The 55,844-nt window shown below is 38.4% G+C and carries 61 protein-coding genes and 5 pseudogenes (2 of these 66 running past the window's edge); 47 read left to right on the plus strand and 19 right to left on the minus strand.

Annotation, left to right across the window (positions count from 1 at the left end; all coding sequences use genetic code 11):
- The 5 genes in view from liaF to IYQ91_RS03245 are tightly spaced (at most 39 nt apart) and all read left to right on the plus strand, a layout consistent with a single transcriptional unit that may run on beyond the window.
- A protein-coding gene (liaF, locus tag IYQ91_RS03225) for a cell wall-active antibiotics response protein LiaF (RefSeq protein WP_003025810.1) crosses the window boundary here: on the plus strand, positions 1 to 87 show its 3' portion. It extends 612 nt beyond the left edge of the window; only the last 87 of its 699 coding nucleotides appear in the window; its start codon lies beyond the left edge, outside the window; its stop codon occupies positions 85 to 87.
- Entirely contained in the window at positions 84 to 1,079 is a 996-nt protein-coding gene (locus IYQ91_RS03230) for a sensor histidine kinase (RefSeq protein WP_003025809.1), read from the plus strand. Before liaF ends, IYQ91_RS03230 begins: the two co-directional genes overlap by 4 nt.
- A gap of 1 nt (position 1,080) precedes the next feature.
- Positions 1,081 to 1,713, plus strand: coding sequence for a response regulator transcription factor (locus tag IYQ91_RS03235; RefSeq protein WP_021001361.1), 633 nt, complete (start codon positions 1,081 to 1,083; stop codon positions 1,711 to 1,713).
- A 39-nt stretch (positions 1,714 to 1,752) separates the two neighbouring features.
- Positions 1,753 to 3,153, plus strand: coding sequence for a bifunctional Cof-type HAD-IIB family hydrolase/peptidylprolyl isomerase (locus IYQ91_RS03240; protein ID WP_195673057.1), 1,401 nt, complete (start codon positions 1,753 to 1,755; stop codon positions 3,151 to 3,153).
- Position 3,154: 1 nt separating this feature from the next.
- Complete coding sequence (locus IYQ91_RS03245; RefSeq protein WP_003025803.1) at positions 3,155 to 3,529, plus strand: S1 RNA-binding domain-containing protein; 375 nt, start codon at positions 3,155 to 3,157, stop codon at positions 3,527 to 3,529.
- Positions 3,530 to 3,654: 125 nt separating this feature from the next.
- On the opposite strand, the gene IYQ91_RS03250 is transcribed toward IYQ91_RS03245, so the two are convergent.
- The 3 genes from IYQ91_RS03250 to recX form a co-directional block, all read right to left on the minus strand.
- A complete protein-coding gene (locus IYQ91_RS03250) occupies positions 3,655 to 3,972 on the minus strand; it encodes a DUF960 domain-containing protein (protein WP_003031462.1) in 318 nt (105 codons plus the stop codon).
- 119 nt (positions 3,973 to 4,091) lie between these two features.
- Positions 4,092 to 4,625 (minus strand): nucleoside tri-diphosphate phosphatase, encoded by a 534-nt coding sequence (locus IYQ91_RS03255; protein ID WP_003031472.1) that lies wholly within the window; start codon positions 4,623 to 4,625, stop codon positions 4,092 to 4,094.
- A gap of 77 nt (positions 4,626 to 4,702) precedes the next feature.
- Entirely contained in the window at positions 4,703 to 5,488 is a 786-nt protein-coding gene (gene recX, locus IYQ91_RS03260; protein WP_195673058.1) for a recombination regulator RecX, read from the minus strand.
- 37 nt (positions 5,489 to 5,525) lie between these two features.
- Between recX and rlmD the strand changes: the two genes are divergently transcribed.
- Both rlmD and IYQ91_RS03270 read left to right on the plus strand, forming a co-directional pair.
- Complete coding sequence (gene rlmD, locus IYQ91_RS03265) at positions 5,526 to 6,884, plus strand: 23S rRNA (uracil(1939)-C(5))-methyltransferase RlmD (RefSeq protein ID WP_195673059.1); 1,359 nt, start codon at positions 5,526 to 5,528, stop codon at positions 6,882 to 6,884.
- 1 nt (position 6,885) lies between these two features.
- Positions 6,886 to 7,317, plus strand: a complete 432-nt coding sequence (locus tag IYQ91_RS03270) for a cytidine deaminase family protein (RefSeq protein WP_195673060.1) — start codon at positions 6,886 to 6,888, stop codon at positions 7,315 to 7,317.
- A gap of 290 nt (positions 7,318 to 7,607) precedes the next feature.
- Here the strand turns inward: IYQ91_RS03270 and IYQ91_RS03275 are convergent, their stop codons facing one another.
- Positions 7,608 to 8,540 carry a nitronate monooxygenase gene (locus tag IYQ91_RS03275; RefSeq protein WP_195673061.1) on the minus strand — a complete coding sequence of 311 codons (933 nt, stop codon included), beginning with the start codon at positions 8,538 to 8,540 and terminating at the stop codon, positions 7,608 to 7,610.
- A 309-nt stretch (positions 8,541 to 8,849) separates the two neighbouring features.
- Between IYQ91_RS03275 and IYQ91_RS03280 the strand changes: the two genes are divergently transcribed.
- The 10 genes and pseudogenes from IYQ91_RS03280 to IYQ91_RS03325 all read left to right on the plus strand — a co-directional run.
- Positions 8,850 to 9,083: a DUF1858 domain-containing protein gene (locus IYQ91_RS03280; protein WP_003025778.1), complete on the plus strand. Its 234-nt coding sequence runs from the start codon at positions 8,850 to 8,852 to the stop codon at positions 9,081 to 9,083.
- Entirely contained in the window at positions 9,083 to 10,447 is a 1,365-nt protein-coding gene (locus IYQ91_RS03285) for a DUF438 domain-containing protein (RefSeq protein WP_195673062.1), read from the plus strand. Before IYQ91_RS03280 ends, IYQ91_RS03285 begins: the two co-directional genes overlap by 1 nt.
- Before the next feature lie 10 nt (positions 10,448 to 10,457).
- Entirely contained in the window at positions 10,458 to 10,712 is a 255-nt protein-coding gene (locus IYQ91_RS03290) for a DUF1912 family protein (protein WP_106082900.1), read from the plus strand.
- A gap of 339 nt (positions 10,713 to 11,051) precedes the next feature.
- A complete protein-coding gene (locus IYQ91_RS03295; protein WP_195673063.1) occupies positions 11,052 to 11,618 on the plus strand; it encodes a GNAT family N-acetyltransferase in 567 nt (188 codons plus the stop codon).
- Between the two features lie 66 nt (positions 11,619 to 11,684).
- Positions 11,685 to 12,209 (plus strand): hypothetical protein, encoded by a 525-nt coding sequence (locus IYQ91_RS10105; RefSeq protein WP_324252979.1) that lies wholly within the window; start codon positions 11,685 to 11,687, stop codon positions 12,207 to 12,209.
- Positions 12,210 to 12,725: 516 nt separating this feature from the next.
- A complete protein-coding gene (locus IYQ91_RS03305) occupies positions 12,726 to 15,377 on the plus strand; it encodes a valine--tRNA ligase (RefSeq protein WP_195673064.1) in 2,652 nt (883 codons plus the stop codon).
- A 34-nt stretch (positions 15,378 to 15,411) separates the two neighbouring features.
- Entirely contained in the window at positions 15,412 to 16,569 is a 1,158-nt protein-coding gene (locus IYQ91_RS03310; protein WP_195673065.1) for a hypothetical protein, read from the plus strand.
- Complete coding sequence (locus IYQ91_RS03315) at positions 16,570 to 16,854, plus strand: STAS-like domain-containing protein (protein ID WP_075227054.1); 285 nt, start codon at positions 16,570 to 16,572, stop codon at positions 16,852 to 16,854.
- Between the two features lie 11 nt (positions 16,855 to 16,865).
- A complete protein-coding gene (locus IYQ91_RS03320; protein WP_195673066.1) occupies positions 16,866 to 17,288 on the plus strand; it encodes a hypothetical protein in 423 nt (140 codons plus the stop codon).
- A 27-nt stretch (positions 17,289 to 17,315) separates the two neighbouring features.
- Positions 17,316 to 17,788 (plus strand): annotated as a pseudogene (locus tag IYQ91_RS03325) (DNA cytosine methyltransferase); the annotation flags it as partial.
- Positions 17,789 to 18,081: 293 nt separating this feature from the next.
- On the opposite strand, the gene cysK reads toward IYQ91_RS03325, so the two are convergent.
- Together cysK and IYQ91_RS03335 are read right to left on the minus strand one after the other, a co-directional pair.
- Entirely contained in the window at positions 18,082 to 19,011 is a 930-nt protein-coding gene (gene cysK, locus IYQ91_RS03330; protein WP_195673067.1) for a cysteine synthase A, read from the minus strand.
- A 98-nt stretch (positions 19,012 to 19,109) separates the two neighbouring features.
- A complete protein-coding gene (locus IYQ91_RS03335) occupies positions 19,110 to 19,745 on the minus strand; it encodes a YigZ family protein (protein ID WP_106079174.1) in 636 nt (211 codons plus the stop codon).
- A 56-nt stretch (positions 19,746 to 19,801) separates the two neighbouring features.
- Between IYQ91_RS03335 and IYQ91_RS03340 the strand changes: the two genes are divergently transcribed.
- The 9 genes from IYQ91_RS03340 to IYQ91_RS03380 all read left to right on the plus strand — a co-directional run bounded on the left by IYQ91_RS03340 (position 19,802) and on the right by IYQ91_RS03380 (position 26,981).
- Positions 19,802 to 21,103 (plus strand): DEAD/DEAH box helicase, encoded by a 1,302-nt coding sequence (locus IYQ91_RS03340; protein ID WP_195673068.1) that lies wholly within the window; start codon positions 19,802 to 19,804, stop codon positions 21,101 to 21,103.
- The gene (locus IYQ91_RS03345) at positions 21,100 to 21,765 is read left to right on the plus strand and encodes a ComF family protein (protein ID WP_049507482.1); all 666 of its coding nucleotides are present in this window, start codon (positions 21,100 to 21,102) and stop codon (positions 21,763 to 21,765) included. Before IYQ91_RS03340 ends, IYQ91_RS03345 begins: the two co-directional genes overlap by 4 nt.
- 78 nt (positions 21,766 to 21,843) lie before the next feature.
- The gene (gene hpf / locus IYQ91_RS03350) at positions 21,844 to 22,386 is read left to right on the plus strand and encodes a ribosome hibernation-promoting factor, HPF/YfiA family (protein WP_195673069.1); all 543 of its coding nucleotides are present in this window, start codon (positions 21,844 to 21,846) and stop codon (positions 22,384 to 22,386) included.
- A gap of 187 nt (positions 22,387 to 22,573) precedes the next feature.
- Positions 22,574 to 23,122, plus strand: coding sequence for a 16S rRNA (guanine(966)-N(2))-methyltransferase RsmD (gene rsmD / locus IYQ91_RS03355; RefSeq protein WP_025271932.1), 549 nt, complete (start codon positions 22,574 to 22,576; stop codon positions 23,120 to 23,122).
- Complete coding sequence (coaD, locus tag IYQ91_RS03360) at positions 23,112 to 23,609, plus strand: pantetheine-phosphate adenylyltransferase (protein WP_021001374.1); 498 nt, start codon at positions 23,112 to 23,114, stop codon at positions 23,607 to 23,609. Before rsmD ends, coaD begins: the two co-directional genes overlap by 11 nt.
- Positions 23,590 to 24,645, plus strand: coding sequence for a SepM family pheromone-processing serine protease (locus IYQ91_RS03365; protein ID WP_195673070.1), 1,056 nt, complete (start codon positions 23,590 to 23,592; stop codon positions 24,643 to 24,645). Before coaD ends, IYQ91_RS03365 begins: the two co-directional genes overlap by 20 nt.
- Before the next feature lie 138 nt (positions 24,646 to 24,783).
- Positions 24,784 to 25,347 (plus strand): YutD family protein, encoded by a 564-nt coding sequence (locus tag IYQ91_RS03370; RefSeq protein WP_195673071.1) that lies wholly within the window; start codon positions 24,784 to 24,786, stop codon positions 25,345 to 25,347.
- A gap of 40 nt (positions 25,348 to 25,387) precedes the next feature.
- Positions 25,388 to 26,470 (plus strand): 23S rRNA (adenine(2503)-C(2))-methyltransferase RlmN, encoded by a 1,083-nt coding sequence (gene rlmN, locus IYQ91_RS03375; protein WP_195673072.1) that lies wholly within the window; start codon positions 25,388 to 25,390, stop codon positions 26,468 to 26,470.
- Positions 26,463 to 26,981 carry a VanZ family protein gene (locus IYQ91_RS03380; protein ID WP_195673073.1) on the plus strand — a complete coding sequence of 173 codons (519 nt, stop codon included), beginning with the start codon at positions 26,463 to 26,465 and terminating at the stop codon, positions 26,979 to 26,981. The genes rlmN and IYQ91_RS03380 overlap by 8 nt, the downstream gene beginning before the upstream one ends.
- Here IYQ91_RS03380 and IYQ91_RS03385 read toward each other — a convergent pair.
- Positions 26,967 to 27,650, minus strand: coding sequence for a prepilin peptidase (locus IYQ91_RS03385; RefSeq protein ID WP_195673074.1), 684 nt, complete (start codon positions 27,648 to 27,650; stop codon positions 26,967 to 26,969). The two genes, IYQ91_RS03380 and IYQ91_RS03385, sit on opposite strands and share 15 nt — an antisense overlap.
- A gap of 153 nt (positions 27,651 to 27,803) precedes the next feature.
- Between IYQ91_RS03385 and IYQ91_RS03390 the strand changes: the two genes are divergently transcribed.
- The 3 genes from IYQ91_RS03390 (at position 27,804) to IYQ91_RS03400 (ending at position 29,203) form a co-directional block, all read left to right on the plus strand.
- On the plus strand, positions 27,804 to 28,331 hold the full coding sequence (locus IYQ91_RS03390; RefSeq protein ID WP_003028371.1) for a Dps family protein: 528 nt from the start codon (positions 27,804 to 27,806) through the stop codon (positions 28,329 to 28,331).
- Positions 28,332 to 28,604: 273 nt separating this feature from the next.
- A complete protein-coding gene (locus tag IYQ91_RS03395; RefSeq protein ID WP_003025724.1) occupies positions 28,605 to 28,829 on the plus strand; it encodes a YqgQ family protein in 225 nt (74 codons plus the stop codon).
- Positions 28,823 to 29,203 carry a rhodanese-like domain-containing protein gene (locus tag IYQ91_RS03400; protein WP_024052074.1) on the plus strand — a complete coding sequence of 127 codons (381 nt, stop codon included), beginning with the start codon at positions 28,823 to 28,825 and terminating at the stop codon, positions 29,201 to 29,203. The genes IYQ91_RS03395 and IYQ91_RS03400 overlap by 7 nt, the downstream gene beginning before the upstream one ends.
- 20 nt (positions 29,204 to 29,223) lie before the next feature.
- Here the strand turns inward: IYQ91_RS03400 and IYQ91_RS03405 are convergent, their stop codons facing one another.
- A complete protein-coding gene (locus IYQ91_RS03405) occupies positions 29,224 to 29,949 on the minus strand; it encodes a 16S rRNA pseudouridine(516) synthase (RefSeq protein WP_195673075.1) in 726 nt (241 codons plus the stop codon).
- A 177-nt stretch (positions 29,950 to 30,126) separates the two neighbouring features.
- Here IYQ91_RS03405 and typA point away from each other — a divergent pair, with 177 nt between their 5' ends.
- From typA to ileS, 15 genes and pseudogenes are all read left to right on the plus strand, one after another.
- Positions 30,127 to 31,968: a translational GTPase TypA gene (typA, locus tag IYQ91_RS03410; protein WP_195673076.1), complete on the plus strand. Its 1,842-nt coding sequence runs from the start codon at positions 30,127 to 30,129 to the stop codon at positions 31,966 to 31,968.
- Between the two features lie 69 nt (positions 31,969 to 32,037).
- Positions 32,038 to 32,322 carry a DUF3165 family protein gene (locus tag IYQ91_RS03415; RefSeq protein ID WP_024052072.1) on the plus strand — a complete coding sequence of 95 codons (285 nt, stop codon included), beginning with the start codon at positions 32,038 to 32,040 and terminating at the stop codon, positions 32,320 to 32,322.
- A gap of 73 nt (positions 32,323 to 32,395) precedes the next feature.
- Positions 32,396 to 33,748 (plus strand): UDP-N-acetylmuramoyl-L-alanine--D-glutamate ligase, encoded by a 1,353-nt coding sequence (gene murD / locus IYQ91_RS03420; protein WP_195673077.1) that lies wholly within the window; start codon positions 32,396 to 32,398, stop codon positions 33,746 to 33,748.
- A 1-nt stretch (position 33,749) separates the two neighbouring features.
- On the plus strand, positions 33,750 to 34,820 hold the full coding sequence (locus tag IYQ91_RS03425; protein WP_195673078.1) for a UDP-N-acetylglucosamine--N-acetylmuramyl-(pentapeptide) pyrophosphoryl-undecaprenol N-acetylglucosamine transferase: 1,071 nt from the start codon (positions 33,750 to 33,752) through the stop codon (positions 34,818 to 34,820).
- A complete protein-coding gene (locus IYQ91_RS03430; RefSeq protein WP_195673079.1) occupies positions 34,817 to 35,878 on the plus strand; it encodes a cell division protein FtsQ/DivIB in 1,062 nt (353 codons plus the stop codon). Before IYQ91_RS03425 ends, IYQ91_RS03430 begins: the two co-directional genes overlap by 4 nt.
- Positions 35,879 to 36,000: 122 nt before the next feature.
- Positions 36,001 to 37,207 (plus strand): annotated as a pseudogene (gene ftsA / locus IYQ91_RS03435) (cell division protein FtsA); the annotation flags it as partial.
- Positions 37,186 to 37,386, plus strand: a pseudogene (locus IYQ91_RS10130) (cell division protein FtsA C-terminal domain-containing protein); the annotation flags it as partial. The pseudogenes ftsA and IYQ91_RS10130, both read left to right, overlap by 22 nt.
- Positions 37,387 to 37,404: 18 nt before the next feature.
- Positions 37,405 to 38,679, plus strand: a complete 1,275-nt coding sequence (gene ftsZ, locus IYQ91_RS03440; RefSeq protein ID WP_174720997.1) for a cell division protein FtsZ — start codon at positions 37,405 to 37,407, stop codon at positions 38,677 to 38,679.
- 1 nt (position 38,680) lies between these two features.
- Entirely contained in the window at positions 38,681 to 39,352 is a 672-nt protein-coding gene (locus tag IYQ91_RS03445; RefSeq protein WP_058670223.1) for a YggS family pyridoxal phosphate-dependent enzyme, read from the plus strand.
- 9 nt (positions 39,353 to 39,361) lie between these two features.
- Positions 39,362 to 39,452 (plus strand): annotated as a pseudogene (locus IYQ91_RS10135) (cell division protein SepF); the annotation flags it as partial.
- Positions 39,453 to 39,538: 86 nt separating this feature from the next.
- Positions 39,539 to 39,904 (plus strand): annotated as a pseudogene (locus tag IYQ91_RS03450) (cell division protein SepF); the annotation flags it as partial.
- A 4-nt stretch (positions 39,905 to 39,908) separates the two neighbouring features.
- On the plus strand, positions 39,909 to 40,172 hold the full coding sequence (locus IYQ91_RS03455; RefSeq protein WP_003028359.1) for a YggT family protein: 264 nt from the start codon (positions 39,909 to 39,911) through the stop codon (positions 40,170 to 40,172).
- 4 nt (positions 40,173 to 40,176) lie between these two features.
- Positions 40,177 to 40,968: an RNA-binding protein gene (locus IYQ91_RS03460; protein WP_195673081.1), complete on the plus strand. Its 792-nt coding sequence runs from the start codon at positions 40,177 to 40,179 to the stop codon at positions 40,966 to 40,968.
- 9 nt (positions 40,969 to 40,977) lie between these two features.
- Positions 40,978 to 41,763: a DivIVA domain-containing protein gene (locus IYQ91_RS03465; RefSeq protein WP_003025689.1), complete on the plus strand. Its 786-nt coding sequence runs from the start codon at positions 40,978 to 40,980 to the stop codon at positions 41,761 to 41,763.
- 255 nt (positions 41,764 to 42,018) lie between these two features.
- On the plus strand, positions 42,019 to 44,811 hold the full coding sequence (ileS, locus tag IYQ91_RS03470; protein WP_195673082.1) for an isoleucine--tRNA ligase: 2,793 nt from the start codon (positions 42,019 to 42,021) through the stop codon (positions 44,809 to 44,811).
- Positions 44,812 to 45,047: 236 nt separating this feature from the next.
- Here the strand turns inward: ileS and IYQ91_RS03475 are convergent, their stop codons facing one another.
- Entirely contained in the window at positions 45,048 to 45,461 is a 414-nt protein-coding gene (locus tag IYQ91_RS03475; protein WP_003025684.1) for a MarR family winged helix-turn-helix transcriptional regulator, read from the minus strand.
- 63 nt (positions 45,462 to 45,524) lie between these two features.
- On the opposite strand from IYQ91_RS03475, the gene IYQ91_RS03480 reads away from it, so the two are divergent.
- Both IYQ91_RS03480 and IYQ91_RS03485 read left to right on the plus strand, forming a co-directional pair.
- Entirely contained in the window at positions 45,525 to 45,962 is a 438-nt protein-coding gene (locus IYQ91_RS03480; RefSeq protein WP_195673083.1) for a GNAT family N-acetyltransferase, read from the plus strand.
- A gap of 124 nt (positions 45,963 to 46,086) precedes the next feature.
- On the plus strand, positions 46,087 to 47,211 hold the full coding sequence (locus IYQ91_RS03485; protein ID WP_003028351.1) for an AI-2E family transporter: 1,125 nt from the start codon (positions 46,087 to 46,089) through the stop codon (positions 47,209 to 47,211).
- A gap of 360 nt (positions 47,212 to 47,571) precedes the next feature.
- Here IYQ91_RS03485 and IYQ91_RS03490 read toward each other — a convergent pair whose 3' ends face one another.
- Positions 47,572 to 48,789: a site-specific integrase gene (locus IYQ91_RS03490; RefSeq protein ID WP_006906966.1), complete on the minus strand. Its 1,218-nt coding sequence runs from the start codon at positions 48,787 to 48,789 to the stop codon at positions 47,572 to 47,574.
- A gap of 82 nt (positions 48,790 to 48,871) precedes the next feature.
- Complete coding sequence (locus IYQ91_RS03495) at positions 48,872 to 49,075, minus strand: excisionase (protein WP_006906967.1); 204 nt, start codon at positions 49,073 to 49,075, stop codon at positions 48,872 to 48,874.
- A 24-nt stretch (positions 49,076 to 49,099) separates the two neighbouring features.
- On the opposite strand from IYQ91_RS03495, the gene IYQ91_RS03500 reads away from it, so the two are divergent.
- Positions 49,100 to 49,333: a hypothetical protein gene (locus tag IYQ91_RS03500; protein WP_152901647.1), complete on the plus strand. Its 234-nt coding sequence runs from the start codon at positions 49,100 to 49,102 to the stop codon at positions 49,331 to 49,333.
- Between the two features lie 196 nt (positions 49,334 to 49,529).
- On the opposite strand, the gene IYQ91_RS03505 is transcribed toward IYQ91_RS03500, so the two are convergent.
- The 8 genes from IYQ91_RS03505 to IYQ91_RS03540 all read right to left on the minus strand — a co-directional run.
- Positions 49,530 to 49,760 carry a helix-turn-helix domain-containing protein gene (locus tag IYQ91_RS03505; protein WP_006906968.1) on the minus strand — a complete coding sequence of 77 codons (231 nt, stop codon included), beginning with the start codon at positions 49,758 to 49,760 and terminating at the stop codon, positions 49,530 to 49,532.
- On the minus strand, positions 49,757 to 50,179 hold the full coding sequence (locus IYQ91_RS03510; protein WP_006906969.1) for an RNA polymerase sigma factor: 423 nt from the start codon (positions 50,177 to 50,179) through the stop codon (positions 49,757 to 49,759). Before IYQ91_RS03510 ends, IYQ91_RS03505 begins: the two co-directional genes overlap by 4 nt.
- 338 nt (positions 50,180 to 50,517) lie before the next feature.
- A complete protein-coding gene (locus IYQ91_RS03515; protein ID WP_080660607.1) occupies positions 50,518 to 50,706 on the minus strand; it encodes a cysteine-rich KTR domain-containing protein in 189 nt (62 codons plus the stop codon).
- 5 nt (positions 50,707 to 50,711) lie between these two features.
- Positions 50,712 to 51,746, minus strand: coding sequence for an alpha/beta fold hydrolase (locus tag IYQ91_RS03520; RefSeq protein ID WP_006906970.1), 1,035 nt, complete (start codon positions 51,744 to 51,746; stop codon positions 50,712 to 50,714).
- 34 nt (positions 51,747 to 51,780) lie between these two features.
- Complete coding sequence (locus tag IYQ91_RS03525) at positions 51,781 to 52,419, minus strand: TetR/AcrR family transcriptional regulator (RefSeq protein ID WP_006906971.1); 639 nt, start codon at positions 52,417 to 52,419, stop codon at positions 51,781 to 51,783.
- Between the two features lie 119 nt (positions 52,420 to 52,538).
- Positions 52,539 to 53,450 (minus strand): conjugal transfer protein, encoded by a 912-nt coding sequence (locus IYQ91_RS03530; RefSeq protein ID WP_006906972.1) that lies wholly within the window; start codon positions 53,448 to 53,450, stop codon positions 52,539 to 52,541.
- A 14-nt stretch (positions 53,451 to 53,464) separates the two neighbouring features.
- Positions 53,465 to 54,466 (minus strand): lysozyme family protein, encoded by a 1,002-nt coding sequence (locus tag IYQ91_RS03535; protein WP_006906973.1) that lies wholly within the window; start codon positions 54,464 to 54,466, stop codon positions 53,465 to 53,467.
- A protein-coding gene (locus IYQ91_RS03540; RefSeq protein WP_022525063.1) for an FUSC family protein crosses the window boundary here: on the minus strand, positions 54,463 to 55,844 show its 3' portion. Its footprint extends 694 nt past the window's final position; only the last 1,382 of its 2,076 coding nucleotides appear in the window; the start codon falls outside the window, past its right edge — the gene reads right to left on this strand; the stop codon is at positions 54,463 to 54,465. The genes IYQ91_RS03535 and IYQ91_RS03540 overlap by 4 nt, the downstream gene beginning before the upstream one ends.

Raw genomic sequence — 55,844 nt, forward strand, 5'->3', positions numbered from 1 at the left:
ACGACACCAGACTTCAAGCGAGCACATAAAAGCGTCAAAATTGTCCTGTCAACGTTTTTAGGAAATGTTGAGGTGGTTCGCAAATGAAAAAAGTCTACTATCTCTTGATTAGCTTTTATTCCCTACTCATTTTAGGAATCATTATTCATTATATTTTTAGCCTATTTAATTTTGATTGGCAACTGATTTTTAGTAATGTAGAGCGGTTGGAAAAGTTCAGTTTCTTTGTGATTGTACTGACTTTATCTCTGACGATGCTGATGATTTTAGGTGTTAAAGTGATTCAAATGGTCACTTTATCTGCCATTCAGACAAATCTAAAAAATGTTTTAGAAGGTCGAGAATTGCAAGAAATTCATCATCCTGAAATTGATATCTCTTTTCGGCAGATTTCAGAGAAATTAACTCATTTGACAGAAAATCTGCAAAAGTCAGAGAACCGTGCCTTGCAAAATGAGGAGACGATTATTGAGAAAGAGCGCAAGCGAATGGCGCGTGACTTGCATGATACGGTCAGTCAAGAGCTTTTTGCTGCCAATATGATTTTGTCAGGTGTGACAGGCCAAGTGGAGAATTTAGATACAGATGCATTATCAAAACAATTGATTGGCGTATCAGGAATTTTAAATACAGCTCAGCGTGATTTGCGTATCTTGCTTCTACATTTGAGACCGACAGAGTTGGAAGGAAAAAGCTTGGTTGAAGGGCTGAATCTCATCTTGAAAGAGCTATCAGATAAAAGCGATATTGAGGTGAGCTTTCATCATGATGTGCAAAAATTACCGAAACAGATTGAGGAGCATATTTTTAGAATTGCTCAGGAAATTATCAGTAATACGCTTCGCCATGCCAATGCAAATCATTTAGATGTTTATCTATATCAAACACCGTACGAATTGCAGTTAAAGATGATAGATGATGGGATTGGCTTTGAGCACACTTCGTCTGATGAATTGAGTTATGGTTTGAAAAATATAGAAGAAAGAGTAAACGATATGGCAGGAACGATTCAGATTTTAACGGCTCCTAAACAAGGAGTAGTGATTGACATTCGTGTACCTTTATTGAAAGGAGTTTAGGATGCATATTTTATTAGTAGATGACCATGAAATGGTACGACTTGGCTTGAAAGGTTATTTGGATTTACAAGACGATGTGGATGTAGTGGCAGAAGCTTCAAATGGTCGCGAAGGAGTTGAAAAAGCTTTGGAGTTGCGTCCGGATGTGATTATGATGGACATTGTTATGCCTGAAATGAGTGGGATTGAAGCGACACTTGCTATTTTGAAAGAATGGCCTGAAGCTAAAATTCTCATTTTGACTTCTTATTTGGATAATGAAAAAATTTATCCGGTTTTAGACGCAGGTGCTAAAGGATATATGCTGAAAACATCTAGTGCTGATGATATTTTACGAGCTGTCCGAAAAGTAGCTAAGGGTGAACTTGCCATTGAAACAGAGGTCAGCCAAAAAGTGGAATATCATCGAAATCATATTGAATTGCACGAAGATTTGACTGCGCGTGAGCGAGATATTTTAGGACTACTGGCAAAAGGTTATGAAAATCAACGCATAGCAGATGAATTATTTATTTCTTTAAAGACAGTGAAAACACATGTGTCCAATATCTTATCAAAGCTAGAAGTGAGCGATCGTACACAAGCTGTTGTTTATGCTTTCCAACATCACCTTGTCCCACAAGATGACATTTAGTGGTATAATAGAAAACAGAATAATTGCTAGAGGGAGATTATGGACGCAAAATTAAAATACAAATCCAAGAAGATCAAAATCGTCTTTTTTGATATTGATGATACCTTGCGAGTAAAAGCAACTGGCTACATTCCAGAATCGATCAAAACAGTTTTTAAACAATTAAAAGAAAAAGGAATTTTGACGGGAATTGCTTCAGGGAGAGGAATTTTTGGTGTGGTGCCGGAGTTGAAAGCGTTGCAGCCTGATTTTTTTGTCACCTTGAATGGGTCCTATATTGAAGATAAAGCAGGAAAGGTTATTGCGCAAACCCCGATTGATCGAAATTTAGTAGAAACTTATATCGCTTGGACGAAGGAAGTTGGGATTGACTTTGGCCTCGTTGGTAGTCATGAGGCAGCGCTTTCGACGCGAACACCGCTTATTGACGAAGCCATTGATATTGTTTATCCTAATTTACCTATTCAGCCAGATTTTTATCAAGATCACAACGTTTATCAAATGTGGACATTTGAAGATATTGGAGATAGCTTGCAATTGCCTAAAGAGTTAGAAGAACATCTACGATTGGTTCGCTGGCATCCGCATTCATCAGATGTAGTTCTAACAAATGGTTCAAAAGCATCTGGAGTTGCGACAGTTGTGGAGCATCTAGGGTTGAAGCCTGAGAATGTGATGGTTTTTGGAGATGAACTCAATGACTTAGAGTTGTTTGATTATGCAGGTATCAGCGTTGCTATGGGGATTTCCCATGAAAAGATCAAAGCAAAGGCTGACTTTGTGACAAAAACAGTAGAAGAAGACGGCATTTTTTATGCCTTAGAGGAGTTAGGAATGGTAGAAAAAGAATTGCATTTTCCGCAAGTGACGATTGAAAAAACAGAAGGTCCGAAAGCGACTATTAAAACCAACCACGGAGATTTGAAAATTCAACTATTTCCAGAGCAAGCGCCGAAGACAGTAGCGAATTTTATCGCTTTGTCAAAGGATGGCTACTATGATGGCGTGATTTTCCACCGCATTATCAAGGATTTCATGATTCAAGGTGGTGACCCAACTGGTACGGGCATGGGTGGCGAATCCATTTATGGTGAAAAGTTTGAAGATGAATTTTCACCAGAATTGTATAATATCCGTGGAGCACTCTCAATGGCTAATGCTGGTCCAAATACAAATGGCAGTCAATTTTTCATCGTGCAAAATAGCAAGATTCCTTATGCACAAAAGGAATTGGAACGGGGTGGTTGGCCAGCACCGATTGCTGAAATCTATGCAAGCAAAGGTGGAACGCCGCATTTGGATCGCAGGCATACTGTGTTTGGTCAATTGCTAGACGAAGCTTCTTATCAAGTGTTAGATAAGATTGCGGCAGTTGAAACTGGTGCAATGGATAAACCACTGGAAGATGTTGTGATTGAAACCATTAAAGTTGAGGATTGAGATGAAAATTGGTGAAAAACTAAAAGGCCGAATTACCGGTATTCAGCCTTATGGTGCTTTTGTGGAACTAGAAACGGGTGACATGGGATTGATTCATATCTCAGAAATTCGGACAGGATATATCGAAAATATCCATGAAATTCTGCATGTCGACGATCAAGTATTGGTGCAGGTGATGGACTATGATGAATTTTCGGGCAAGGCTAGTTTGTCAATGAGAACTCTGGAAGAAGAGAAGCATCATTTGCCTAAACGCCATCGCTTTTCAAATGACCGTTACAAGATTGGTTTTGCACCACTCGCCAAAAGTTTGCCGACTTGGACCAAGGAAGCAATGGATTTTCTGAATCAATCAAAAGAAGAAACTGATGAATAAGCATCAAAGCAGACTTTAAATACTCAATATAAAGCCCTCAATAGAATGGTTCTATGAGGGCTTTTATGTGTTTTCGTACATTAAGGAGTGGTTGTATCATCACATATGCTCTACTTAATATACCATTACATCAAGGTATACTCATCTGGCAGCATAATAGTTTCTTTACCATTATTGTCAGTCACAAAGATTTCTCGTGGAAAAAATGGATCGAAAGCGTCATTAAAATCAAAAGAGACAGTAGTTGACAGACTTGCTTCGGAAAATCGAAATGTTAATTTTCCTTGATGGTTGATGAGTTCAAATCGAAGAAGTTCATCTAATTCAAACACACCTTTTAAAAAATTATCAATGATGTACCAGAAAGAATCAATAATGTCATCTGGCAAACTTGTTACAACGCCAAAGCTGGCATAACGTCCACGTGTATTTGTAAAAGCCATTGTTTCTTCCTTTCTGTGCTCATTCATCAAAGGATTTTCTATATGATACATAAAATAAGCTTGAATTGCAAGAAATTGTTCTTTGAAAATCAAAAAGGACCAGAGGTCCCTTGGCAACTTTAGCGATTCTTTAGCTCTACATAACGTTTGTACCAAATATTGACATAGGCTTGTGAAAAAGGTCCACGCTCATTATTAATCCAGTCTACTAAGATTTTCACATTCTCCTTGAGAATGTAATCTAAATCATTGGAATAGTTCATTTGCCGCTTGTGGCGCTCGTATTCATCCACATCCAGCAATCGCTTTTCACCATTGGTGAAGACTTTGACATCTAAATCATAATCTATGTATTTTAATGCTTCTGCATCAAGATAATAGGGGCTGGCTAGATTGCAATAGTAGGAAATCCCATTTTCGCGGATCATAGCGATAATGTTAAACCAATATTTTTTATGAAAATAGACAATAGCTGGCTCACGTGTCACCCAACGCCGCCCGTCACTTTCTGTGACCAAGGTATGGTCGTTGACACCAATAATGGCGTTTTCTGTTGTTTTTAGTACCATGGTGTCGCGCCAAGTGCGGTGCAGACTTCCATTATGCTTATAACTTTGAATTGTAATAAAGTCGCCTTCTTTTGGAAGCTTCATCATCTACCAACTTTCTACAATTTATCAGGTTATCGCTTTTATTGTAACATATTTTCATGAAAAAACATAAATAAACCTTACATTTTTTGTAGATATTCTTTGAGAGCGCTCGCAATATCGGAGAAATCATAGCCTTTGCGTGCGAGTGCTTGAGTAAGGCGCTGCTTTAAATCATAGCCGTCGTATTTTTGGGAATACTTGCGGTATTGTTTGTCTAATTCTTTGTAAAGCAATTCTTGTTGTTTTTCGTCATCGTTTTCTATGGTAAGGCTTTGATAAGCTGCCTTAGCTTCGGTATAGGAAAAGCCTTTATTGATGAGCTGTTGTAAGATTTTATCGTGAAGCGCTTTTTCTGGAAGCTTCCCTTGATATTTTTTGAGTAATTTTTGAGCAACTGTTTCTGCTAGATTTGTAAAATCATGTTGACCTAGCTCATCATCAATGATAGAAGCAGCAATTCCTTTTTGCATTAACTTTTGCTTGAGTGCATACGCACCTTTGTCTCCAGATAAGAGGTTAGCATTGATAATAGCATGGACATATTTGGAATCATCTAGCCAGTTGTCCTTTTTTAAGCTGTTAATAACATGAACAATCGTTTCCTCTTCCATGTCGTGCTTGCGCAAATAATCATTGACTTCCTTTACAGTACGCTGCTTGAAAGAAAGATGATACAATGCCAGATTTTTTCCATAAGAAAATTGAGCATATTCTTGGATTTCTTTCAGCTCTTGCTTAGTAATGTTCATGCCTTTTGATAACATAAAATGAACAATGGTATCTTCGGTGATATACAGTTTTTCCGTCTCATCCAGCTCTAAGAGATAAAGCCGCTTTTTCTTTTCAATTTTTGTAATTTTCATGATTCTATTATACCTCAAAATATGGTAAGATAGGCTTATGAATCTGAAAGTAAAACAAAAAATCCCCTTGAAAATCAAAAAAATGGGAATCAACGGGGAAGGGATTGGATTTTATAAAAAGACATTGGTCTTTGTACCAGGTGCTTTAAAAGGTGAGGATATTTTTTGTCAAATCACGACGGTTAAGCGTAATTTTGTCGAAGCAAAACTGTTGACGATTAACAAACGCTCTAAGTATCGAGTAGAGCCTCCTTGTGAGATTTATGAAAAATGCGGGGGCTGCCAGATTATGCACTTGCATTATGACAAACAGTTAGAATTTAAGACAGATCTGCTGCGGCAGGCTTTGAAAAAATTTGCACCTCAAGGTTATGAAAACTACGAGATTCGTCCAACGATTGGTATGCAAGAACCTCAATATTATCGAGCGAAGTTGCAGTTTCAAACACGGAAATTTAAGGGAGATGTAAAAGCGGGTCTTTATGCGCAGAATTCTCATTATCTGATTTCTTTGAAAAACTGTCTGGTTCAAGATAAGGTAACGCAGAGAATTATCAATAAAGTGGCCCTCCTTTTGGGGAAGTACAATTTTCCTATTTATGATGAGCGAAAAAATGCCGGCGTTCGGACGGTTATGATTCGCAGGGCTCGAAAAACGGGACAGGTGCAGATGATTTTTGTTACGGGAAAGAAGTTGGACTTCTCTCCTGTCATTCGCGATTTGTCAGCAGAATTTCCAGAGTTGGAAACAGTGGCGGTCAATTACCATACGACAAAATCAAGTGAAATCTATGGAGATAGGACGGAGATTATCTGGGGGAAAGAAACCATTCAGGAAGGTGTTTTGGATTACGAGTTTTCCTTATCGCCTAGGGCTTTTTACCAGCTCAATCCAGAGCAAACAGAGGTGCTTTACAGTGAAGCAGTTAAGGCTCTGGATGTCGATTCAAAGGATTGCCTGATTGATGCTTATTGTGGTGTGGGAACGATTGGCTTTGCTTTTGCTAAAAAAGTAAAGTCTCTTCGTGGCATGGATATTATACCAGAAGCTATTGAGGATGCTAAGCGAAATGCCAAGAAGATGGGCTTTGACAATGCTCATTATGAAGCTGGGACTGCTGAAAGCATTATTCCTCGCTGGTACAAGGAAGGCTATCGAGCAGATGCCTTGATTGTGGATCCGCCACGGACTGGCTTAGATGATAAGCTGCTTGGAACGATTGTTCGTTATGCACCAAAGAAAATGGTTTATGTCTCCTGTAATGTCTCTACTCTAGCTAGAGATTTGATACAATTGAGTAAAGTCTACGATGTTCATTATATTCAATCTGTGGATATGTTTCCACACACAGCCAGGACCGAGGCTGTAGTGAAATTGGTAAAGAAAGAGGATTAGAATGGATATTTGGGAAAAAATGTATGAAGAAGCCAAGAAGCTCTATAATCCGCATGAGGTATCGCCCTTTGTGTACGCTAATCATGTTGTAGCAGCTATTGAAGCAGAGGATGGAAAGATTTATACTGGCTTTTGCTTTGAAGGAACCTGTGTTGTTTTTCATCTCTGCGCTGAAAGGGCAGCAGCTTTTAATATGTATCAGTATTCTGGACAGACAAAAATGAAACGAGTGTTGGCTTTTCGTGATAAACCACCCTATGGAGGAGGTTCTGGTATGCCTTGTGGGGCGTGTAGAGAATTTTTAATGGAGTTGAATCCTGAGAATCGTCATCTAGAGTTTATGTTGGATTTTGAAAAACGCGAAACGATTACTTTGGGAGAACTCATGCCTTACTGGTGGGGACAAGAACGTACTGAAAATGACGGGAAATGATATGAAATACTTTTACTGTATGTTAGAATAATATACAAGGCACTTCCTAACAACGAAAGTTCAAAGAATCAGGATGTAAAAATTGCAAAGAAGGTATCCTGTAGCAATGCTATTGATATTTTATAGCATTTGGTAAATGGGATAGAATGACTTGTTCATGAGTGAGCCTAGTTTAAGGCAGATGACAAATAGGCGACAGAAGTTGAGCAGTAAAATGAAACGCAAATATTTTCAACTACTTCAGCAATAGAAAAACTTGTAGAGATCATTTTCTACAAGTTTTTTCGATTTTACAAGGAAATCTCTGTGTTTTCCAATGCTTTTTGTGCATCTGAGACGATTGTTTCAATGATTTCTTTGCATGGTCGGATTTCTTTTATCATACCAGCAATTTGACCGCACATCATGGAGCCGTTTTTTGTGTCTCCGTCATATACAGCTTTTGAGAGAGCTCCAATAGTAATCTCTTCCAGTTCCTCACGGCTGGTACCTTTATTTTCAAGTTCTATATAATGGTCTGTCATTTCGTTTCGGATACAACGAACGGGGGCACCCGCCCTCCTGCCTGTGACAGCTGTATCTGTATCATTTGCCTTGAGAACTGCTTCTTTATAACTTTCAGCGATTGGGCATTCTTCTGATGCGAGAAATACCGTACCGAGTTGAACTCCTTGTGCGCCTAAAACGAAAGCAGCAGCAAGCCCGCGACCGTCTGCAATACCTCCTGCACCAATCACGGGAATATCAACTGCATCAGTAATTTGTGGCAGCAAAGCCATGGTATTGGTGCTACCGATATGACCACCCGCTTCAGATCCTTCAGCGATAACAGCGTCAACACCTAATTCTTGCATTTTTTTAGCATGTTTCACGCTGGCAATGACCGGAATAACCTTGATACCTGCTTCTTTGAGAGCAGGCAGAATAAATTTAGGGGTGCCAGCACCAGTTGTCACAATAGGAACTTTTTCTTCGATGATAACATTCACAAGCTCTTCGACATTTTTCAGCATCAGCATCACATTAACAGCGAATGGTTTGTCTGTGAGTTTACGCAATTCACGAATTTCTTCGCGCAATTGGTCGCCAGTCATACCACCTGAAGCAATAATCCCCAAGCCACCCGCTTCTGAAACAGCAGCAGCCAACTGATAGTGAGAAATTTGCGCCATAGCACCTTGAAAAATTGGATATTTGATGTTTAGTAAAGTTGTAATAGACATACTATCTCCTTCATCCTGTTTTTGAAATTATTATATCACGATTATAAAAACGTTTTCAAATCTGTGATTTAATAAATTTTCTTTTGTTTGTGAAATATTTTGCTTTAAAAAGAGGGGCTATCAATTATTTTACTTGTGAAAAATACAAAATCATTTTATTATAACAAATACTTATACTATATTAAAAATAGTTATAGATGCTTGATTCAGAAAAATGGAATGAGGCAAAGATAAAGAACGCTTTGATTTTGCTTAGAAAGCAACTGCTTTTTGTGTTATAATAATAGAAAAATGTTCATGAGGTGAAATATGGACAATATCATTGATGTATCCATTCCTGTAGCAGAAGTAGTGGACAAGCACCCAGAAGTGTTAGAAATTTTAGTGGAGCTCGGCTTTAAGCCGCTTGCCAATCCAATCATGCGCAATACGGTTGGTCGCAAGGTGTCGTTAAAGCAAGGTTCTAAGTTAGAGGGAACCCCTATGGATAAAATTGTCATGACATTAGAAGCAAATGGCTATGAAGTGGTGGGGCTAGACTAATGGCAGATGAACGAATTGAGATTTTGAAATCCATTTTGCTGGATTTGCACCATGGTGCAACAGCAGAAGAGGTTCAAGAGCAGTTTAACAAGCATTTTACAGGTGTTTCGGCTATTGAGATCAGTCTTATGGAGCACGAACTGATGAACTCGGATACGGGTGTAACCTTTGAGGATGTCATGTCGCTTTGCAATGTTCATGCGAATCTTTTTAAGGGAGCAGTGAAAAATGTAGAAGTGGCGGACACAGATCATCCAGGACATCCAGTTCAAATTTTTAAGCAGGAAAATCTGGCTCTGAGAGCGGCTCTGTTGCGGATCCGGCGCCTCCTTGATACCTATGCTCAAACAGATGATGCAGAAATGAAGACAGAGTTGGAAAAGGGGTTGATGCGCCAGCTGGGCTTGGTCGGTCAATTTGACATTCATTATCAGCGCAAGGAAGAGCTGATGTTTCCGATTATGGAGAGATATGGTCACGATTCACCACCCAAGGTTATGTGGGGTGTGGACGACCAGATTCGAGAGCTTTTTCAGGAAGCAAAGACCGCTGCTGAAGATTTGTCTAACCTAGGTATCGAGCAAGCTCGAGCAACATTTGAAAATTTTGCGGCTGAGTTTGAAGCGATGATTTTCAAGGAAGAATCCATCTTGCTTATGATTTTGCTGGAATCTTTCACACAGGACGATTGGCTGAAAATTGCAGAAGAAAGTGATGCTTACGGCTATGCGATTATCAAGCCGGCTGAGAAATGGATGCCAGCTCGTCAATCATTCACGGAGACAGAAAAAGAGGCTGCTGAGAAGACTGGAAGCGAAGCGGCAGCTAGTGAGGAGCTTGTGTCAGACGGTACTATTCAGCAGGTCATTGAGACACCTGATGGGCAGGTCACCATTTCTTTTAAGCCAAAAAAGAAAAAGGCAGAAAACAATTTTGATCGACAGGCCCAACAGTCTTTTGGACATGGCTATTTGTCAGTGGAAGAGGCAAATCTAATCTTGAATCATCTGCCGATGGAGATTACCTTTGTCAATAAGGAGGATATTTTCCAGTACTACAATGACAGTGTGCCAGCTGATGAGATGATTTTTAAACGGACGCCGAGTCAAGTGGGGCGCAATGTCGAGCTGTGCCACCCGCCTAAGTTTTTGGAGAAAGTTCGCTTTATTTTTAAGGAATTGCGCGAAGGCAAGCGAGACAAGTTTGTTATGTGGTTCAAGTCTGAGTCGCGGGGCAAATTTGTTCATGTGACGTATGTGGCAGTGCGAGATGAAGCAGGAGAGTTTCAAGGTGTGTTGGAATATGTCCAAGATATTCAGCCTTTCCGTGATATTGAAGAAAATTTCTACCGAGGAGTAGATTAGAAGGAATATAATGACGTACGAACAGGAATTTTTAAAGGATTTTGAAGCTTGGGTCAAAACTCAGGTGACTATCAACGAAATGGCTCTTGAAGAAAGTCAGAAAATTTATGAGGAAGATAAAGATGAACGCGCTAAAGAAGCTGCGATTCGTTATGAGAGCCGCCTAGATGCCTATCAGTTTCTATTGGGGAAATTTGCCAATTATCAAGAGGGCAAGGGATTTCATGACCTACCAGACGGACTTTTTGGACAGAGAAATTATTGATTTTCTCTAGAAAACATGTTAAACTAAATGCATTAGAGGTGTTTTGAATCCCATTTGTCACAGAAAGCGGCACTGCTGAGAAATCCGCACAAATGTCAAAACTGGTTGCTAAGGCTAAAAATGAAATAATGGTGTCTTTTTGTTTACTTTTAGGACTAAGCAGCGAGTTGCGGGCTGTACTGGCGTACATCTAAGCGAGCTAACAACGTAATAAAAGATGAACAAGAAGACCAGAGTTGCGGGCGTCTGCCCGAAATTGGGTGGTACCGCGGATAAACACATTCGTCCCTGTCATGTAGATGGCAGGGGCATTTTTTTTATGGAAAGTGAGGGCTGAAGATGGAGCAAGCACAATTACCTGAACGATTAGAAACCGAACGGCTCGTCTTGCGCGTCCGTACAGTGGCGGATGCCGAGGATATTCATGCCTACGCTAGTTTGCCAGAGGTCGCCTATCCAGCAGCATTTCACCCCGTCAAGACCTTGGAAGATGAGATTTATTATCTGGAGCATATCCTTCCTGAGCGCAATCAAAAGGAAAATCTCCCAGCTGGCTATGGAATTGTCGTCAAAGGAACCGGTAAAGTCATTGGTTCTGTTGACTTCAATCACCGCCACGAAGATGATGTTCTTGAGATTGGCTATACCTTGCATCCAGACTATTGGGGCCAAGGTTATGTACCAGAAGCAGCGCGAGCCTTGATTGACCTAGGCTTTAAAAATTTGGGTCTTCACAAGATTGAACTGGTCTGCTTTGGCTACAATGTCCAAAGTCAACGAGTTGCAGAAAAACTGGGCTTCACCCTCGAATCTCGCATCCGTGACAGAAAGGATGTTCAAGGGAACCGCTGTGACAGTCTCATATATGGCTTGCTGAGGAGTGAGTGGGAGAGTTTAAACTGTTAGTTGAACTGTTCGAGAAAATCGAACAGTTGGGATGTATTGAAGAATTTCGAAAGGGAGGTGAGAAGATTGGAAACAAGCCAGATTATTACTCTAATTAGTGGAGCTGGTCTAGGGGCTATCTTGAGTGCGATTTTAGTGTTTGTAAATAATAGTAAGAGAAATTGGCTTGATTATATTACTAAGGAAAGAACAGAATGGAGAAAAAGTATAAAGTTGATAATTGTTGATTTACTAGACGGAAAAAATAGGAAATCTGCAGTTAGTAGACTTAAATCACAAATCAATCCATATGGCTCTGATATGAATGTAAAATATATTAATGATTATTACATGAAAGATGGACATATTTGGGATCTTTTAAGTAATTTTGATTACTCAGAGGAAAAGTCACAAAAGCTCAGTCAATACCTAGAACTGCTCCTGAAATATGATTGGGAACGTTCGAAAAATGAGGTAGGAATTGGTCGTGCTGCCCTATGGAATCTTTTAAGATGGGGACTGATATTTTTAAATACAATAATGTTTTTCTGGGCAAACAATGTAAACAACATACTCAATATATATCTATCTTTTTTTCAACTATTTTTTTAATTTTGCAATATTTCCTGATAAAATTGCTATCTAAGCTCAATTTTGATTCGCGAAAAGAAAAAATAATTTTATTCCTTTCTTTCATAATGGCGTTTGTATTCCCTTATTTATATTCACTTTATTTAACAATTATTTTATTAAATTTTTATAATCTGATTAAAGTGAATTTGCTAGTAGACATCCTGCCAGTAATCTTAGTGTTAATTATAATTTCTTCAGAAATTTTTTTCCTTTATCAAATTTTCGATATAGGTCACAAATATATTTCTCAAATAAAAAAGATAGAAAAAAATAAGACAGATTTAGAGTTGAAATATTACGGAATTTATAATTTAAACCATAGATTGAAACAAAAATCATGGGATATAAAATATAATATAACAAAAGAAGATGTTAATAAACTAAAAAAAGAACAGATAAAAATACGTAAGAAAATAAATAAGAAACTAAATAAGAAATTAAAAAAGAAGCTAATTAAAAAACTAATTAGGAAACTAATAATTAAGGAGAACACACATGTCTAAACAACTTTCACCAAAATACAATCCAGCCGAAGTTGAGGCTGGGCGTTATCAAAAATGGTTGGATGAGGATGTTTTCAAGCCGTCTGGCGATAAGAAAGCTCATCCGTATTCTATCGTAATTCCACCACCAAATGTGACGGGGAAACTGCACCTTGGTCACGCTTGGGATACTACTTTGCAAGATATTATTATCCGTCAAAAACGTATGCAAGGTTTTGATACTTTATGGCTTCCTGGTATGGACCATGCGGGGATTGCAACACAAGCAAAAGTTGAGGCACGTCTGGCTGAAGATGGTATCTCACGCTATGACCTTGGTCGTGAAAAATTCCTTGATAAAGTCTGGGAATGGAAAGATGAATATGCATCAACAATTAAACAACAATGGGGTAAAATGGGTATCTCTGTTGACTACTCACGTGAACGTTTCACCCTTGATGAAGGATTGTCAAAAGCAGTTCGTAAAGTCTTTGTTGAACTTTATAAAAAAGGTTGGATTTATCGTGGTGAATTTATCATCAACTGGGATCCAAAAGCTCGTACAGCCCTTTCTGATATCGAAGTTATCCACAAAGATGTCGAAGGTGCTTTCTACCACATGAACTACATGTTGGAAGATGGTTCACGTAGCCTTGAAGTTGCCACAACTCGTCCTGAAACAATGTTCGGTGACGTAGCCGTTGCAGTTAACCCAAATGATGACCGTTACAAAGATTTGATTGGTCAAAATGTTATCCTTCCAATCGTTAACAAAGCTATTCCAATCGTCGGTGATGAACACGCTGACCCAGAATTTGGTACTGGTGTAGTTAAAATCACTCCAGCACACGACCCTAATGACTTCTTAGTTGGTCAGCGTCATAACTTGCCACAAATCAACGTCATGAATGATGATGGTACAATGAACGAACTTGCTGGTGAATTTGCTGGTATGGACCGCTTTGAAGCTCGCAAAGCTGTCGTTAAAAAATTGGAAGAAATCGGTGCGCTTGTTGAAATCGAAAAAATGGTTCATAGCGTTGGTCACTCAGAACGTACTGGTGTGCCAGTTGAGCCACGTTTGTCAACACAATGGTTCGTTAAAATGGACCAATTGGCTAAAAATGCTATTGCTAACCAAGACACTGATGACGAAGTAAAATTCTACCCACCACGTTTCAACGATACTTTCCTACAATGGATGGAAAACGTTCACGACTGGGTTATCTCTCGTCAATTATGGTGGGGTCACCAAATTCCTGCATGGTACAATGCTGAAGGTGAAATGTACGTCGGTGAAGAAGCTCCAGAAGGTGACGGATGGACTCAAGACGAAGATGTGCTTGATACTTGGTTTAGTTCAGCCCTATGGCCATTCTCAACAATGGGTTGGCCTGACACAGACTCAGAAGACTTCAAACGTTACTTCCCAACATCTACATTGGTAACTGGTTATGATATCATCTTCTTCTGGGTATCACGTATGATTTTCCAATCATTGGAATTCACAGGACGTCGTCCATTTGAAAACGTGCTTATCCACGGTCTTATCCGTGACGAACAAGGACGTAAAATGTCTAAATCACTTGGTAACGGTATTGATCCAATGGATGTTATCGAAAAATATGGTGCTGATGCGCTTCGATGGTTCTTGTCAAATGGTTCTGCACCAGGTCAAGACGTTCGTTTCTCTTACGAAAAAATGGATGCAGCTTGGAACTTCATTAACAAAATCTGGAACATCTCTCGTTACATTTTGATGAACAATGAAGACCTTACACTTGACCAAGCGAGCGAAAATGTTGCAAAAGTTGCGGCTGGTACAGCTGGTAATGTCACAGACCGCTGGATCCTCCACAATCTCAACGAAACCATTGCCAAAGTGACGGAAAACTTTGACAAGTTTGAGTTTGGTGTGGCGGGGCACATCCTCTACAACTTCATCTGGGACGAATTTGCCGACTGGTACGTTGAATTGACCAAGGAAGTGCTTTACAGTGACAATGAAGACGAAAAAATCATCACCCGTTCAGTTCTGCTTTACACGCTTGATAAGATTCTTCGGTTGCTTCACCCAATCATGCCATTTGTTACTGAAGAAATCTTTGAACAAATTTCTGAAGGTTCAATCGTAACAGCTGAATACCCAACAGTTAACCCCGCATTTGAAAATGAAGCTGCGCACAAAGGTGTTGAAAGTCTCAAAGACCTGATTCGTGCTGTCCGTAACGCACGTAGTGAAGTGAATGTTGCCCCAAGCAAACCAATCACAATCCTTGTGAAAACAAGCGACAGCGAATTAGAAGCATTTTTCAATGCTAATGTCAACTACATCAAGCGCTTCACCAATCCAGAACATTTGGAAATCGCGGAGGACCTTGCTGTGCCAGAACTAGTCATGTCCAGCATCATCACAGGAGCAGAAATCTATCTGCCTCTCGCTGACTTGCTCAATGTTGAAGAAGAACTAGCCCGCCTTGACAAAGAACTTGCTAAATGGCAAAAAGAATTGGATATAGTTGCACGCAAACTTGGCAACGAAAAATTCGTCGCTAACGCCAAACCAGAAGTCGTCCAAAAAGAACGCGACAAACAAGCCGACTACCAAGCTAAATACGATGCGACTGTCGCACGTATATATGAGATGAAGAAGTTGGTGAAATAAACAGAAATAGTGATATAAAACCAGAGGTAAACTTTTGAAGTATTTGGAACAAATCGTTATCCGCAATAACGAATTATCTAATGTGAATTGGATCAGAGATAATAAATTTAATTTCCATTATGTTAATGATCATGAGAAAATATTTTCAGGAATGACAATTGGTGATATTATTTTTCATATGAATTACCTTAATCAGAAGTATCCTAAAGCTAACCTTCCTGTTTGGTTTGAAATAACTAATAATGACTTGGAAATAGCGGATAAATTAACATACATACTAATGGAATGTTTATGTTACTATTATCTAAATTATGAAAATAGAAATATTCGAATATTTTGGGGACCTAAACCGACTATTTTAACAGATGGTATAAGAAAATCTCCTTTAATTCATTTAAATAAAAAATTCTCTAAAAAGATATTTTTTGAGAAATTTTTAAGTGACGAGAGTGATACTCATTATAGAAAAGTTTATAGACTTTCTGATAAGGAAGGAGATCCATTTTATCAATCAGTAATTCAAACTGAATTGGACTTATTTTTAAAAAAAATGGATATTAAACGAAAATCTTCGGAGAAAATTTCTGAAATATGTGCCGAATTAATAGGTAATACCTTTGAGCATGCAAGGTCAGATTGTTTAATTGATATAGACTTAACAGATAGTTACGGAAAAGAAGAAAAAGGGGTTGTTGTTGATGGAGAATTTAAAGGTGTAAATATAGCTATCGTAAATTTTTCAGATAAACTACTTTTCGAAGATATTAAAGACAAACTAAATTCAGAAGAACTGACAGGTGAAAAATATAAAAGAATTATGGATGCTTATAAAAAGCATACGAAGTTTTTTGATGATGACTATCCTGAAGATTTTTTCTATTATCTTGCAGCAACTCAATTAGGAATATCCGGTAGGAAGCAAATTCAAGATGTCGGTGGAACAGGACTTTATGTGTTGCTACAATCACTGATAGAGGACTCAGATTTAAGTAACTGTTATGTTTTATCAGGAAAACATATAATTATTTTTAATGATGATTATTTATTTGAAAATGAAGAGCAGTGGATGTGTTACAATGAAGAGAAAAACTTTGTTGATTTTCCACCGAATAAGAATATAATAGGTGGGTGTCCGATTTTTTTCCCAGGGACAGCTTATAATCTGAATTTTGTAATAGAAGTGGAGCAGTAAATGGAGAAAATAGTAATTAAAGGAATTCCAACCTCATTAGCAAGACTGATTGGTTTTGAATTAGGAGTTCATGTCTATGAGGAAAATAACCTGGATAAGGTTGATCTAAATAATGAAGTTGAAATTATCTTTCCAACTACAATTGAAAAAATTTCATCCTCGTTTGTGCAAGGTTTTTTTGCAGGTTTTGTAAAAAAAGTGGGTAAAAACACTGCTAAGAAACAGGTTGTTATAAAAATGAAAGATGATGAACTAACGGAAATGTTTTATAAGAAATTATACTAGTTGGAGGGATAATGGAGTTATCAAATGTAATTGCTATATTTGCATTGCTGATATCAGGTTTTGCATTGTATAAGCAAATAAAAAAGGATAAAGTGTCTCAGAATACCGTTTTTTTCAATCAAATATTCTTAAAATTTTTAACTCAAGACTGCGTTGAAGCGAGAAATGATATTAGATTTGATGATCGCGGAAGACTTGAAAATACAAAAAAATTCGAGGAGCTTATTGCCGAATTAGGTAATAAAATTTCTTTCTACGAGTATGTTGATAAAATTTTTTATGATCAATTGAAAAATTTATTGACAGAATTGGATGATTTAGTTGTTGATGATAAAGAATATAAAGGGAAAAAACAAACAGATCACTCGAATAAAATTGATAAAAAAATATCGGAATTATTTAAGTTGATTATGGACAAATATTTTGTCAAATAATTTTCTATTTAGAAAGCAGGTTACTACATGACAAATTCTGTAAGTTCGCACCAGCCTGAGAAGTACAACATTGCAGCCTTCTTCTCAGGAGTTGGTGGGATTGAGTTGGGATTTGAACAGACCAACGAGTTCAGAGTGGTGTATGCCAACGAGTTTGACAAGTACGCACGGCGTACTTATGAGTTAAACTATCCAGATACTTTTTTGGATAGTCGTGACATCATGCGGTGAATCCGGAGGAGATTCCAGCTGAGCGTGTGGATGTGGTGATGGGAGGTTTCCCATGCCAAGCCTTTAGTATTGCGAGTTATCGCAAGGGATTTGATGATGATCGTGGGGATTTGTTTTTTGAACTGTTTCGTATGATTGAAGGGTAGAAACATTGGGTAATTTTCATTGAAAATGTTAAAAATATGGTTGGTCATGACAACGGTAATATCTTCAAGGTCATTTGCGAAGCCTTGACTGAAAACAAAGATATGCAAAACTATGTTGTTCTGATTATCAATTCTAAGTTTCAAGAGACTGTTTTTTAACGAGCTTTTCACGCTGTAGGGGAGGATATTTCTAATACATCTTATACTAAAGAATTTTAATAATTGTTGATTGTTAGCTAGTAAAAGCAACAAATCGAATGGATACAGCATTTTTATAGATTTGAACATACAGAAAAGAGAGAACGAATTTCGTTCTCTCTAGCTGTTAATTAGCTGACATTGATATATTACAGTTATCATTGGTAAACTGTTAGCAAATCCAAATTTAAAGTTTGTACGTGTATATGCCTTGATTTCTAAACCTCAAAATTATAGAGAGCGGTTGATAGGTAGCGCTCGCCATTATCGGGTGCAAGAGCCAGAACTTTTTTACCTGTTCCTAGTTTTTTGGCGACTTCAAGTGCAGCATAGATAGCTGCGGCGGAAGAAATTCCTACAAGAAAGCCTTCTTGTCCACCGACACGGCGTCCAAGGTCAAGTGCTTGATCAGAGGTAACACGGACAATACCGTCATAAGCTTGAGTGTCCAGTGTTTCTGGGATAAAACCAGCTGAAATTCCTTGAATCTTGTGGGGCCCAGGATTTTCACCGGACAGGATAGCGGACTCATCGGCTTCAACTGCGTAAACTTGTATATTTGGATTGACTTTTTTGAGAGCGTGAGAAACGCCAGAAATTGTACCACCTGTGCCAACTCCACCGACAAAGGCGTCCAATCCTTTTTCACCGAAAGCAGAGATAATTTCTGCTCCTGTTGTTCTTTCGTGTACTTCAGGATTAGCTGGATTGTTGAACTGTAGTGGTAGCCATCCGTTACGTTCTTTGGCGATTTCTTCAGCTTTGGCAATCGCACCTTTCATTCCCTCACTTCCGGGAGTGAGCACCAATTCGGCACCATAAGCTTGGATAATTTTGCGGCGCTCCACACTCATGGTTTCTGGCATAACAATAACGACCTTATAACCTTTAGCAGCACCGACCCAAGACAAACCGATTCCAGTATTTCCGCTGGTTGCTTCGACAATGGTTGCACCCGGCTGAATCAAGCCCTCTTGCTCAGCGGTCTCAATCATGCTGAGAGCAATGCGGTCTTTGACAGACGACCCCGGATTGAAAGCTTCTAGCTTGACATAGACATCAGCAGCGCCTTCTGGAACCAGCTTATTCAATTTCACAATAGGAGTATTTCCAATGAGTTCTGTAATGTTATGATAAATTTTTGCCATAAATGATACCTCAATTCTGTTGATACAATCAGTATAAAACGAAAAGGAGCCTTTGTAAAATATAAAAAAACTATCAAGTCGATAGCTTTTTTTAATATTTAGGATGAAGAAATGGGAACCTCAACTTTCCGCAATCCCTGCTCAACAATGTCAATTTTTCCATTAAACAGTTCAATCAAACTTTCTATAACGCTGTCTTTATCGTCTTTGTCAACAAAAATAGTCGTTTGTACTTGATCTGTAAAAGCTGTATCCTGCTCTTGCAACTGTTTGGCTTTAAGAAAATTTGGCAATTCTTGATATTGACTGTAGGAAAGAGTAAGCCTTAGTCCAAGTTGTTCTTTTATGTGGACACTTCCGATTTCTTTGATAGCTAGGGCAACGCTGCCAGCATAAGCCCGAATGAGTCCACCTGCTCCTAACTTGATGCCCCCAAAATAGCGCGTCACGACAGCACAGACATTGGTTAGTTGGTGATTTTCTAAAACGCCTAACATAGGTACACCAGCAGTCCCACTTGGTTCTCCATCATCGCTACTTCGCTTCATTTCGCTCCGCTCTCCTAAAATAAAGGCAGAGCAGTTATGAGTAGCTTTGTAATGTTCTTTTTTAATAGTATTGATAAACTCTCGTGCTTCGTCCTCTGTTGTCACACGCTTGATATGACAGATAAAGCGCGATTTTTTGATTTCTTCTTGGACTTGACCGTCCTCTTTGATTGTTCTAAATTCCATATCTTCATTTTACAAAAAAACTTTTATTTTGCCAAAGTTTTTCCGAATAAATAGATATGACGGAATTACAAGATTGCTTAGGTCGTATTTTTACAAAAAGTCAATTGTCACCAGAATTGCAATTGCAAGCACAAAGCTTGGCTGGAATGGTAGAAGAGAAAGGAAAGTTAAGCTGTAATCGCTGTGGACAAGCCATTGACAAAGAAAAACAGCAACTACCAATTGGTGCTTATTATTGTAGGTCTTGCTTGATCTTAGGAAGAGTTAGGAGTGATGAAGAACTATACTATTTTCCACAGGAAGAATTTCCCAAAGCGAATGTTTTGAAATGGCAAGGAAAGTTGACAGAATTTCAAGCTAAGGTTTCTCAAGGACTTGTAGAGGCGGTTACCAAACGCAAAGATAGCTTGGTTCACGCAGTCACAGGAGCCGGAAAGACGGAAATGATCTATCAGGTGGTGGCACAAGTCATCAATCAAGGTGGAGCCGTCTGCTTGGCTAGCCCCAGAATTGATGTCTGCTTAGAACTTTATCGCAGACTGAAAGTAGATTTTACTTGCGATATTTCACTCCTGCACGGTGAATCAGAAGTTTATTTTCGCAGTCCTCTTGTGATTGCTACAACGCATCAGCTTCTCAAATTTTATCAAACCTTTGATCTTCTTATCGTTGATGAAGTAGATGCCTTTCCTTATGTGGACAATCCGATGCTTTACCATGCGGTTCATCAGGCAGTTAAAGTAGAGGGAACGAAGATTTTCTTAACAGCAACTTCCACAGATGAGTTGGACAAAAAAGTGGCTAAAGGAGAATTAACTCGTTTGAGTCTACCTAGACGTTTTCATGGGAATCCTTTGATTGTTCCTCAAAAAATTTGGTTGGCAGATTTTCAAAAATATCTCGGTCAAAAGAAGCTAGTTCCCAAGTTAAGGCAGTTTATTCAAAAGCAGAGAAAAACAGGATTTCCACTTCTTATTTTTGCTTCCGAGATCAGAAAAGGGCAGGAGCTGGCAGAGATTCTTCAAAGCACTTTTCCTAATGAAAAAGTTGGTTTTGTAGCCTCGACGACTGAAAATCGACTAGAAATTGTAGAGAAATTTCGTCAAAAAGAAATCACGATCTTAGTAACGACGACGATTTTGGAGCGTGGGGTGACTTTTCCTTGTGTAGATGTTTTCGTGGTGGAAGCCAACCACCGTCTGTTTAGTCGCAGCGCTCTGGTACAAATTGCTGGACGCGTTGGTCGCAGTATGGAGCGACCGACAGGCGAGTTAATCTTTTTTCATGACGGTACGACTATGGCGATAGAAAAAGCGATTAAAGAAATTCAGGAGATGAATCAGGAGGCCGGTTTATGAATTCATGTGTTTTATGTGAAAATCCACTAGAAGAAAAGCTGAAATTCTGTGATTTATTGACCTTGAAGAAGCCAAAAGCAAGGACTTGTGATGACTGTTTTGAAAAATTTCAGCTCATTTCAGCGCAGCATTGCCCGAAGTGCTATCGTGAAGGGACATGCGAAGTCTGCATGGATTGTCAAGTATGGATAGAAAAAGGAAAAGAAGTTTGTCATAAAAGTTGTTTTGTATATAACGAAGCCATGAAAGACTTTTTCAGCCAATATAAATTTCAAGGAGATTATACTCTTTATTCTGTATTTACAGAAGTTTTGCAAAAGGAATTAAAAGGATACAGCGATTATACGCTTGTTCCCATTCCTGTAAGTGCCAAAAAGTATCAGACAAGAGGGTTTAATCAAGTGACAGCCCTTCTTGAGGGTACAAAGCTGCCATTTAAGGAAGTTTTAGAAAAGCATGATACAATTGCTCAATCAAGCAAGACGAGAGAGGAGCGCTTGCAAAGCCAGCAGTGCTTTAAAGTGAAAGACAATGTTCAAGTTCCGACAAAAGTTCTTTTGATAGATGACATTTATACAACAGGCTCAACCCTACAATTAGCCAAGGAAATTTTAGTGGAAGCAGGAGTGAAAGAAATTGTGACATTTTCATTGGCAAGGTAACAAAAAATTTGCAAAAAAATAATGAAAGCGTTATAATAAAATAAAGAAAAACAAAACGCTTAGAAAGAAGGTACTTATATGATTAAATATAGTATCCGTGGTGAAAACCTAGAAGTAACAGAAGCTCTTCGTGACTATGTAGTTTCTAAACTTGAAAAAATCGAAAAGTATTTCCAAGCTGACCAAGAATTGGATGCACGTGTAAACTTGAAAGTCTATCGTGAAAAAACAGCCAAAGTTGAAGTAACTATTCCACTTGGTTCTATCACTCTTCGTGCAGAAGATGTTTCTCAAGATATGTATGGTTCTATTGATTTGGTGACAGACAAAATTGAACGTCAAATTCGTAAAAATAAAACAAAAATTGAACGTAAAAACCGTAATAAAAAATCAACCAGTCAGTTGTTTACAGATGCTGTTGTTGAAGAAGCTGAAGCTGCACCTGCAAAAGTCGTTCGCTCCAAACAAATTGACTTAAAACCAATGGACTTAGAAGAAGCTCTTCTTCAAATGGATTTATTGGGACATGACTTCTTCATCTATACTGATGTAGAAGACAACACAACCAATGTTTTGTATCGTCGTGAAGACGGTAACGTTGGCTTGCTTGAAGTGAGATAATCAATCAATCCTCTGATTCATATCAGGGGATTTTTTATGTGGTCTGCAATCAGCTCGAGATAATTGCAAAAAACTGTATTAAAAATCATCATGTTTGAACTGCATTTCAAAAGTTAGACAGAAAAAACAATTGACTTACAGCTATCACAGAAGAAAAACTGATACATTCTTTCGAGATTTTGTTATAATATTCTTTATGAGAGTTGTTGCAGGGAAATATGGGGGGCGTCCTCTTAAAACATTGGAAGGCAAAACAACCAGACCGACGACAGACAAGGTTAAGGGAGCTATCTTTAATATGATTGGTCCTTATTTTGATGGAGGACAGGTTCTGGACTTGTATGCTGGAAGCGGCAGTTTAGCGATTGAAGCTATTTCGCGAGGCATGGTTTCGGCTGTTTTGGTTGAAAAAGACCGCAGGGCGCAAGCGATTATCAGCCAAAATATCAGTATGACTAAGGAAAAAGAACGATTTGAACTTCTGAAAATGGAGTCCAATCGAGCACTTGAATTGGTCACAGGACAGTTTGACTTGGTTTTGTTAGATCCACCCTATGCAAAAGAACAGATTGTTTCAGATATTATAAAAATGATTGAACGAGAGCTTCTGAGCGATGATGTACTGGTTGTTTGTGAGACAGACAAGTCGGTGGATTTACCAGAAGAAATCGCAGGGCTAGGTATCTGGAAGCAAAAAATATATGGAATTTCAAAGGTGACGGTTTATGTCAGATAAAATTGGATTATTTGCGGGCTCTTTTGACCCGATTACAAAGGGGCATATTGACTTGATTAAGCGAGCTAGTAAGCTCTTTGATTGCCTTTATGTTGGTATTTTTTATAATCTTGAGAAAACGAGTTTTTTTAGTATTGAAGCGAAAGAAAAAATGATAGCAGCTGCTCTAGTTCATTTGGAGAATGTAAAAATTGTTACTTCTCATGATGAATTGGCAGTGGAAGTAGCTAGAAAGCTAGGAGTGACAACTTTTGTACGGGGATTACGTAATAGTCAGGATTTGGATTATGAGGGGAATCTCAACTTTTTCAATCATGAATTAGCACCTGAGATAGAAACCATTTTTTTGATAAGCAAACCAGCTTATCAGCATCTCAGCTCATCAAGAATTCGTGAATTGATTTCCTTTGAGCAGGATATTTCAAAGTATGTGCCCGAAAGTGTCATAAAGGAGTTAAAGAAACAATATGGAAAAACCAAGAAATAAATTTAAAAAATGGCCGATAATTGCAGTAGTAGGGTTGATTTTGCTTTTCTTATCTTTTGTAGTTCCCTTGCCTTATTATATTGAGGTGCCAGGTGGTGCAGCGGATGTCCGTCAGGTATTGCGCGTGGACAACAAAGAAGATAAGGAAAAAGGTTCATATAATTTTGTAACGGTTGGAATTCAGCATGCGACCTTCGCTCATTTGGTTTATGCTTGGCTGACACCTTTTACGGATATTTATTCGGCGAAGGATTTGACTGGTGGAACTTCTGATAAAGAATACATGCGGATCAATCAGTTTTATATGGAAACGTCGCAAAACCTAGCTAAATACCAAGGGTTGAAAAAAGCTGGCAAAGACATTACTCTGAAATATCTAGGGGTTTACGTCTTGCAAGTCACAAAGAATTCTACTTTTAAAGGTATTTTAAATATTGCAGATACCGTGACAGGTGTGAATGATAAGACTTTCAATAGTTCAAAAGAATTGATAGACTATGTCGGAGCGCAAAAGATTGGCAGCAAGGTCAAGGTGAACTATGTAGAAGACGGTCAGAAGAAGTCTGCTACAGGTAAAATTATTAAACTTGAAAATGGGAAAAACGGGATTGGCATTAGTTTGATTGACCGAACAGAAGTCACAAGCAACACACCAATTGAATTTTCAACTGCCGGTATTGGTGGACCAAGTGCGGGCTTGATGTTTAGTTTGGCAATTTATACGCAAATTGCAGATCCAACATTGAGAGACGGCAGAAATATTGCTGGGACAGGTTCGATTGACCGCGAAGGAAAAGTTGGCGACATTGGTGGGATTGACAAAAAAGTTGTTTCAGCAGCTAAAAATGGCGCAGAAATTTTCTTTGCGCCAAATAATCCAGTCACCAAGGAAGTGAAAAAATCCAATCCTAAAGCGAAAACAAACTATGAGACAGCTTTGGCAGCTGCTAAAAAAATTAAGACTAATATGAAAATTGTACCCGTGAAAACTTTGCAAGATGCCATTGATTACCTAAAAAGCACGAAAAAGTCGTAAGAATAATGAAAATGAAAGAGCAAGTCAGTGCTAGAAATCTGACTTTGCTCTTTTCTTCATTCCACATTTCAACTGTCAAAAACACTTCTTTTTATGGTAAAATAAGGTTAATACAAGAATAAATGATAAAGGATAACTATGCGAAAAGAAATTGCACCTGAATTATATAATTACAATAAATTTCCTGGACCAGATTTTCGGCAAATAGGAACAAAAGTGTTGACTGAGACAATCGAATTTGATTTGGTGGACAACTACAAAGAAGGTTTTGATGTCACAGCTTTTAATCAGCGTTTTTCAGATATTTTAACAAAATTTGATTATATTGTTGGCGATTGGGGCAACGAGCAATTGCGTTTGCGTGGATTTTATAAAGATGACAAGGCAAATGAAAGTGAAGAAAAAATCAGTCGCTTAGAAGATTACTTGTTAGAATACTGCAATTATGGCTGTGCTTATTTTGTTTTGGAAAATTTGAAACCACGTCGAGCGTCGTTTGATAAAAAATCTCATCACAAAAAGGAAAATGAAACCAAACCACGTCGTTCTAAACAGGCTCGCTCCTATAAAGAAGAGCAACCCAAGCGAGAAAATCGCCAGCGCAGTAAGCGACAAAATCAAAAGCAAAGAGCAAGAAAGCAAAATTCAACGAAGCAACAACAAACAAGCAGCCAGCGCCATTTTGTTATTCGTCAAAAATAGTGTATGGAATGGGATTTTGTAACGAAATGAAGGAGAAAAAATGAAACCATCGATTTATAGCTTGACCCGTCAGGATTTGATAGATTGGGTAGAAAGTCAAGGAGAAAAGAAATTTCGAGCTACTCAGATTTGGGAGTGGCTTTATCGCAAACGGGTTCAGTCTTTTGCAGAAATGACCAATATTTCAAAGGATTTGTTGGCAAAATTAGAAGATGAATTTGTTGTCAATCCACTGAAGCAAAGGATTGTACAGGAGTCGGCTGATGGAACAGTCAAATATCTCTTTGAATTGCCAGACGGTATGTTGATTGAAACAGTTCTCATGCGTCAGCACTATGGTCTGTCGGTCTGTGTAACTACTCAGGTTGGCTGCAATATTGGCTGTACATTTTGTGCTAGCGGGCTGATTAAAAAGCAGCGTGATTTGAATAATGGGGAAATTATGTCTCAGATTATGCTGGTGCAAAAATATTTTGACGAGTGCGGACAAGGTGAGCGCGTCAGCCATATTGTGGTTATGGGGATTGGCGAGCCTTTTGATAACTATGATAATGTTCTTAGGTTTGTGCGAACCGTCAATGATGACAAGGGACTGGCTATCGGAGCTCGTCACATTACGGTTTCCACTTCCGGTCTCGCGCATAAAATTCGTGATTTTGCAAATGAAGGAGTGCAGGTTAATTTAGCTGTTTCTCTTCATGCACCCAATAATGAATTGCGCTCTAGCATTATGAAAATCAATCGTGCCTTTCCAATTGAGAAGCTATTTGCAGCGATTGAATATTATATTGAAACGACTAACCGCAGGGTTACTTTTGAGTATATCATGTTAAATGAAGTCAATGACGGAGTAGAGCAGGCATTGGAATTAGCTGAATTGCTCAAAAACATCAAAAAGCTATCGTATGTCAATTTGATTCCTTACAATCCGGTTAGCGAACATGATCAATACAGTCGCAGTCCCAAAGAACGTGTAATGGCTTTCTACGATACTCTAAAAAAGAATGGTATTAACTGTGTTGTTCGTCAAGAGCATGGAACGGATATTGATGCAGCTTGCGGTCAATTGCGCTCAAACACCATGAAGCAGGACAAGGAGAAAGCTCTTACCAAGCATGCTTAAATTGAACAATCTATTGAAAACAGATGGTGAATTAACCGTTAAGGGATGTACTTTTCTTACTTGGGGAAGCATTTTCTACATTTTATTATTATGTCTAATGTGTTTTCTCCCTCAAGTGCCAGAAAAGGGAATGGAGACGCCGGGGATTCAGCAGTTTGGTCGTATTGTAGTGCTTCTCATTCCTTTTAATTCTTTTATCAATCTTGGGCAAATTACTTCTCTATATCAATTGATTAAGGTTTTCGTGCAAAATGTGATGAATATTTTTCTACTTAGCCCACTGATTTTTCAACTTCTCTGGCTTTTTCCTAAGTTGAGGAGCACTAAGCGTGTGCTATTTGCCAGTTTTGCAATAAGTCTTTTTATCGAATGTACGCAGATTTTGTTAGATATTTTAATTGATGCCAATCGTGTTTTTGAAATAGATGATTTATGGACAAATACATTAGGCGGATATCTGGCTTTTCTATTTTATAAATTTTTGGTAAAGCAACTCTCAAATAAATCGTAAGGCATTTTGGTGAAGAACGATAAATTGTATCATTATCAGGATGCTGCTACCACAGAAAAGACAGGGAACAAAGGCTAACCTGTCTTTTTTTGATTTTAAACCAAAAAGGAGCAGACCAATGATACTAGCAATTTGAATAATGAGAAGAACTTCAGTCAGATTAAAAATAGTTGAACAAGAAGCTAGAAAAAGAAAATCTCCTGCACCGATACGCAAATCAACGAAATGAGCCAAAATTCCAAGAGCTAAAAAAATAGTCATTAGAAGATTGAAACCTGTTAAAAAGAGAAGAAGGAAATGGAAAAACAGCCAAATAAGCAGAGGATATTCTTGTTCTCTTTGATCGTAAAGGGATAAGGTTATGCCCATTACAAGTAGGACAAGCTGACCGATATTTAGATAGCCCATAGAAGTTGCAAGAAAGAGAGATCCGATAGCGATTTCTAATACCAAATAGCGAATGGGAATTTTTGACTGACAAAACCGACAGCGCAGTCGATTGATAAGCTGTGAAAGGACAGGGACTAAATCACGAGGTGCTAATTTCTGCCCACAAGCATTACAATGACTGGAAGGAACGATAATGGACTGTTCAGGAAAGCGATCAACAACCAGCCCTAAAAAAGAAGCCACAATGCTTCCAACCAAGAAAAAATAAAAATGAATCATACTTTTTTATTCGCAAATAATTCTAAAAAATTGCAACTTTTCTAATAAAAGAAATTTCTGAGTTCAATCATTTGACTTTCTTATTTAGAAACATTATAATTAAATTATAATCAAAAAGATTAGAATCATTCTAAATAAAAGCGAGGTAGGATAATGGTTAATCTAAAAAATGAAGCAGCAAAAGATGTTGCAACTTTCTCAAGTGTTGAGTCTTTCAGTAAGTCTCTTCCCAAAACAAAAGTGGTATTGAACCAAGCAGTAGCAGATTTATACACTGCTCGTATTGCTCTTCACCAAGTACATTGGTACATGCGTGGAGCTGGTTTTATGGTTTGGCATCCTAAGATGGACGAGTACATGGAAACCTTGGATACGACTTTGGATGAAGTAAGTGAACGTTTGATTACTTTAGGTGGAACGCCGTATTCAACTTTGAGTGAATTTATCCAACACAGCAATATTGAAGAAAAAGAAGGAAAATTCAGTAAGAATGTTGCAGAAAGTTTGGAACGTGTCATCGAAATCTTCCGTTACTTGGTAGGCCTCTACCAAGAAGCTCTGGATGTAACAGATGAAGAAGGGGATGATGTGACCAACGATATTTTTGTCGGTGCAAAAGCAGAACTTGAAAAGAATATCTGGATGTTAACAGCAGAAATCGGTCAAACTCCGGGTTTGTAAGTAAATTTTTGAGAGTAGAAAATAAATTTTTAAAATCTTTTAGAATTTAAGATAAGTTTAAGGAGGTGGCGTTATACTAACATCATCAGATGAAGACCTCCTAACTTTATTTGATAAAAATCCTAAACTTTTCTTTTTCATAATAATCTCCCTATAAGAGTCGCCCAATCGGCGGCTTTTTTGTTGTTTTTGAGCACTTGAAGAATGTTTTACTTACAAAATGAGTTCTTTTCAACCTTGAAATATTCCTAAAATTCTGGTAAAATAAGCCTCATGAAAACACTTTATGATGTGCAGCAATACCTCAAAAGTTTTGGCATTATTATCTATATGGGTAAGCGCTTGTATGATATTGAAATGATGAAAATTGAGTTAGAGAGGATTTATGATGCGGGCTTGATAGAAAGAATGGACTATCTAGAAGCTGAGCGGGTCTTGCGAAAGGAACATCAGTTGGAGTTACAATATTTGAAGAAGAATGAGGAGAAAACATGTTAAACTGGATTTTATTGGCAATTATTGTTGGAACGTTAGGCTGGATGGGCTTTAACTATATTCGTGTTCGTCGTGCGGCTAAGGTAGTAGACAATGCAGAATTTGGTGATATGATTCGTCAAGGTCAGTTAATTGATTTACGAGATCCAGCCGATTTTCGTCGTAAACATATTTTAGGGGCACGAAATATTCCGTCACAGCAATTAAAAACAAGCTTAGGAGCGATTCGTAAGGACAAGACTGTTTTACTATATGAAAATAGTCGTGGACAACGTGTGATGAATGCAGCTATTCTATTAAAAAAACAAGGTTATCAAAATATTTACATCCTCTCTACAGGACTAGATGGATGGAAAGGAAAAATCAAAAGTGAGTAATCCAAGCGGGTTGCTCACTTTTAATAGCTTTTTTCTAGATAGTGCCTCACTATTTCGAGTTCTGCTTGGTTCAATACTCGGTATTCTCCTGTGGCTAAGTTTGGGTTTAATTCAAAATCTCCAAAATGCGTCCGTTTAAGAGAAGTAACTTTGACACCGACAGTTAAAAACATCTTTTTGATTTGGTGAAATTTTCCTTCAGAAATAGTGACAGTAGCACAGCTTTTGTTTGAGCTAGAAGAATGAATTGTAAGAATGGCTGGTTTACAACTTGTTCTGTCAAGAAAAACGATGCCCTTTTGAAAGGATTGCACTGCTCGGTCATCTAGGAGACCATTAACTTCAACCTCATATGTTTTTGTGACGTGATATTGAGGATGAAGCAATTGAAAACCGAGCGGACCGTTGTCAGTGATTAACAGCAGTCCAGAAGTATCTCGATCTAGTCGCCCGACAGAATATAACTTATCATTGAAATCTTCTGGTTTGATGAGATCTAGAACCGTTTGGGATTTGGCATCGGAGTTAGCTGTCACGACACCAAGGGGTTTATTCATCATAAAATACTGATGAGGCTTGCCCAGAACAGGTTGTTCTTCTAGCGTAATCGTCTGCAGACCTGTATCAACATTTTGACTGAGTTTTCGAGCAGGACAGTCATCTACCAAGATTTTCTTTTTTAGGAGAGCTTGCTTCATTTTTTTACGACTAATGTGAGCTTGAGCTAGTAGAACATCTAAACGCATACAGTTTCCTTTGTTTTTTTCTTATCATATCATAATTTTGCAATAAAGAATGTAAATAAATTTGTCGGGCATTGATTTTCTAATGAAAACATTTACACCCGGTTTAACCGTGTTTTTTACTGTAATCTGTGGTATAATTGTTCAGTTAGAAATAAAACTTAAGATTTAGAGGATAAAATGACAAAATTAAGAGAAGATATTCGCAATATCGCTATTATCGCTCACGTTGACCACGGGAAAACAACGCTGGTGGACGAATTATTGAAGCAATCACATACATTGGACGAACGCAAAGAGTTGCAAGAACGCGCAATGGACTCTAACGATCTTGAAAAAGAACGCGGAATTACCATTCTTGCTAAGAATACAGCTGTTGCTTACAACGGTGTTCGTATCAATATCATGGACACTCCAGGACACGCGGACTTCGGTGGAGAAGTTGAGCGGATTATGAAAATGGTGGACGGGGTTGTTTTGGTTGTTGATGCTTATGAAGGAACCATGCCACAAACTCGTTTTGTATTAAAAAAAGCTCTTGAGCAAGATTTAGTGCCGATTGTTGTGGTCAATAAAATTGACAAACCATCTGCACGCCCTGCAGAAGTGGTGGATGAAGTCTTGGAACTTTTCATTGAGCTGGGTGCAGATGATGACCAATTGGATTTCCCTGTCGTGTATGCTTCTGCTATCAACGGAACGTCTTCTATGTCAGACGACCCTGCTGACCAAGAGCATACCATGGCACCGCTTTTTGATACCATTGTTGATCATATTCCAGCACCAGTGGATAATTCAGACGAGCCGCTTCAATTCCAAGTTTCTCTTTTGGACTACAATGACTTTGTAGGTCGTATTGGGATTGGTCGTGTTTTCCGCGGAACGGTGAAAGTTGGAGACCAAGTGACGCTTTCTAAACTAGACGGCACAACGAAAAACTTCCGTGTCACCAAGCTATTTGGTTTCTTTGGATTAGAACGCCGTGAAATTGACGAAGCCAAAGCAGGTGATTTGATTGCCGTGTCTGGTATGGAAGATATCTTTGTTGGTGAAACGATTACTCCGACAGATGCAGTAGAACCATTGCCAATTCTTCACATTGACGAACCAACGCTGCAAATGACTTTCTTGGTGAACAATTCACCATTTGCTGGTCGTGAAGGAAAATGGGTGACATCTCGTAAGGTTGAGGAACGCCTGCAAGCAGAATTGCAAACGGACGTTTCGCTTCGTGTGGATCCGACTGACTCACCAGATAAATGGATTGTGTCAGGTCGTGGAGAATTGCACTTATCAATCTTAATTGAAACCATGCGCCGTGAAGGCTATGAGTTACAAGTATCGCGCCCAGAAGTTATCGTCAAAGAAGTGGACGGTGTGCAATGTGAGCCATTTGAGCGTGTGCAAATTGACACCCCAGAAGAATACCAAGGTTCGGTTATCCAAAGTCTTTCTGAGCGCAAGGGTGAAATGTTAGACATGGTGGCTACCGGAAACGGACAAACACGTTTGATTTTCCTTGTGCCTGCGCGTGGCTTGATTGGATACTCAACTGAATTCCTTTCTATGACGCGTGGTTACGGGATTATGAACCATACCTTTGACCAATATCTACCATTGATTCCAGGTGAGATTGGTGGACGCCGTCGTGGAGCTCTCGTGTCAATTGATACAGGAAAAGCAACGACTTACTCTATCATGTCTATTGAAGAACGTGGAACTATTTTTGTCAATCCAGGTACAGAAGTCTATGAAGGAATGATTATTGGTGAAAATTCACGCGAAAATGACTTGACGGTCAATATTACAAAAGCAAAACAAATGACTAATGTACGTTCTGCAACGAAAGATCAAACAGCAGTTATAAAAACACCTCGTATTTTGACATTGGAAGAATCACTCGAATTTTTGAATGATGACGAATACATGGAAGTGACACCAGAATCTATCCGTTTGCGGAAACAAATTCTTGATAAAAATCAACGTGCCAAAGCTGCTAAAAAGAAAAAATCAGCTGAATAATGAAAGAATGATTTGCTTTGCTTTGCTGTTAATATATGAAAGAAGTGGATAGGCTAGAAAGGAGCAGAAATGTTTTATTTGATCTTTGGAATTCTCATTCTATTATTTTACATTTTTGCTACTCCGCAAAGCATTAAAGGGACTTTAAATGTAGTAGTTTTAGTGATTGCTCTAGTCGCTTTTATCATTTTATTAGGATTGGCAGTATTTCAGATTTTTCAATTACCGTCTGAATTTTTCGTAGGAATTGCAATGATTGGCGTAGCATATTTTTCTCTACGTGATATTTCAAAATTGTCACAAAAAGATAGAAAAGTATCGTTTCGCTCAAAACTTCGTAACAGACAAGAATAAAAAGCCGTAAAGGCTTTTTTATTTTCTGAAAAAAAGGTAAAATAGATACAGAAGAATTAAAAAGAGGCATGTTATGAAGCACATTATAAATTTTGCAAATAAGAAAGTTTTAGTTTTAGGCTTGGCCAAGTCTGGTGAATCCGCTGCTCGTTTACTAGATAAGTTGGGAGCGATTGTCACAGTGAATGACGGAAAGCCATTTGAGGAAAATCCTGCTGCTCAGTCTCTTCTTGAAGAAGGCATCAAAGTAGTAACAGGTGGTCATCCTTTGGAACTCTTGGATGAAGAATTTGAACTAATGGTCAAAAATCCTGGTATTCGTTACGACAACCCTATGGTCAAGAAAGCATTGGAAAAGGAAATCCCAGTCATCACTGAAGTTGAGTTGGCTTATTTGATTTCAGATGCTCCAATTATTGGGATTACGGGTTCTAATGGAAAAACAACAACAACGACGATGATTGCGGAAGTCTTGACTGCAGGTGGTCAAAGTGGTCTACTTTCTGGAAATATTGGTTTTCCAGCCAGTCAAGTTGCAACAACTGCAACCCAAAATGATACTCTAGTTATGGAGTTGTCTTCTTTCCAACTCATGGGTATTGAAACCTTTCACCCAGAGATTGCAGTGATTACCAACTTGATGCCAACTCACATTGATTATCATGGCTCTTTTGAAAATTATGTGGCGGCTAAATGGAACATTCAAAAAAATATGAGCAAATCTGACTTCCTCGTATTGAATTTCAACCAAACATTAGCGGAAGAGCTGGCTGCAAAGACGCAAGCGACCGTTGTACCATTTTCAACGACAGAAAAGGTAGACGGCGCTTACTTAGAGGGAAACATGTTGACCTTCCGTGGAGAGCCTGTTATGGCAGCAGATGAGCTTGGCGTTCCGGGAAGTCATAATGTTGAAAATGCCCTCGCAACTATTGCAGTTGCGAAACTGCGTGGCATTGAAAAACAAGTCATCAAAGAAACTTTGGCAGGTTTTGGCGGTGTTAAACATCGTCTCCAATATGTCGGTGAAATCAACCATGTTAAATTTTATAACGATAGCAAATCCACAAATATTCTTGCAGCGCAAAAGGCTTTGTCTGGTTTTGACAATAGCAAGGTTATCTTGATTGCTGGTGGACTGGACCGTGGCAATGAATTTGACGAATTGGTGCCAGATATTCAAGGATTGAAGAAAATGGTTATTCTTGGAGAATCTGCAGCACGTGTCAAGAGAGCAGCAGATAAAGCAGGTGTTAGCTATATGGATGCTGCTGATGTGAAAGATGCAACGCAAAAAGCTTTTGCTGAAGCACAAGCAGGTGACATTGTTCTTCTCAGCCCGGCTAATGCTAGCTGGGATATGTATCCGAATTTTGAAGTCCGTGGCGATGAATTTATTGCAACATTTGAAGAATTAAAGGGTTAAGATGAAAAAGATTGTATTTACAGGTGGAGGGACGGTTGGTCATGTGACTCTAAACCTTTTGCTCATTCCAAAATTCCTAGAAGCAGGATGGCAAGTCCACTATATTGGTGATAAGCATGGGATTGAATACCAAGAAATCCAGAAGTCGGGGTTGGACATCGCTTTTCATTCTATAGCGACGGGGAAATTACGACGTTACTTTTCTTGGCAAAATATGTTAGATGTATTCAAAGTGGCTTGGGGCATTTTGCAATCTTTAGGAATTATGTTAAAGGTTCGTCCGCAAGCTCTCTTTTCTAAAGGTGGTTTTGTATCAGTTCCTCCTGTCATTGCAGCTCGCTTAGCTGGGATTCCAGTTTATGTACATGAATCAGACCTCTCTATTGGTCTAGCAAATAAAATTGCTTACAAATGTGCGATAAAAATGTATTCTACTTTTGAACAAGCCCATGCGTTGACAAAAATTGAGCATGTGGGAGCTGTGACAAAAGTAGGAGAAAAAACAACTGCTCCAAATGAGCAGATTCAAGCGATTCGGCAGCATTTTGATGAAAACCTTCCGACACTTCTGTTTGTTGGTGGATCAGCGGGAGCAAAGGTTTTTAATGATTTTGTAACGGCAAATAAAGCAGAGCTAACTCAGCATTACAATATTATCAATTTATCAGGCGATGCTCATTTAGATGAATTATCAAATCATCTCTACCGAATTGCCTATGTGACTGACCTCTATCAACCGTTGATGGATTTGGCGGACGTCGTTGTTACACGTGGTGGCTCTAATACTATTTTTGAATTGTTGGCTATGGCAAAACTCCATGTAATTGTTCCTTTGGGACGCGAAGCAAGTCGCGGTGATCAGATTGAAAATGCAGATTATTTTGTAAAAAAAGGTTATGCTAAAAAATTAGACGAGTCTCAATTGAATTTGGAAAATCTTCAAAAAATGATTGCAGAGTTGCTTGAACAGAAAGCATTTTATGAAGAAAACATGAAACAGTCCCACGAAATAAAATCGTTAGATGAATTTTATAACCTTTTAAAAAATGACATGGACAAAGGAAGAAAATGACAAAAAAGAAGCAAGAGGATCAGAAAGAGCAAGAAACAGAAAAACTTTCTGAGTGGCAAAAAAGAAACAAGGAATACCTTGAAAAAAAGGCTCAAGAAGAAGCTGAAAAAGAGAAAGAACTAGCAGAGCAAAAAAAGCAGCATTTGCCAAGTTCTGAAAAAGAGAATGTCGAAAAGAATGATGAAAATACAGAAGAAGTGACAGCGGATACTCAAGAGAACGAGTCAGAGGAGACAGAAAAGCCTACCGAGACAGAAACTTCTGAGGAAGAACAAGATGAACCTCTTGATAAAGCAGCCTTGCGAAAAAAGAAGAAAGCAGAACGCAAACAAGCTAAGCAGGAAGCAAAAGAGACAAGAGAAAAAATCGCTCCTCGCCATATCTACCGTGCTTTGCCAGTATTGATTCTAAGTTCTATTTTGTTAATTTTAGCTGTTTATTTTATAAGCCCCTATTCAAAATTAAAGAATATAGAGGTAACGGGCAATAAACAGCTTTCAAAAACAGAGGTGCTGGATGCTTCTAGTATTCAAAAAGAGGATTACACCTTGACGACATATTTAAGTCAAAAGGAACATGCTAGAAATATTAAATTGTCAAATCTATGGGTGAAAAAAGCAGAGATAAGTTACCAATTTCCAATTACATTTAAAATAAAAGTAACAGAATACACGGTTGTTGCTTATGATTATTCTGGGGAGCAGTATTTCCCAGTATTATCTAGTGGAGAAGAAATTGCTACTCCAGTTAAAAAATCACAGTTGCCAAAAAGTTATATAACACTTGATTTTTCAGATAAAGCAATGCTTAAGAAATTTGTGCAACAATTATCAGGTATTTCTAATACAATCAAATCAGAAATTCAAACGGTTCAGCATACACCGAGTAAAGCGACTGAAGATTTGCTGACAATCACTATGACAGATGGAAATAAAATCTTAGTTCCTTTGTCAGAAGTAGATAAAAAACTACCTTATTATGAAAAAATTAAACCACAATTGACGGAAACAAGCGTTGTGGATATGGAAGCAGGAATATTTAGTTATAGAAATAGCTAAAATAATGCAGAAAATCTACCCAATTTTTATTTTTTTATGTTATAATATGCTTTGAATAACTATACTTTTTTGATAGTTAAATTGATAAGTGAGAAACTTGGTAGATAGAGAGGAATGGTCTAATGGCTAGAGATGGCTTTTTTACAGGATTAGATATCGGAACAAGCTCCATTAAGGTCTTGGTGGCAGAACATGTAAACAATGAATTAAACGTAATCGGAGTTAGTAATGCAAAAAGTGCTGGCGTAAAAGATGGTATCATTGTAGATATCGAAGCAGCAGCAAGTGCTATAAAATCAGCAATTTCACAAGCAGAAGAAAAAGCAGGAATTTCCATTAAGTTGGTGAACGTTGGTTTGCCTGCTAACCTGTTGCAGATTGAAGCAACACAAGGTATGATTCCTGTGACAAGTGAAACAAAAGAAATTACAGATACAGATGTTGAAAACGTTGTGAGATCTGCTTTGACAAAAAGTATGACTCCAGATCGTGAAGTTATTACCTTTATTCCAGAGGAATTCATCGTAGATGGCTTCCAAGGAATTCGTGATCCTCGCGGAATGATGGGAATTCGTTTAGAAATGCGTGGTCTTCTCTATACAGGTCCACGTACCATTCTTCACAATTTACGAAAAACAGTTGAGCGTGCAGGAGTTCAAGTGGAAAATATTATCATCTCTCCGCTTGCTATGACCAAATCTGTTCTAAATGAAGGTGAACGTGAATTTGGTGCGACTGTCATTGATATGGGTGGTGGCCAAACAACAGTTGCTTCTGTTCGCAACCAAGAATTGCAATTTACCAATATCTATCAAGAAGGTGGCGGATATGTCACAAAAGATATTTCTAAGGTTTTAAAAACATCTAAGAAGTTGGCAGAGAGCTTGAAGTTTAACTATGGAGAAGCATACGTACCTGCCGCTAGCAATGAGTCTTTCCAAGTGGAAGTAATTGGTGAAGTGGAACCGGTTGAAGTAACAGAGCGCTATTTAGCAGAAATTATTTCAGCACGTGTTAAGCATATCTTTGAACAAATCAAGCAAGATTTAGAAAGAAGACACTTATTAGAACTTCCAGGTGGACTTGTTATTATTGGTGGTGGTGCAATTTTACCAGGTGTGGTGGAATTGGCGCAAGAAGTTTTCGGTGTTCCTGTTAAACTATACGTACCAAATCAAATCGGTATTCGTAATCCAGCTTTTGCTCATGTCATTAGCTTATCAGAATATGCTGGAAATCTATCTGAAGTGGATGTTTTAGCACAAGCTGCCGTTCACGGTGATGAACTTCTGCGTCATCAACCGGTTGAATTTTCTCGTCCGACTCAACAAACTCAGTCGTTCAATCCGTTGCAGCGCTTTACTCAGCCGCAACAAACAACTGTGGCTCCGATTGCTGAACCAGCAGAAGAAGTTGAACGTCCCGAACCACTTCCGACACAATCTCAACAACCAAAAGAAAAATTGACAGATCGTGTTCGAAATCTACTTGGCAATATGTTTGATTAAAGGAGAAGGTAATATATTATGACATTTTCATTTGATACAGCTGCGGCACAGGGAGCAGTAATTAAAGTTATTGGTATCGGTGGTGGTGGTGGTAATGCCATTAACCGCATGATTGATGAAGGAGTATCAGGCGTTGAATTTATCGCTGCCAATACAGATGTGCAAGCTCTGAGTGGCTCAAAAGCAGAAACAGTTATTCAGCTTGGACCAAAGTTGACTCGCGGTCTAGGTGCTGGAGGACAGCCTGAAATCGGTCGTAAAGCGGCTGAAGAAAGCGAAGAAGTGTTGACGGAAGCTCTTACGGGAGCTGATATGGTCTTTATTACTGCTGGTATGGGCGGTGGCTCTGGTACAGGTGCTGCACCAGTTATTGCTCGTATTGCAAAAGGTCTTGGTGCCTTAACTGTTGCAGTTGTTACTCGTCCGTTTGGCTTTGAAGGAAGTAAGCGTGGTAACTTTGCGATTGAAGGAATCAATGAACTTCGTGAGCATGTAGACACACTTCTTATCATTTCAAACAATAATTTACTTGAAATTGTTGATAAGAAAACTCCTCTTCTTGAAGCATTGAGCGAAGCAGACAATGTCCTTCGTCAAGGTGTACAAGGAATTACGGACTTGATTACAAGCCCAGGACTTATTAACCTTGACTTTGCTGATGTAAAAACCGTTATGGCAAATAAAGGTGATGCTCTTATGGGAATCGGTATTGGTAGTGGCGAAGAACGTGTTATTGAAGCTGCACGTAAGGCTATCTATTCACCGCTTCTTGAAACAACGATTGATGGAGCTGAAGATGTCATTATCAACGTTACAGGTGGTCTTGATATGACCTTGATTGAAGCAGAAGAAGCATCAGAAATCGTCAATCAAGCAGCAGGTCATGGTGTTAATATTTGGTTAGGTACTTCTATTGACGACAGCATGAAAGATGAAATTCGTGTGACAGTTGTTGCAACGGGTGTTCGTCAAGAAAAAATTGATCGAGTAAGTGGTGTTCGTCCAGTTGCTCAACAAAATTCTTATGCAGCTGGAACTCGTGAAAATCGTAATTCTAGAGGAAGCCAAGGTTATGACCGTAACTTTGATTTGACTGAAAGTCTTGAAATTCCAAAGCCAAGTCGTCAACGGACAGAATCGCCACAGGCTTCAGCATTTGGTGATTGGGATTTGCGTCGTGAAAATATTGTTCGCTCAACAGATGCGAGTGCTGCACCAGCTGTAGAGCGTTATGAAGACACTAGTTCTGATGACGATGAATTAGAAACACCACCATTCTTTAAAAATCGCTAAAATGGATTTAGAAAAGAATACATCTCAAATTTTGGAGAATGTAGCACAGGCTACACAACAAGTTAATCGCTCAGAAAAATCAGTAGAAGTAATAGCTGTCACCAAGTATGTTGACAGCTCTACTGCTAAAGAACTGATTAAAGCAGGGATTCATCATATCGGTGAAAATCGAGTAGATAAGTTTCTAGATAAATATCAGGCTCTACAAGATGAACATGTGATTTGGCACTTAATTGGTACGCTTCAAAGGCGAAAAGTGAAAGATGTCATTAACTATGTAGACTATTTCCATGCCTTGGATTCAGTAAAATTAGCTCAAGAAATCAACAAAAGAGCAGAGCATATCATTAAATGCTTTTTACAAGTCAATATTTCCAAAGAAGCCAGTAAACATGGTTTTACTGTAGAGGAAATTGATACTATTTTACCTGAGCTAGAAAAACTTGAAAAGATTCAGATTGTTGGTTTGATGACAATGGCACCATTTGAAGCGAATGAGGCTGAATTAAATGCTATTTTCCAACAAGCTAATCAATTACAAAAAAGATTACAACGTAAACAGTTACCCAACATGCCTTTTACTGATTTAAGTATGGGAATGAGCCGCGATTATGCAATAGCTATTGCAAATGGTTCGACTTTTGTCAGAATTGGTACCGCATTTTTTAAATAGGAAAGTATTATGTCTCTTAAAGATAGATTTGATAAATTCATTGATTACTTTACAGAAGATGGTGAAGACGCAAGCGTTCAAACGCCAGAGTTGCCACCGCGTGTGAGTAATCAATCTACACCTACCAAAGAAAGACTAGTACATACAGCGAGTAGCTCTTCACAATCTTCTACAAAGTCGGGAGCAAATGAGAACATTACTCGTCTGCATGCACGTCAGCAAGAATTGGCACAACATCGGACAATTTCAGATGACAAAGTGACAATCAATGTTCGTTATCCAAGAAAATATGAAGAAACAACTGAAATTGTTGATTTGTTAATTGTTAATGAAAGCATTTTGATTGATTTTCAATATATGACAGAAGTGCAAGCTCGTCGTTGTTTGGATTATTTGGATGGTGCTCGTTATGTGCTTGCAGGAAATATAAAAAAAGTTGCAAGTACAATGTACCTTTTAACACCAATCAATGTTGTTGTAAATGTTGAGGATTTGAAATTACCTGAGGATTTACAAAGTGGCGAATTTGATTTTGATATGAAACGTAGATAAAAACATGGTTTGGATTGTAAATATACTTTATAATTTGGTAAGAGTGTATTCATTTATTTTAGTGGTGTATGCTCTCTTATCTTGGTTTCCAGGTGCCTATCAAACATCACTTGGTCAGTTGATTTTACGGATAGTAGAGCCTGTTTTGAAACCATTTCAACGTTTCAATTTACAATTTGCTGGTCTTGATTGGACGATTCTTATCGTTATCTTTCTTTTGAATTTGGTTTCTGGCATCATTTTGAATGCTCTTTTGCTTTTAGCTTAAATTCATGAGGAATATTAAACATTTATACCAACATTTTACAGAAGAAGATCGTGAATTTGTTGATAAAAGCTTAGAAAAGATGCAGCGAGTTGAGGATTCTTATTCTTTTGAAGTAACTTCGTTTGTGAATCCACACCAAGTTGAAATTTTACGGAATCTTGGAAATCATTTGCAATTGCAAATATTTTCAAGTTCGGATTATTATACGAGTGAATTGGCTAAAGTCATTATTGCTCCTCTCTACTATGAGTTGCAAGTAAGTGATTTTGAAATAGATCTGTTAGAAATCAGCTATTCGAATAAATTTCACCATTTAACCCATTCGCAAATAATGGGAACGTTATTGAATCAATTAGGGATTGAACGTAAAGTGTTTGGTGATATTCTTGTAGCTTCAGGTAGAGCACAAATTATGGTAGATAAGAAATTTACTCAATTTTTCATCGATCATATCTCAAGGATAGCAAAGATACCTGTAAAATTAAAGCAAGTAGATTTTTCACAACAAATTATCGCTCAAACTGATTCAAAACTAAGAGATGTGCTTGTCTCTAGTATGCGTTTGGATAAAGTGGTAGCTGCCTCATTTCATTTGTCACGAAGCATTGCCGCTCGGCTGATAGCAACAAAGCAAGTTAAGGTAAACTATTCCATGCTGGATAATCCCAGTCATCATTTGTTATTAAATGACTTAATTAGTGTACGAGGATATGGGAGAGTAAAAGTTTTAAGAGAAAATGGCTTTTCAAAAAATGGGAAGTATAAGTTAACTGTTGAATTATTGTCTAGTAAGTAAGGAGAAAATATGGCTATTACATCGTTAGAAATTAAAGATAAAGCTTTTGCTCACAAATTTAGAGGATATGATGTTGATGAAGTAGATGAATTTCTTGATATCATTGTCCAAGATTACGAAGATTTAGTTCGTGTCAATCATGAGCAAGAGTCAAAAATTAAAAATCTGGAAGAACGTTTGACCTATTTTGACGAGATGAAGGATTCCCTTAGCCAATCTGTATTGATTGCACAAGATACGGCAGAACGTGTAAAACAAGCGGCAAATGACCGTTCTGAAAACATTGTTCATAAGGCTGAGCAAGAAGCCCAACATTTGTTGGATGAGGCAAAATACAAGGCTAATGAAATTCTTCGTCAAGCGACTGATAATGCTAAGAAAGTGGCTGTTGAAACAGAAGAGTTGAAAAATAAAACGCGTGTTTTCCACCAACGTTTAAAATCAACCATTGAAAGTCAATTAAGCATTGTGAATTCTTCAGAATGGGAAGATATTCTTCGCCCAACAGCTACTTACTTGCAGACTAGTGATGAAGCCTTTAAAGAAGTTGTTCAGTCTGCTTTGGGTGAAGTCGTAACGACTCCAGAAGAAGATGAAGTGGATGTGACGCGTCAGTTCTCTCCAGAGGAAATGGAAGAATTACAAAGACGCATTGAAGAAGCAAATCGTGAATTAGCCGAAACACAAGCGTTTGAAACATTAGATGAGTCTGTCTTAGGATTAAATCTGACAAATGCTGAGACTTCAACAGATAACTCAGAAGCTACTTCAACAGAATCTGTAGATATTTTATAAGAGAATGTAAAAACAAGATGCTAACAAAATATTCGCAGCGAGCGGGTGACGGTGAGAGACCTGTAATTCCTTTTGTTAGGATTATCATTTTGCAAACTTAAATCTGAAAACAGTAAGATTTAACGCTTAACTCACGTTACGAGTAAGAGGGATAGGAATCTTATTCTTATCTAAATGAAGGTGGTACCACGAATTTTCGTCCTTTTGATGAATTTGTGGTTTTTTAGTTGTTACTAATATGAAAAAGGAGAACTTATGAAATTAAAAGAAACTCTTAATCTTGGGAAAACTGCTTTTCCAATGCGTGCTGGCTTACCAAATAAAGAGCCTATTTGGCAAAAAGAGTGGGAAGATGCAAAGTTGTATCAACGTCGTCAAGAATTGAATGAAGGTAAACCACACTTTACACTTCACGATGGCCCTCCTTATGCTAATGGAAATATTCACGTTGGGCATGCCATGAATAAGATCTCAAAAGATATTATTGTGCGTTCAAAATCAATGTCTGGCTATTATGCGCCTTACATCCCAGGCTGGGATACTCATGGTCTTCCGATTGAGCAAGTTCTGGCAAAGCAAGGTGTGAAGCGAAAAGAAATGGATTTGGCAGAGTATTTAAAACTTTGTCGCGATTATGCACTGAGTCAAGTAGACAAACAACGTGAAGATTTCAAACGCTTAGGTGTTTCTGGTGATTGGGAGCATCCGTATGTGACGTTGACTCCGGATTATGAAGCTGCTCAAATTCGCGTATTTGGAGAAATGGCGAAAAAAGGCTATATCTACCGCGGTGCGAAGCCGGTTTATTGGTCATGGTCATCTGAATCAGCTCTTGCAGAGGCAGAAATTGAGTATCATGATTTGGTTTCAACCTCTCTTTACTATGCGAATAAGGTAAAAGACGGCAAAAATGTGCTAGATACAGATACTTATATTGTAGTTTGGACGACAACACCATTTACTATTACGGCTTCTCGCGGTTTGACAGTAGGTGCGGACTTTGATTATGTTGTGGTAAAACCAGCTGAGGAAAGCCGTAAATTTGTCGTTGCTGCTGACTTGCTCAATAGCTTGTCTGAAAAATTTGGCTGGGAAGATGTGGAGGTCTTGGCAACTCATCGCGGTGCTGAACTGAACCATATCGTGACAGAGCACCCGTGGGATGAGAAAGTAGATGAACTGGTGATTCTTGGTGACCACGTTACACTAGATTCAGGTACAGGGATTGTCCATACAGCTCCTGGTTTTGGTGAGGACGACTACAATGTTGGGATTGCAAATGGCTTAGAAGTAGCCGTTACAGTTAATGAACGTGGTATCATGATGGAAAATGCTGGTTCAGATTTTGCAGGGCAATTTTATGACAAGGTAGTTCCTACAGTAATTGAAAAGTTAGGTCAACTTCTCCTTGCGCAAGAAGAAATTTCTCACTCCTACCCATTTGACTGGCGGACGAAAAAGCCAATAATTTGGCGTGCAGTACCGCAATGGTTTGCTTCAGTTTCAAAATTCCGTCAAGAAATTTTGGACGAAATTGAAAAAGTGAAGTTCCATTCGGAATGGGGCAAGGTTCGTCTTTACAATATGATTCGTGACCGTGGAGATTGGGTCATTTCACGTCAGCGGGCTTGGGGAGTGCCACTCCCAATCTTCTATGCGGAGGACGGCACAGCGATTATGACTGAGAAAACAATTGAGCATGTGGCTGAGCTCTTTGCGGAACATGGCTCTATCATTTGGTGGCAACGAGAAGCGAAAGATTTGCTTCCAGAAGGATTTACTCATCCAGGGTCACCAAATGGTACATTCACTAAAGAAACGGACATCATGGACGTGTGGTTTGATTCAGGTTCTTCTTGGAATGGTGTGGTGGTCAATCGTCCTGAATTGACTTATCCTGCTGACCTTTATCTTGAAGGGTCAGACCAGTATCGTGGTTGGTTCAACTCATCGCTTATCACATCGGTTGCCAACCATGGTGTAGCTCCTTATAAACAAATTCTTTCACAAGGGTTTGCTTTGGACGGTAAAGGCGAGAAAATGTCGAAGTCTCTTGGCAACACGATTGCTCCAAGTGATGTTGAAAAACAATTTGGTGCGGAAATCTTGCGGCTTTGGGTAACGAGTGTAGACTCCAGTAACGACGTTCGTATCTCTATGGATATTTTGAGCCAAGTTTCTGAAACTTACCGTAAGATTCGGAATACCCTCCGTTTCTTGATTGCCAATACATCTGACTTCAATCCGAAAGAAGATACTGTTGCTTATGATGACCTTCGCTCTGTTGATAAGTATATGACCGTTCGATTTAATCAACTTGTCAAGACGATTCGTGAGGCTTATGCGGACTTTGAATTTTTAGATATTTACAAAGCGATTGTAAACTTTGTGACAGTTGATTTATCAGCCTTCTATCTTGATTTTGCAAAAGATGTTGTCTATATTGAAGCAGCTAAATCATTGGAACGCCGTCAAATGCAGACCGTCTTTTATGATATTTTAGTAAACATTACAAAATTGTTGACCCCAATTCTTCCACATACAGCAGAAGAAATCTGGTCTTACTTAGAACATGAGCCAGAAGAATTTGTTCAATTAGCGGAATTGCCAGATGCGTTGACTTTCCCTAATGAGGAAGAACTGTTAGATACTTGGACAGCCTTTATGAACTTCCGTAGTCAAGCGCAAAAAGCTTTGGAAGAAGCACGTAACAAAAAAGTGATTGGAAAATCCTTGGAAGCTCACTTGACTGTTTATCCAAATGAAGTCGTGAGAATGCTACTTGAAGCGGTTAATAGCGACGTTGCGCAACTTCTCATTGTCTCTAAATTAACAATCGCAGACGGGGAAGCTCCTGAAAGTGCTATTGCTTTCGAGGATGTAGCTTTTACAGTTGAGCATGCAGAAGGACAAGTTTGTGAACGTTGCCGTCGGGTAGATGAAACAGTCAAAGAACGTAGCTATCATGCAATTGTTTGTGACCACTGTGCAGAAATCGTTGAAGAACATTTTGCGCAAGCAGTTGCAGAAGGATTTGAAACAAAATAATCAAAAGGGAGTGGGACAAAAATCGGTAATTTCGAAGAAATTTGATTTTGTTGTCCCACCCCCGCACAGTTGAGTAGGGCTGTAAAGGGTGATTTATCAACCGCATAGAACCCGCTCAACCACTGCGACTTGCAAGAAACTCATAAAAATCTGACGAGGTTAAGGACTTTTGTCCCAGCCTCTTCATTTTTTTAATTTAAAAGTTGCAAATGCAACTAATGTGTGCTATACTGATTTCATTGAGCATTTTCTATTTTATTGAGGATGGCTTCTAATTGAAAGAGTTCAGAGGAAGTCAGAGCTTTCATGACAGACTGGATGTAGGTCGTTTCAAATCCAATCAATCGGTCGTAGATTTGCAAAGCCTTCGTCGTAGGGAAAAGCTCTTTAAATTTCTTATTTTGAGAGTTGACTTTCTTTGTGATAAATCCTTTTTCCTCTAGTTTTCTAAGAGAGCGACTAAGTGTTGTTTTATCAATTTTTACCATATGAGAAAGTTGAGATTGATTCAGTCCTTCATGCTCAACAATGCGGATAAGGATAAGAAAAAGATTATTATCTAGGTTGTATTGGCTGGCTTCATGATTCATATTCATCATGGCTTGGCGAGAAATTATGCCCATTTGACGAAAGAGATGACGATAATCCATAAAAGGCTCCTTTTATAGTTGCATTTACAATTATTATATAATAAAGAAGAAGGGAAAACAAGTATGTGGTATAAAAAGACATTTGAGGAATTAACCACCTTAGAATTTTATAAATGCTTGAAATTACGCTTGGAAACATTTGTCGTAGAGCAAAATAGTGTTTATAATGATTTGGACGAGCACGATTTAGAAGCGATCCATATTTTTCATGAAAATGAAGCCGGCGAGGTAGACGCTTATGCGAGAGTATTTGAAACGGGTACTACTATTCATTTTGGACGTGTCGTAACAGCGGCTTCTACTCGCGGTCAAGGGCTTGGTCGTAAGTTGGTCCAAGCTATTATGAAGACTTGTGCTGAAAAATGGCCTGAAAAAGAGATTCACATAGAGGCGCAAGAGCAGGTGGTGGGCTTGTATGAGAAATTTGGATTTGAAGCTGTTAGTGAACCCTTCATCTTAGAATCACGAGTACATGTGAAAATGGTTTACAAACGAAAATAAATGGAAAAATAAATTTTGATAGTGGGAAACGAAAGAGTCTGTTCCTAAAATAATTTAAGCCATTTTAAGAAAAGCACTCTATTTTAGTGGAAAATATGATAGAATAGCTGATAGGAGGAACAGTATGTTTCATAAAAGTAAGTTATTTTTTTGGACAACAGAAGTCTTACTACTAACTATTATCTTTTTTATCTGGCGGCAAATGGACGGCTTGATTTCCCCTTTTGTGAGCGTTTTAAATACGGTTTTAATTCCTTTTCTAATTGCGGGATTTTTGTACTATGTGACGAATCCTTTAGTGAAATTCCTGGAGAAAGAGCTGAAAATTAAGAGGATTTTTGGAATTTTGATTACCTTGGTTCTCTTGTTTGGGATTATTGCTCTGGGCATTATTTATCTGTTACCTATTTTGATTACGCAGTTGACAAGTTTGATTTCTTCTAGTCAAAATGTTTATGGAGAATTGCAAAATTGGATTAACCAGCTATCGCAGCACTCTCTCTTTAAAAATCTGAATATCCAGTCTATTATTAAGCAGTTAAATTTGTCTTATGTGGATATTTTGCAAAATATTTTAAATAGTGTCACCAATAGTCTGGGGAGTGTCGTTTCAGCAGTAGTGAATACATTTTTGATTCTCATCATGACGCCGATCTTTTTGGTCTATTTCTTAATTGACGGGGATAAATTACTGCCCATGTTGGAAAGAACTGTTTTGAAGCGGGATAAGCTCAACATCACGAAATTATTGACCAATCTTAATGCAACGATTGCTCGGTATATTAGTGGGATTTCGATTGATGCGTTTATTATTGGAACGTTGGCTTTCATTGGCTATAGTGTTATTGGTCTGAAATATGCTTTGATATTTGCTATTTTTTCTATGATTGCTAATCTTATTCCTTATGTGGGTCCAAGCATTGGGTTGATTCCGATGATTATCACTTATCTGATTGCCGATCCGAAAAAAATGGTGATTGCAGTTATATATATGTTAATTGTGCAGCAAATTGACGGAAATATTCTCTATCCACGGATTGTAGGTGGCGTGATGAAGGTGCATCCAATTACCATTATGGTTCTCTTGCTTTTGTCAAGTAATATTTATGGGATTGTTGGGATGATTGTAGCGATTCCGATTTATTCTATTTTGAAAGAAATTGCAAAATTCCTAGCGAATTTATATGATAATCATCGAGCTGCACAGGAGCAAAAGAAAAATGAGGAGTACGGAATTATTAATAAATAAGAATGGGATGATGAATAAATTCAAAATCTGAAAGATGAATAGACATTCAGAAGGACTGTGTCTTAATGTTTTAGAATGATGAATATAGGGAAGTGGAAGCAAACTAAATGCAACAAAAATTTAGTTTGGAATTCCACTCCTTTTTCTTTCTAATACGTTTTATTAAAACCATAAGTGTATTTTTAATTTAAACATATCACAAATTTCCAATTATCATTTTGAATATTCTTAAATGCTCGTAAAGCCTTGTTATGTAGGTTTTCGGGCATTTTTTCTTTAGGAAGATACTTCACGTTTCTTTGTGTAATTTGTTATGAATTGATTGTTAAAAGTGGTAAAAGGGTAGTAAATTCATTTCTTTTAAAGGACTAAACATCTTGCTTGTTGTTCTTTTTCCAAGCGTTTCATTTCCTCCATAGCCGAATTACAGGTCGCATGTGCATAATAGTTCAGTGTCATGGTTATGTTTGCGTGTCCCATAATATATTGCAGGGCTTTGGGATTCATACCGGCATTGGCACAGTTGGTGCAGAATGTATGCCTAAGTGTATGCGGTGTGATATGTGGCAATTTTTCCTCATGGCATTTGTTGTACTTTTTAATGAGGTTTCTTAGTATGCTGTTAAAATCACATGCCGTTTTAGGATAGCCATTTCTGTTGAGAAAAAGAAAGTTGCTATATCCATCAATCTCAACACATTCGTTTTGGTTTTGCACTGCCAATACTCTTTTCAATGCCTGACATGTAACTTCAACCATTGGTACTTGCCGCTCACTGCTTTTGGTTTTAGGTGTTTCAATGTAATACCCAAGCTCAGTGTTTCTTAGTAGCTGATGATTAACCAAGATAAGATGATTTTCAAAATCCAAATCTGTAACAGTCATACCACATAGCTCTGAAATACGAAGTCCGGTTTTTAACAGTATCAGAATTTCGTCATAATTCTTGTGATAGACCGTATCAGACTTTGCGAAATCAAGCAGTCTTGCTTCCTGTTCCAGTGTCAATATCGTTTTAGGAACGGTATCATCATCAATAACGGTATTAAGCTGAAAATCAAATGGATTCTTTCTTACATAATCATCCTGTATCGCAATGTAAAAGGAAGCTCGCAGTGACCGCTTATAGTTATTGATGGTGGAATAGGCAAATCCGTTTTCACTCATTCTAATAGCCCATTCCTTAGCGTCAGACGGTTTAATGCTGTCTATGCTTCTTGCGCCCAGCTTATCGTTCTTCAAAATTTCCATCAGATATTTACGTCCGGTCTTTGTGTTTGCTTTTACATTAGGACGCTGAGCATTTTGCTTGGCGTAAAGCTGGCAAAGTGTCATCTTCTTGCCGATAACATCAATCCCATCTTGAACATCTTTTTGTATCTCTGCAATTTTTTCACGCAGTGCGATACAATCCCGCTTGCCTGCCGGTACTCTGTCCGTAGATACCAGCTTCCATGAGTAGATAAACTGTGTTTCTCCGAATGAATCTATATATTTGTATAAGTATCTTCCGTCTTTTCTCTGGCTCTCTCCAGTCCTCAAAATCCGACCTTTACGGTCACGTCTTTTTTCTGACATGGTATCTGCTCCTTTCCTGTATGGAAAGAGCCTTGATACGACTTGATACGATTATACCATATCTATTCAAGACCCTTATACCCTATATGACATCTAATGTATCTATCACTTTTTCAAATTGCTTTCGCTTGATCTGAATCCTGTTCCCGTTCATAATCAGCCAGCCTGCATTCTTGTTTTCTTCTGCTAAACGACGCAGCTTATTTTCACCGATACGGAAATATTTAGCAGCTTCTTCAATCGTCAGCGTGTAGCGTTCCCAGATAGGAACATAAGCCTGATTCATGTCATCAATCCTCCTTTCAAATTTTTGGCTTTACAAGCAGTCAGACAGCCTTGGCAAGGCTCACGGGAATCTCACCCCTGCATGGTTCTCATGCAGCCGTACTCATTGCCTGCGACGGCTCACACAGGTTCTCTGTGCTTCAACGCTCGGACTGTGACTGTACGGGAGTATCATTATGTCGATAAAAAAGTCATGGCAATCATCTTGCTGATGATGACTTATGGAGTTCCGGTATCAATCGCTCACTGTCATTTCTGACAGGTCATGGCGTACCAGTCCATCAGCTCGTTTCTTATCGCAACGTATCTGACCGCTTTATTCAGTTTTCAAAGAACATAGGGGCTTATTCGCCTGCAAAAACACATATGGGAATATATGCTTTTGCAGAATAACAAGCCTCTCCAATCGGGAAGCGTGGAAACGTCATCACGCTTCCACGAAAAGAGAGCGTGTGTCACTTGATTTCAAATGACAGAATCTTTGTAATCAGCCTTGTTTCCATTCGTCCACGCAAAACCTCATCAACAACCATGCTTTGGTTTCCGTATTCGTCTTTCATCAGACGCAGGGAGCGTTTTGTCATATATCCCCGATAGTGCCGGATAATCTGATTGATTGCTTCTGAATTGCCGTCAGCAGCTTTGACAATGAGAGGAAAGGGAACAAGAGGATAATTCTTCTTCATTCTTCAAATTCCTCCATAAACTTCTTCATCATGGCAAGTCCGCCGGTTCTGTGCCGGTAAACAGTGGAACGGTTTACTTTCAACATGTCTGCAATCTCCGAATCGCTCATATTCATAAAATAGAACAGAAGCAGAATCTCACGCTTGTTGCTCGGCAAGTTCCGCAGTGCTTCGCTTAGCAGGTCATTTTCAATGCTGATGGATATGCCGTTCAGCATAAAAATCTGAAAGTCCGTTACATAGCTGTCTGTTGTGGCAAACTGACTGACAAGATAATCGCCGATTTCCGAAAAGGACACTTCATGTTTTGCCAGTCTGGAAAGCTGTTTGAAATAGTCCTTTCGTTCATCTTCCATAGCCTGCTTGCAGATGTAGTCAAACTGGTTTTCTATCGTTGTCTGAAAAGATGACGGTTTCATGTTCTCACCCCCTTTCTCTGGATTGAAAGGAAGTGAGCCTTGCTCCTTTACCTCCTTTCACTCTTAGTCCCGACGTGAAAGGGGGATTTGTTGCATTACCAGTCAAAAAAATTTCGGATAAATAAAAAACACACAAACAGACCGTTCTCTGTTTATGTGTCCATGCAGTGTTGCTTATATTATTTGTGGAAGTGAAAAACCACGGAGGATTCTTTTGTATAGATAACTGTGTTTTATGTTTGTAAGCAAATGCCGTATAAAATCGGCTTGTAGTATATATTTTTCATGATAATTCTCCTAATAAAAATAGCCGATAACATAAGATTTTATATCTTACATCATCGGCTCTGCGTCTTTGCGTCCGGCTCTTTAATGATTGTGGTTTTAAACTCTTTTATACTAACTAAAGTTTCTAATTTACACTTAGGACAGTAAAGAGGAAAATTCCTTAATTCGGTATCTTTTCGTAGTTTTATCCTCGTTTTACTTTTACATATAGGACATAACAACCATTCTGTTAGCAACATCGTCATCACTCACCATTACATATAGAATTATCAGATACAATTTCTCTAAATTCTGATAATAGTTTAATATACTCTTTTGGCTTGAAAGTATGAATAACATGATTAGCGGAAACTTTTTTATATATTATTTGCGGAGCCAAGGAAATAGCATGATGAGCGTCATCATCATCAAATGCTCCTATAAGTCCGTAATTTTCGTAGCGTTTCCAATCGGCTTGAATAAGCAGTACGGGGCATTTGGTTTTTTCAAAAGCTTCTGCATGGTCAATACCATCATAAAACCTGCCATCTACAAAGGCTCTGGCAAAATCCGGGTCAAACATAGACAATGATTTAATTAGCAAACGTAAGCTATCTGGGAAGCCAATTTCAACCGGACTATCAGGGTATTTATCCTGAAACTTCTTTATCTTTCGTGATAACCAACTAACAAACCAATTTGGAATTCTTTTGATTCTCTTATCAGAAGCTGGTACTTCCATATTTTGAAAATAATTTGCTAAATCTCTATCTGGTATATTTCCGATTTGATTAACAAGGTGCTTTAGCCCGTTATATACGAATTTATCTTGTTCTTTAAATCGTGGCATTTCAGCAGAAAAAATGGGTGCGTCCTCAAGAATAATTCCGGAAATATATTCAGGAATATTAGCAGCACACCAAAGAGCGATAATGCCACCTGATGAATTTCCGCTAATAATAACTTTTTGTTTTATTACATTTTCTATAAATATTTTTATGTCCTCACCAATAATTTTCCATGAATAATGCCCCGGTGTCCAAGAAGACTTTCCATGACCTCTCACATCTATGGCATATACTTGGAAAATTTTTGATAGTGGCAAAAGTACTTTCTTATAACTTTCCCACATACCCATTTGAGCAGGAATCAATAATAAACTCGGTCCATTTTTAGGACCAACCACATAGTTCAGCTTAACGCTCCCTGTATCATAAGTTTTTTCTGAAAAACCAGCATTTACCAGTTTTCGATTATTTAGTTTTCCAGACAATTTTTCGTATGGATTTTTATAGTTCATTCAACATTCCTCCTAACTATAATTCTTGAATGTTTTACTCGATAACAATTCCGTAAATCATTAAATCAAGATATTCTTTAACATCTTTTTTAAATTCATGAAAATTATCAAATAACTCCATTGGCTTGTCTTGATACAAATGTAGATATTTCATTACAATTGCATCAATATACAAACTTAAACTCTCTATAATTTTTTGAGTATCTATGTCTTGTCTTAGTTTCAATTTTTTAACAGCACTTAAAATAATCTTACTTGATTTTTCTTTTGATTTTTTATGATATATGCTTAAAATATTTCTAATATCTTTACTAACTTCTTTGTGTGTTTCCTTTGAAACCATATTTAAAAATTTTGTTTCATTTGGATATTTTGTGATTAAATTATATTTCATATCCATCATATAAAAAATTATTTCATAAAAATTATCATAAGTTCCTTCGTATTCTAAATCTTGTGTCAATAGGTCGACTGTATGTTTAAACAGGTATAAGTAAAAATTCTTTTTATTGCCAAAATAATAAAATAATAAACCTTTAGAAATACCAGCTTCATGAGTGATTAAATCAGTCCGTGCTTCTACAAAGGAAAACTTTGAGAAAATTTCAATTCCCTTGGTTATTATTTGCTCCTTTTTTTCATCTGAAATTTTTTCAAAATTCTTAGTAACCATTAGACACCTCACTAAATTGACCAATCAGTCAGTACTCTTGATTAGAGTATATCATATTTTGACTGATTGGTCAATTTCGGATGGTAAAGAGTGAAATGGTAATATTTTCTTTGATTAGATTACTTCACAATCTTCCAATTCCCATCATTCTTTTCAAGTGTCAGACTGAACTGTGATACCTGCGTTGCTTTGGTCTGTGGGTCAAGATATTTAACCGATAAAGACACTGTAACCTGATTTTCTTTACGATTATAAATCGGATTGACCAGCTCCTGAAAAACATACTCTTTTCCAACCGGTTTTAGGATTCCATCTGTCACATAGTAGGACAGTTCCTTTTGCGTGGCAGTCGGGTAGAGCTTGAAGAAGGTGGTTAAAAAGTCATTGATTTCATTTGCAGTAACAGAATCCACCGTGCCGTCATTTTCTATTATCTTAGGCTGATAGGAAGACTTTGACGGTATGCTTGTAATGGTCGGATTCTTAATGATGACCATGTTTCCGGCACTGTCCACATAGACACTGACAGAATAAGCAGACTGCACGTTTTTCTTGCTTTCTCCCTCTGTAATAAGCTGTTCTACACTGTAGGTCATATCAAAGGTGTGATTCCCAGTATTTTTGACGCTCCATATCTGAAAGTTTTGAAGCGAGGAGGACACCGGTATATCCTTTCGTACCGTGTCGTTATTAAGAGCTTGAAGCTCCTCTGTCAGATAGTTTTTCAGTGCTTTGGTTCGGTTGTCAATCGAGGTGCTGTTTTGCTCCCATGTGTAATAGACTTTCGCAAATTTCTCTACAAAATTTTCTATATTATGCGTATCCATATATTCTTTTTCGATGACCTTCGTTTCATGAATGGTATGGGTATCTATTGCCGTAAAATGCTTAAATACCGCAAAGCTGAAGCTGACTGCTAAGAGTATCCACAGGGCAATCACTATCTTTCTTCGAGGATTTATCTTATGAATACGGGGTTTCTTCTCTTTTGGAAGCTGTTTTTTATTGTTGTTATGATTGATGAATTTCATATTTTATTCCTTTCTTATCGTTTGATTCGTCCTGCTCCTGCCAAATGCTGCTGCCAGTAGGAGCTTGTCAAGTCGGTATAACCGATCGGGTCGCCTGCATGGTACATACGGTTATTGCCGACATAGATTCCGACATGGGTAATGTATGTTCCGGAATTGTAAGTAGAATGGAAGAATATCAAATCTCCAGCCTTGGCTTCGGATAGAGAGATGTGTTGGGTAGCGTCATACTGTGCCTGTGCGGTTCTTGGCAAAGAGATACCGGCTTTCCCATAGCACCACTGCACCAGTCCCGAACAGTCAAAAGAGGTAGTGGGAGAAGAACCGCCAAATACATATTTCCAGCCCTCATATTTAAGCGCTTCATTCATAATTGCCTGTGCGGTTTCATCATCAAACTGCGATGTCACAAGATACTGTTTAACCAGAGCTACATAAAACATATTTCCATAGCTGTATCGCCAGCCCCCGTTCATAGAGATGGCAATAGAGTTGGGGTAGTCCACCTTTACACCGCCGGAATGCTCCTTTGCAAAGCTCTGCGCCAGTTCAAAGCTGTATTTTTTGCCATGACGGGCGACATAATCTAAAAATCCACCGCCATAGTTATAGGACTGTATGACACAATCGAAATCTACTTCCAGACGCTTACTGCCTGCCAGAAGCTCACTGAAATACTTTACGCCCTGTTTGATAGAGCTTTCCGTATCCAATGAGTTCGGAGGAAGCCCCAGCGATTCCGAAGACTGCATGACATCTTTTGCCGTACCGCCGGATTCCACCTGCATGATGGCAAGCAATACATTTACATATTCACTCACACCATATTCCTTGGCGTATTTTTCTACCATAGGCTTGTGTGCCAGAACCTCCATGGAAACGGTCGCACCGCCAAATTGACTGTTCCCAAATCCGCCATCCTGTTCATCAGAAGATAAAATTGTGATAAACAAAAGTAGCGAGAATACAACTACGAAAAAACAGGAAAAGCCGATGAGAAGATGTTTTAATTTCATGACGGCTTACCTTGGTCTTTTTTTATTCTGGCGGTTTGTAACGGTCTGCTTTTTGTGTTTACAGTCTGTGTTCTTGAAATAACAGGAGCTTGTCTTTTCGCTTTAAGCGGTGTTGAATTTTCTTTTAATCGGCTTGCTCTCTGGACAGACCATTCCTGTATATTTGCTGATTGAAATTCTCTTATCGTTTTTTGTGGTTCTTGTTTCTGAGCCGTTCGTTCCTGCCTAATTATCGGTCTTTCATGGACAGATGAAGCTACGCTGTTCTCTGATTTTGCCATTTCCATCCTCAAACGGCGTTCCGCAATCGTCTGTCGTCTTGCTTCCTGCTCCTGATTGCGTCTGTCTGCTCTGTATGTTCTTGCCTGAGTGATACCGCCGGTAAAATCATTCATATTTTCTCTGATTTTGTTTTTACCTTGAAAGACGGCATATCTTGCGTTTGTCGGCAGGTCAGTGACCTGTTCCCTGAATTGATTGACAGATGCTGCTATCGTGTCTTTTGTATCGGCTATCGTTCCGACACCTTGTCCGAGCTTTGCTCCCAGTGAAGCCGAATGCTCACTTTGTGGTCGGCTATGGTCGGCTTGTGTTTTCGGAGAATGTGTTAAGCCATCTCTTTTCTGATTTCTTTTTCCGGCAATCGCAGAACCTACTCCATAAGCAGTCATGGAACGACCTAATGTTCTTTGTAGGCGGTGCATTTGTGCGTGCATAAGCATACGGGGTCTTCTCATCATACGGCTTCCGACACCTTGTGAATCATTGCTTTGCAGAGAAAACAGGCTCATCAAGTCACCAAGCTTAAAATAAATGCCTGCAAAGGTCACGATCTGCAAGAAAGCAACCATAAAGAACGGATAACCGGCAGACAGACTGTAAAGCATGGTGGAAATGCTAAAGGCAACAGTAATAATCAATGTAATGCCTGCACGGGTCAGGATGGTATTAAAGAGCTTTGTAATGGCTCTTTTGCTCATGCCCTCAAAGGTCGGCAGCATGCTGAGCAGGAAGCTGACCGGCAGGAACATGGCATAGATGATAAAGAGTATCTGTGAGAAAATCATAATGCCGGTCAGAAGAAAGACAAAGATGGAAATACCAATATTAAAGAAGAACAGGAAAAATACCGTTCCTAACCTGCTGATTGTCTTTGTGATGGTCATATTGGCATTATCTTTATCCTCAATTTCCTCTTTGATGATGTTTTCCCTGTCTTCACCGTTATTGGAATCGGGACTTGTGGACAAAAGATTTTCCACACGGTCGGTGCCAAGACTGTCTATGTCGGTTGTTCCGTACTGGAGCAGCAGCCAGGGCTGTTTCACCTGTATGGAAAACAGGCTGTCCCGGATTAAATCCACACTGTCTTTTCCTT

The sequence above is a fragment of the Streptococcus sp. HF-2466 genome, assembly GCF_015594645.1.
Classification (GTDB): Bacteria; Bacillota; Bacilli; order Lactobacillales; family Streptococcaceae; genus Streptococcus; species Streptococcus anginosus.

What these genes read in the sequence shown, in the direction of transcription:
- IYQ91_RS03230 (WP_003025809.1), top strand. Translation starts at nt 84, where the DNA reads ATGAAAAAAGTCTACTATCTCTTGATTAGCTTTTATTCCCTACTCATT.
- IYQ91_RS03235 (WP_021001361.1), top strand. Translation starts at nt 1,081, where the DNA reads ATGCATATTTTATTAGTAGATGACCATGAAATGGTACGACTTGGCTTG.
- IYQ91_RS03240 (WP_195673057.1), top strand. Translation starts at nt 1,753, where the DNA reads ATGGACGCAAAATTAAAATACAAATCCAAGAAGATCAAAATCGTCTTT.
- IYQ91_RS03245 (WP_003025803.1), top strand. Translation starts at nt 3,155, where the DNA reads ATGAAAATTGGTGAAAAACTAAAAGGCCGAATTACCGGTATTCAGCCT.
- IYQ91_RS03250 (WP_003031462.1), bottom strand. Translation starts at nt 3,972, where the DNA reads ATGGCTTTTACAAATACACGTGGACGTTATGCCAGCTTTGGCGTTGTA.
- IYQ91_RS03255 (WP_003031472.1), bottom strand. Translation starts at nt 4,625, where the DNA reads ATGAAGCTTCCAAAAGAAGGCGACTTTATTACAATTCAAAGTTATAAG.
- recX (WP_195673058.1), bottom strand. Translation starts at nt 5,488, where the DNA reads ATGAAAATTACAAAAATTGAAAAGAAAAAGCGGCTTTATCTCTTAGAG.
- rlmD (WP_195673059.1), top strand. Translation starts at nt 5,526, where the DNA reads ATGAATCTGAAAGTAAAACAAAAAATCCCCTTGAAAATCAAAAAAATG.
- IYQ91_RS03270 (WP_195673060.1), top strand. Translation starts at nt 6,886, where the DNA reads ATGGATATTTGGGAAAAAATGTATGAAGAAGCCAAGAAGCTCTATAAT.
- IYQ91_RS03275 (WP_195673061.1), bottom strand. Translation starts at nt 8,540, where the DNA reads ATGTCTATTACAACTTTACTAAACATCAAATATCCAATTTTTCAAGGT.
- IYQ91_RS03280 (WP_003025778.1), top strand. Translation starts at nt 8,850, where the DNA reads ATGGACAATATCATTGATGTATCCATTCCTGTAGCAGAAGTAGTGGAC.
- IYQ91_RS03285 (WP_195673062.1), top strand. Translation starts at nt 9,083, where the DNA reads ATGGCAGATGAACGAATTGAGATTTTGAAATCCATTTTGCTGGATTTG.
- IYQ91_RS03290 (WP_106082900.1), top strand. Translation starts at nt 10,458, where the DNA reads ATGACGTACGAACAGGAATTTTTAAAGGATTTTGAAGCTTGGGTCAAA.
- IYQ91_RS03295 (WP_195673063.1), top strand. Translation starts at nt 11,052, where the DNA reads ATGGAGCAAGCACAATTACCTGAACGATTAGAAACCGAACGGCTCGTC.
- IYQ91_RS03305 (WP_195673064.1), top strand. Translation starts at nt 12,726, where the DNA reads ATGTCTAAACAACTTTCACCAAAATACAATCCAGCCGAAGTTGAGGCT.
- IYQ91_RS03315 (WP_075227054.1), top strand. Translation starts at nt 16,570, where the DNA reads ATGGAGAAAATAGTAATTAAAGGAATTCCAACCTCATTAGCAAGACTG.
- IYQ91_RS03320 (WP_195673066.1), top strand. Translation starts at nt 16,866, where the DNA reads ATGGAGTTATCAAATGTAATTGCTATATTTGCATTGCTGATATCAGGT.
- cysK (WP_195673067.1), bottom strand. Translation starts at nt 19,011, where the DNA reads ATGGCAAAAATTTATCATAACATTACAGAACTCATTGGAAATACTCCT.
- IYQ91_RS03335 (WP_106079174.1), bottom strand. Translation starts at nt 19,745, where the DNA reads ATGGAATTTAGAACAATCAAAGAGGACGGTCAAGTCCAAGAAGAAATC.
- IYQ91_RS03340 (WP_195673068.1), top strand. Translation starts at nt 19,802, where the DNA reads ATGACGGAATTACAAGATTGCTTAGGTCGTATTTTTACAAAAAGTCAA.
- IYQ91_RS03345 (WP_049507482.1), top strand. Translation starts at nt 21,100, where the DNA reads ATGAATTCATGTGTTTTATGTGAAAATCCACTAGAAGAAAAGCTGAAA.
- hpf (WP_195673069.1), top strand. Translation starts at nt 21,844, where the DNA reads ATGATTAAATATAGTATCCGTGGTGAAAACCTAGAAGTAACAGAAGCT.
- coaD (WP_021001374.1), top strand. Translation starts at nt 23,112, where the DNA reads ATGTCAGATAAAATTGGATTATTTGCGGGCTCTTTTGACCCGATTACA.
- IYQ91_RS03365 (WP_195673070.1), top strand. Translation starts at nt 23,590, where the DNA reads ATGGAAAAACCAAGAAATAAATTTAAAAAATGGCCGATAATTGCAGTA.
- IYQ91_RS03370 (WP_195673071.1), top strand. Translation starts at nt 24,784, where the DNA reads ATGCGAAAAGAAATTGCACCTGAATTATATAATTACAATAAATTTCCT.
- rlmN (WP_195673072.1), top strand. Translation starts at nt 25,388, where the DNA reads ATGAAACCATCGATTTATAGCTTGACCCGTCAGGATTTGATAGATTGG.
- IYQ91_RS03380 (WP_195673073.1), top strand. Translation starts at nt 26,463, where the DNA reads ATGCTTAAATTGAACAATCTATTGAAAACAGATGGTGAATTAACCGTT.
- IYQ91_RS03385 (WP_195673074.1), bottom strand. Translation starts at nt 27,650, where the DNA reads ATGATTCATTTTTATTTTTTCTTGGTTGGAAGCATTGTGGCTTCTTTT.
- IYQ91_RS03390 (WP_003028371.1), top strand. Translation starts at nt 27,804, where the DNA reads ATGGTTAATCTAAAAAATGAAGCAGCAAAAGATGTTGCAACTTTCTCA.
- IYQ91_RS03395 (WP_003025724.1), top strand. Translation starts at nt 28,605, where the DNA reads ATGAAAACACTTTATGATGTGCAGCAATACCTCAAAAGTTTTGGCATT.
- IYQ91_RS03400 (WP_024052074.1), top strand. Translation starts at nt 28,823, where the DNA reads ATGTTAAACTGGATTTTATTGGCAATTATTGTTGGAACGTTAGGCTGG.
- IYQ91_RS03405 (WP_195673075.1), bottom strand. Translation starts at nt 29,949, where the DNA reads ATGCGTTTAGATGTTCTACTAGCTCAAGCTCACATTAGTCGTAAAAAA.
- typA (WP_195673076.1), top strand. Translation starts at nt 30,127, where the DNA reads ATGACAAAATTAAGAGAAGATATTCGCAATATCGCTATTATCGCTCAC.
- IYQ91_RS03415 (WP_024052072.1), top strand. Translation starts at nt 32,038, where the DNA reads ATGTTTTATTTGATCTTTGGAATTCTCATTCTATTATTTTACATTTTT.
- murD (WP_195673077.1), top strand. Translation starts at nt 32,396, where the DNA reads ATGAAGCACATTATAAATTTTGCAAATAAGAAAGTTTTAGTTTTAGGC.
- IYQ91_RS03425 (WP_195673078.1), top strand. Translation starts at nt 33,750, where the DNA reads ATGAAAAAGATTGTATTTACAGGTGGAGGGACGGTTGGTCATGTGACT.
- IYQ91_RS03430 (WP_195673079.1), top strand. Translation starts at nt 34,817, where the DNA reads ATGACAAAAAAGAAGCAAGAGGATCAGAAAGAGCAAGAAACAGAAAAA.
- ftsZ (WP_174720997.1), top strand. Translation starts at nt 37,405, where the DNA reads ATGACATTTTCATTTGATACAGCTGCGGCACAGGGAGCAGTAATTAAA.
- IYQ91_RS03445 (WP_058670223.1), top strand. Translation starts at nt 38,681, where the DNA reads ATGGATTTAGAAAAGAATACATCTCAAATTTTGGAGAATGTAGCACAG.
- IYQ91_RS03455 (WP_003028359.1), top strand. Translation starts at nt 39,909, where the DNA reads ATGGTTTGGATTGTAAATATACTTTATAATTTGGTAAGAGTGTATTCA.
- IYQ91_RS03460 (WP_195673081.1), top strand. Translation starts at nt 40,177, where the DNA reads ATGAGGAATATTAAACATTTATACCAACATTTTACAGAAGAAGATCGT.
- IYQ91_RS03465 (WP_003025689.1), top strand. Translation starts at nt 40,978, where the DNA reads ATGGCTATTACATCGTTAGAAATTAAAGATAAAGCTTTTGCTCACAAA.
- ileS (WP_195673082.1), top strand. Translation starts at nt 42,019, where the DNA reads ATGAAATTAAAAGAAACTCTTAATCTTGGGAAAACTGCTTTTCCAATG.
- IYQ91_RS03475 (WP_003025684.1), bottom strand. Translation starts at nt 45,461, where the DNA reads ATGGATTATCGTCATCTCTTTCGTCAAATGGGCATAATTTCTCGCCAA.
- IYQ91_RS03480 (WP_195673083.1), top strand. Translation starts at nt 45,525, where the DNA reads ATGTGGTATAAAAAGACATTTGAGGAATTAACCACCTTAGAATTTTAT.
- IYQ91_RS03485 (WP_003028351.1), top strand. Translation starts at nt 46,087, where the DNA reads ATGTTTCATAAAAGTAAGTTATTTTTTTGGACAACAGAAGTCTTACTA.
- IYQ91_RS03490 (WP_006906966.1), bottom strand. Translation starts at nt 48,789, where the DNA reads ATGTCAGAAAAAAGACGTGACCGTAAAGGTCGGATTTTGAGGACTGGA.
- IYQ91_RS03495 (WP_006906967.1), bottom strand. Translation starts at nt 49,075, where the DNA reads ATGAATCAGGCTTATGTTCCTATCTGGGAACGCTACACGCTGACGATT.
- IYQ91_RS03505 (WP_006906968.1), bottom strand. Translation starts at nt 49,760, where the DNA reads ATGAAGAAGAATTATCCTCTTGTTCCCTTTCCTCTCATTGTCAAAGCT.
- IYQ91_RS03510 (WP_006906969.1), bottom strand. Translation starts at nt 50,179, where the DNA reads ATGAAACCGTCATCTTTTCAGACAACGATAGAAAACCAGTTTGACTAC.
- IYQ91_RS03515 (WP_080660607.1), bottom strand. Translation starts at nt 50,706, where the DNA reads ATGTTGCTAACAGAATGGTTGTTATGTCCTATATGTAAAAGTAAAACG.
- IYQ91_RS03520 (WP_006906970.1), bottom strand. Translation starts at nt 51,746, where the DNA reads ATGAACTATAAAAATCCATACGAAAAATTGTCTGGAAAACTAAATAAT.
- IYQ91_RS03525 (WP_006906971.1), bottom strand. Translation starts at nt 52,419, where the DNA reads ATGGTTACTAAGAATTTTGAAAAAATTTCAGATGAAAAAAAGGAGCAA.
- IYQ91_RS03530 (WP_006906972.1), bottom strand. Translation starts at nt 53,450, where the DNA reads ATGAAATTCATCAATCATAACAACAATAAAAAACAGCTTCCAAAAGAG.
- IYQ91_RS03535 (WP_006906973.1), bottom strand. Translation starts at nt 54,466, where the DNA reads ATGAAATTAAAACATCTTCTCATCGGCTTTTCCTGTTTTTTCGTAGTT.